The 57,671-nt window shown below is 34.1% G+C and carries 49 protein-coding genes, 1 pseudogene and 1 riboswitch (2 of these 51 only partly in view); of the genes and pseudogenes, 19 read left to right on the top strand and 31 right to left on the bottom strand.

The genetic code is table 11. The features are described 5' to 3' along the window. The 3 genes in view from HYI43_02845 to HYI43_02835 are tightly spaced (at most 25 nt apart) and all read right to left on the bottom strand, a layout consistent with a single transcriptional unit that may run on beyond the window. A protein-coding gene (locus HYI43_02845; protein UDI77538.1) for an osmoprotectant ABC transporter substrate-binding protein crosses the window boundary here: on the bottom strand, positions 1-500 show its 5' portion. Its footprint begins 448 nt before the window's first position; only the first 500 of its 948 coding nucleotides appear in the window; its start codon is at positions 498-500; its stop codon lies beyond the left edge, outside the window. 25 nt (positions 501-525) lie between these two features. Further along, entirely contained in the window at positions 526-1,161 is a 636-nt protein-coding gene (locus HYI43_02840) for an ABC transporter permease (GenBank protein UDI77537.1), read from the bottom strand. Then, positions 1,161-2,468, bottom strand: coding sequence for an ABC transporter ATP-binding protein (locus HYI43_02835; GenBank protein UDI77536.1), 1,308 nt, complete (start codon positions 2,466-2,468; stop codon positions 1,161-1,163). The genes HYI43_02840 and HYI43_02835 overlap by 1 nt, the downstream gene beginning before the upstream one ends. Positions 2,469-2,915: 447 nt before the next feature. Between HYI43_02835 and HYI43_02830 the strand changes: the two genes are divergently transcribed. Continuing rightward, positions 2,916-3,959 (top strand): 2,3-butanediol dehydrogenase, encoded by a 1,044-nt coding sequence (locus HYI43_02830; GenBank protein UDI77535.1) that lies wholly within the window; start codon positions 2,916-2,918, stop codon positions 3,957-3,959. 705 nt (positions 3,960-4,664) lie between these two features. Here the strand turns inward: HYI43_02830 and HYI43_02825 are convergent. Further along, a complete protein-coding gene (locus HYI43_02825; GenBank protein UDI77534.1) occupies positions 4,665-5,264 on the bottom strand; it encodes a YdeI/OmpD-associated family protein in 600 nt (199 codons plus the stop codon). 187 nt (positions 5,265-5,451) lie between these two features. Between HYI43_02825 and HYI43_02820 the strand changes: the two genes are divergently transcribed. Together HYI43_02820 and HYI43_02815 are read left to right on the top strand one after the other, a co-directional pair. Then, positions 5,452-7,140 carry an APC family permease gene (locus HYI43_02820; GenBank protein UDI77533.1) on the top strand — a complete coding sequence of 563 codons (1,689 nt, stop codon included), beginning with the start codon at positions 5,452-5,454 and terminating at the stop codon, positions 7,138-7,140. Positions 7,141-7,286: 146 nt separating this feature from the next. After that, on the top strand, positions 7,287-8,636 hold the full coding sequence (locus HYI43_02815; GenBank protein UDI77532.1) for a carboxylesterase/lipase family protein: 1,350 nt from the start codon (positions 7,287-7,289) through the stop codon (positions 8,634-8,636). 55 nt (positions 8,637-8,691) lie between these two features. On the opposite strand, the gene HYI43_02810 is transcribed toward HYI43_02815, so the two are convergent. Then, the gene (locus HYI43_02810) at positions 8,692-9,867 is read right to left on the bottom strand and encodes an MFS transporter (GenBank protein ID UDI77531.1); all 1,176 of its coding nucleotides are present in this window, start codon (positions 9,865-9,867) and stop codon (positions 8,692-8,694) included. Positions 9,868-9,977: 110 nt separating this feature from the next. Beyond that, a complete protein-coding gene (locus tag HYI43_02805) occupies positions 9,978-10,208 on the bottom strand; it encodes a hypothetical protein (GenBank protein UDI77530.1) in 231 nt (76 codons plus the stop codon). A gap of 151 nt (positions 10,209-10,359) precedes the next feature. Between HYI43_02805 and HYI43_02800 the strand changes: the two genes are divergently transcribed. Together HYI43_02800 and HYI43_02795 are read left to right on the top strand one after the other, a co-directional pair. Beyond that, positions 10,360-11,037 carry a response regulator transcription factor gene (locus tag HYI43_02800; GenBank protein ID UDI77529.1) on the top strand — a complete coding sequence of 226 codons (678 nt, stop codon included), beginning with the start codon at positions 10,360-10,362 and terminating at the stop codon, positions 11,035-11,037. Next, complete coding sequence (locus HYI43_02795) at positions 11,030-12,493, top strand: HAMP domain-containing histidine kinase (GenBank protein UDI77528.1); 1,464 nt, start codon at positions 11,030-11,032, stop codon at positions 12,491-12,493. The genes HYI43_02800 and HYI43_02795 overlap by 8 nt, the downstream gene beginning before the upstream one ends. Before the next feature lie 62 nt (positions 12,494-12,555). Here the strand turns inward: HYI43_02795 and fetB are convergent, their stop codons facing one another. The 4 genes from fetB to HYI43_02775 form a co-directional block, all read right to left on the bottom strand. Then, on the bottom strand, positions 12,556-13,341 hold the full coding sequence (fetB, locus tag HYI43_02790; protein UDI77527.1) for an iron export ABC transporter permease subunit FetB: 786 nt from the start codon (positions 13,339-13,341) through the stop codon (positions 12,556-12,558). Next, positions 13,334-13,996: an ATP-binding cassette domain-containing protein gene (locus tag HYI43_02785; GenBank protein UDI77526.1), complete on the bottom strand. Its 663-nt coding sequence runs from the start codon at positions 13,994-13,996 to the stop codon at positions 13,334-13,336. The genes fetB and HYI43_02785 overlap by 8 nt, the downstream gene beginning before the upstream one ends. Positions 13,997-14,179: 183 nt before the next feature. Then, complete coding sequence (locus HYI43_02780) at positions 14,180-14,983, bottom strand: CPBP family intramembrane metalloprotease (protein UDI77525.1); 804 nt, start codon at positions 14,981-14,983, stop codon at positions 14,180-14,182. Between the two features lie 56 nt (positions 14,984-15,039). Continuing rightward, positions 15,040-15,825 carry a CPBP family intramembrane metalloprotease gene (locus HYI43_02775; protein UDI77524.1) on the bottom strand — a complete coding sequence of 262 codons (786 nt, stop codon included), beginning with the start codon at positions 15,823-15,825 and terminating at the stop codon, positions 15,040-15,042. A gap of 185 nt (positions 15,826-16,010) precedes the next feature. Between HYI43_02775 and HYI43_02770 the strand changes: the two genes are divergently transcribed. After that, positions 16,011-17,591 carry an FMN-binding glutamate synthase family protein gene (locus HYI43_02770; protein ID UDI77523.1) on the top strand — a complete coding sequence of 527 codons (1,581 nt, stop codon included), beginning with the start codon at positions 16,011-16,013 and terminating at the stop codon, positions 17,589-17,591. 166 nt (positions 17,592-17,757) lie between these two features. Further along, positions 17,758-19,044 carry an O-acetylhomoserine aminocarboxypropyltransferase/cysteine synthase gene (locus HYI43_02765; GenBank protein ID UDI77522.1) on the top strand — a complete coding sequence of 429 codons (1,287 nt, stop codon included), beginning with the start codon at positions 17,758-17,760 and terminating at the stop codon, positions 19,042-19,044. 53 nt (positions 19,045-19,097) lie between these two features. Here the strand turns inward: HYI43_02765 and HYI43_02760 are convergent, their stop codons facing one another. After that, positions 19,098-19,559 carry a DUF1307 domain-containing protein gene (locus HYI43_02760; GenBank protein UDI77521.1) on the bottom strand — a complete coding sequence of 154 codons (462 nt, stop codon included), beginning with the start codon at positions 19,557-19,559 and terminating at the stop codon, positions 19,098-19,100. Positions 19,560-19,729: 170 nt separating this feature from the next. Here HYI43_02760 and HYI43_02755 point away from each other — a divergent pair, with 170 nt between their 5' ends. After that, entirely contained in the window at positions 19,730-20,806 is a 1,077-nt protein-coding gene (locus HYI43_02755) for a M42 family metallopeptidase (GenBank protein ID UDI77520.1), read from the top strand. Positions 20,807-21,014: 208 nt separating this feature from the next. Here HYI43_02755 and HYI43_02750 read toward each other — a convergent pair whose 3' ends face one another. Further along, a complete protein-coding gene (locus HYI43_02750) occupies positions 21,015-21,833 on the bottom strand; it encodes an SDR family oxidoreductase (protein ID UDI77519.1) in 819 nt (272 codons plus the stop codon). Positions 21,834-22,103: 270 nt separating this feature from the next. On the opposite strand from HYI43_02750, the gene HYI43_02745 reads away from it, so the two are divergent. The 3 genes from HYI43_02745 to HYI43_02735 all read left to right on the top strand — a co-directional run bounded on the left by HYI43_02745 (position 22,104) and on the right by HYI43_02735 (position 27,641). Continuing rightward, positions 22,104-23,648 carry an AbgT family transporter gene (locus HYI43_02745; GenBank protein UDI77518.1) on the top strand — a complete coding sequence of 515 codons (1,545 nt, stop codon included), beginning with the start codon at positions 22,104-22,106 and terminating at the stop codon, positions 23,646-23,648. 189 nt (positions 23,649-23,837) lie between these two features. Then, the gene (gene ppx / locus HYI43_02740) at positions 23,838-25,379 is read left to right on the top strand and encodes an exopolyphosphatase (protein UDI77517.1); all 1,542 of its coding nucleotides are present in this window, start codon (positions 23,838-23,840) and stop codon (positions 25,377-25,379) included. A 96-nt stretch (positions 25,380-25,475) separates the two neighbouring features. Beyond that, positions 25,476-27,641, top strand: a complete 2,166-nt coding sequence (locus tag HYI43_02735; GenBank protein ID UDI77516.1) for an RNA degradosome polyphosphate kinase — start codon at positions 25,476-25,478, stop codon at positions 27,639-27,641. Between the two features lie 285 nt (positions 27,642-27,926). Here HYI43_02735 and HYI43_02730 read toward each other — a convergent pair whose 3' ends face one another. Both HYI43_02730 and HYI43_02725 read right to left on the bottom strand, forming a co-directional pair. Continuing rightward, positions 27,927-29,159, bottom strand: a complete 1,233-nt coding sequence (locus HYI43_02730) for an acetylornithine deacetylase (GenBank protein ID UDI77515.1) — start codon at positions 29,157-29,159, stop codon at positions 27,927-27,929. Between the two features lie 120 nt (positions 29,160-29,279). Continuing rightward, positions 29,280-29,975 carry an SDR family oxidoreductase gene (locus HYI43_02725; protein ID UDI77514.1) on the bottom strand — a complete coding sequence of 232 codons (696 nt, stop codon included), beginning with the start codon at positions 29,973-29,975 and terminating at the stop codon, positions 29,280-29,282. A 187-nt stretch (positions 29,976-30,162) separates the two neighbouring features. Here HYI43_02725 and HYI43_02720 point away from each other — a divergent pair, with 187 nt between their 5' ends. Continuing rightward, complete coding sequence (locus HYI43_02720; protein ID UDI77513.1) at positions 30,163-30,429, top strand: DUF1413 domain-containing protein; 267 nt, start codon at positions 30,163-30,165, stop codon at positions 30,427-30,429. A 155-nt stretch (positions 30,430-30,584) separates the two neighbouring features. Here the strand turns inward: HYI43_02720 and HYI43_02715 are convergent, their stop codons facing one another. From HYI43_02715 to HYI43_02640, 16 genes and pseudogenes are all read right to left on the bottom strand, one after another. Then, positions 30,585-30,776 carry a hypothetical protein gene (locus tag HYI43_02715; GenBank protein UDI77512.1) on the bottom strand — a complete coding sequence of 64 codons (192 nt, stop codon included), beginning with the start codon at positions 30,774-30,776 and terminating at the stop codon, positions 30,585-30,587. 473 nt (positions 30,777-31,249) lie between these two features. After that, the gene (locus HYI43_02710) at positions 31,250-32,929 is read right to left on the bottom strand and encodes an AIPR family protein (GenBank protein UDI77511.1); all 1,680 of its coding nucleotides are present in this window, start codon (positions 32,927-32,929) and stop codon (positions 31,250-31,252) included. 21 nt (positions 32,930-32,950) lie between these two features. Next, a complete protein-coding gene (locus tag HYI43_02705) occupies positions 32,951-33,808 on the bottom strand; it encodes a type II restriction endonuclease (GenBank protein UDI77510.1) in 858 nt (285 codons plus the stop codon). Continuing rightward, positions 33,802-34,590: a site-specific DNA-methyltransferase gene (locus HYI43_02700; protein UDI79258.1), complete on the bottom strand. Its 789-nt coding sequence runs from the start codon at positions 34,588-34,590 to the stop codon at positions 33,802-33,804. Before HYI43_02700 ends, HYI43_02705 begins: the two co-directional genes overlap by 7 nt. Before the next feature lie 5 nt (positions 34,591-34,595). Continuing rightward, complete coding sequence (locus HYI43_02695) at positions 34,596-35,405, bottom strand: Dam family site-specific DNA-(adenine-N6)-methyltransferase (GenBank protein ID UDI77509.1); 810 nt, start codon at positions 35,403-35,405, stop codon at positions 34,596-34,598. 1,064 nt (positions 35,406-36,469) lie between these two features. Beyond that, positions 36,470-37,336, bottom strand: a complete 867-nt coding sequence (galU, locus tag HYI43_02690) for a UTP--glucose-1-phosphate uridylyltransferase GalU (GenBank protein UDI77508.1) — start codon at positions 37,334-37,336, stop codon at positions 36,470-36,472. Positions 37,337-37,537: 201 nt separating this feature from the next. Beyond that, positions 37,538-37,963 (bottom strand): hypothetical protein, encoded by a 426-nt coding sequence (locus HYI43_02685; GenBank protein UDI77507.1) that lies wholly within the window; start codon positions 37,961-37,963, stop codon positions 37,538-37,540. Between the two features lie 159 nt (positions 37,964-38,122). Beyond that, positions 38,123-39,481, bottom strand: coding sequence for a gluconate permease (locus HYI43_02680; protein ID UDI77506.1), 1,359 nt, complete (start codon positions 39,479-39,481; stop codon positions 38,123-38,125). Positions 39,482-39,520: 39 nt separating this feature from the next. After that, the gene (gntK, locus tag HYI43_02675) at positions 39,521-41,059 is read right to left on the bottom strand and encodes a gluconokinase (protein ID UDI77505.1); all 1,539 of its coding nucleotides are present in this window, start codon (positions 41,057-41,059) and stop codon (positions 39,521-39,523) included. A gap of 21 nt (positions 41,060-41,080) precedes the next feature. Then, entirely contained in the window at positions 41,081-41,761 is a 681-nt protein-coding gene (locus HYI43_02670) for a GntR family transcriptional regulator (protein UDI77504.1), read from the bottom strand. A gap of 132 nt (positions 41,762-41,893) precedes the next feature. After that, complete coding sequence (locus tag HYI43_02665) at positions 41,894-42,619, bottom strand: MerR family transcriptional regulator (GenBank protein UDI77503.1); 726 nt, start codon at positions 42,617-42,619, stop codon at positions 41,894-41,896. A gap of 127 nt (positions 42,620-42,746) precedes the next feature. Next, the gene (locus HYI43_02660; GenBank protein ID UDI77502.1) at positions 42,747-43,451 is read right to left on the bottom strand and encodes a GTP pyrophosphokinase family protein; all 705 of its coding nucleotides are present in this window, start codon (positions 43,449-43,451) and stop codon (positions 42,747-42,749) included. A 649-nt stretch (positions 43,452-44,100) separates the two neighbouring features. Beyond that, positions 44,101-44,517: a DUF2188 domain-containing protein gene (locus tag HYI43_02655; GenBank protein UDI77501.1), complete on the bottom strand. Its 417-nt coding sequence runs from the start codon at positions 44,515-44,517 to the stop codon at positions 44,101-44,103. A 76-nt stretch (positions 44,518-44,593) separates the two neighbouring features. Next, a pseudogene (locus HYI43_02650) lies at positions 44,594-46,412 on the bottom strand (FUSC family protein). 168 nt (positions 46,413-46,580) lie between these two features. Next, positions 46,581-46,865, bottom strand: coding sequence for an antibiotic biosynthesis monooxygenase (locus HYI43_02645; GenBank protein ID UDI77500.1), 285 nt, complete (start codon positions 46,863-46,865; stop codon positions 46,581-46,583). A 156-nt stretch (positions 46,866-47,021) separates the two neighbouring features. Further along, entirely contained in the window at positions 47,022-48,302 is a 1,281-nt protein-coding gene (locus tag HYI43_02640; protein UDI77499.1) for an MFS transporter, read from the bottom strand. A gap of 318 nt (positions 48,303-48,620) precedes the next feature. After that, positions 48,621-48,730: riboswitch (TPP riboswitch) on the top strand. A 68-nt stretch (positions 48,731-48,798) separates the two neighbouring features. Here HYI43_02640 and HYI43_02635 point away from each other — a divergent pair. The 7 genes from HYI43_02635 to HYI43_02605 all read left to right on the top strand — a co-directional run bounded on the left by HYI43_02635 (position 48,799) and on the right by HYI43_02605 (position 55,340). Then, the gene (locus tag HYI43_02635) at positions 48,799-49,389 is read left to right on the top strand and encodes a thiamine phosphate synthase (protein ID UDI77498.1); all 591 of its coding nucleotides are present in this window, start codon (positions 48,799-48,801) and stop codon (positions 49,387-49,389) included. Continuing rightward, positions 49,382-50,497 carry a glycine oxidase ThiO gene (gene thiO / locus HYI43_02630; GenBank protein ID UDI77497.1) on the top strand — a complete coding sequence of 372 codons (1,116 nt, stop codon included), beginning with the start codon at positions 49,382-49,384 and terminating at the stop codon, positions 50,495-50,497. Before HYI43_02635 ends, thiO begins: the two co-directional genes overlap by 8 nt. Continuing rightward, positions 50,481-50,681, top strand: coding sequence for a sulfur carrier protein ThiS (thiS, locus tag HYI43_02625; protein ID UDI77496.1), 201 nt, complete (start codon positions 50,481-50,483; stop codon positions 50,679-50,681). Before thiO ends, thiS begins: the two co-directional genes overlap by 17 nt. 1 nt (position 50,682) lies before the next feature. Next, positions 50,683-51,450, top strand: coding sequence for a thiazole synthase (locus HYI43_02620; protein ID UDI77495.1), 768 nt, complete (start codon positions 50,683-50,685; stop codon positions 51,448-51,450). Next, positions 51,450-52,448 (top strand): ThiF family adenylyltransferase, encoded by a 999-nt coding sequence (locus HYI43_02615; GenBank protein ID UDI77494.1) that lies wholly within the window; start codon positions 51,450-51,452, stop codon positions 52,446-52,448. Before HYI43_02620 ends, HYI43_02615 begins: the two co-directional genes overlap by 1 nt. A 113-nt stretch (positions 52,449-52,561) precedes the next feature. Then, a complete protein-coding gene (locus HYI43_02610) occupies positions 52,562-53,176 on the top strand; it encodes a DedA family protein (protein ID UDI77493.1) in 615 nt (204 codons plus the stop codon). Between the two features lie 199 nt (positions 53,177-53,375). Next, the gene (locus tag HYI43_02605) at positions 53,376-55,340 is read left to right on the top strand and encodes a fructose-1,6-bisphosphatase (protein ID UDI77492.1); all 1,965 of its coding nucleotides are present in this window, start codon (positions 53,376-53,378) and stop codon (positions 55,338-55,340) included. Between the two features lie 681 nt (positions 55,341-56,021). Here the strand turns inward: HYI43_02605 and HYI43_02600 are convergent. Next, positions 56,022-57,671: the 3' portion of a sodium:proton antiporter gene (locus HYI43_02600; protein ID UDI79257.1), read on the bottom strand. 132 nt of this gene lie beyond the right edge of the window; 1,650 of the gene's 1,782 nt are visible here — the last part of the coding sequence; the start codon falls outside the window, past its right edge; it ends in the stop codon at positions 56,022-56,024.

Raw genomic sequence — 57,671 nt, 5'->3', positions numbered from 1 at the left:
AAGTCGTTTTTATATTTTTTCAAGTCCGAAACTTTTTCTAAATGATATTTTTTAGCAACTTCTTTAGTCACCATAAATGCATAAGTGTTCGCAAATCCAAACGAATTATAATATTTTTGGTCATATTTCTTTTTGAAAAGTCTTTGCGACTCGGACATTGCCTTTTTCGGATCCTTAGTAGGTGGCGCATCAAGTACACTTGTCAATTCTGTTCCCGTATATCGAACTGCTGACATGTTAACATCACCACGTTGTAAGGCATTGTGTTGAATAATACTTGAACCTAAATTACCTACTATAGAAGGTTTTATTTTGTTATGTGTATAATGTTCAATCATTAATTTTTCAATATTTGCCATGATTTTAGTTTCACTCGTCTCAGTGGCAGTTATTTTCACACTATCTTTGCCAGCGCTATCGCCTAATCCTGGTAATCCACATCCAGATAATACCACGAGGGATAGTGCCAGAAGTATGAAAGTTAGTTTAAACTTTTTCATAAATTTAGTAATCCTCCCTTAGTTATTATCTAGATACTTTAAGTCCTTTAGGGACAGCCCATTTTTCAATTAATGAAAGTAAGAAGTCTACAAGTAATGCAAGACATGTTACAAGAACTGCTGCACTAATAATCATTGGTGGTTGATAAAGGTTTAAACCGTTGAATACTAAGTCACCTAAACCACCCGCACCAACGTAACTTGCTAGCGTTGCCCAACTAATGACATAAACACTTGATAAACGAATGCCACTAATAATTAATGGTAACGCCAGTGGTAATTCGACATCTTTCATTAATTGCATTTTTGTCATTCCCATACTTGTTCCAGCTTGGATAACATTTTTATCAATATTTTGTACACCAAGTACGGTATTATTTAAAATCGGTAATAATACATAAATGAATAATGCTACAATCGCTGGTGTCTTACCTACACCAAAGATTGGAATCATAATGGCTAAAACGGCTAATGTCGGAATGGTTTGAAGCACACCCGCAATAGTTAAGACTACATTGGCAGTACGTTTTGTCTTAGACAATAAGATACCGATGGGTACTGCAACAACTATCGCTATAAGTAAAGCGATAATAGATATGTAGAAATGTTCAATTGTTTTCGATACGAGTTGGCTCCCATATTCTTGGAAAAATTGGCGCATTAACGATCAACTCCTGAATAATGAGAATCATCTAAGTCGTCAGTATCCATTCTATCCGTGACATCCTTTTGTTTGCTCAAAGCACCATCTTCTTGTTGTTGACTTAGTTGTTTCTTCTCTTGATTACCAAATTCATTTTCGCGTTCAACATCATTCATATGTGTATCAGATAATTCCATCTCACCATCTTCTTCACCCCAAATTGAGTCATACACAATATCAACTAGGTTGGCACGTGTTATTAAACCAATTAATGTATTGTCATTATCAACGACTGGTATATTTCTAACATTTCGTTTCAAAATCGTACGCACGGAATCTTGTAATTTTGAGTCTATATGTACTTTATAAACATCGCGTTGCATCGTATCGATTAATTCTTTGCGATGGCGTAATCCTTGGTTAATATCTTCTATATCTAAGAAGCCTAAAAGATGATTATGATTGTTTACTACGAAGATGGTATCGACACGACGTTGTCGCATGATGTTAACAGCGTCATTCAATGTATCATTCGCATTTACAGTTACCGGTTTAATCATCGCATCTTCAACTGTACGCATATTAGGTCTATCTTGAATTAGTCTGTTCTGACCGATAAATTCTTTTACGAAATCATTTGCTGGATTTCTTAGAATATTATCTGGTGTATCATACTGTACGACTTGTCCTTTAGACATAATACAAATACGGTCTGCGAGTTTAATTGCTTCATCCATATCATGTGTTACAAAGATAAACGTTTTACCTAATTTTTTCTGTAAATCTTTAACTAAATCTTGCAATGTATCTCTTGTAATTGGGTCCAAGGCACCAAACGGTTCATCCATCAAAATAATGTCTTGTTCAGCGGCTAACGCACGTACTACCCCAATACGTTGTTGCTGACCACCAGATAATTCAGATGGATAACGGTCTAAATATTCTTCAGGCAAATCTGCAAGTTTAATTAATTCTTTAGCCTTCGCATCCTTCTTTTCTTTAGACCATTTTAAAAGTTTAGGTACTAGGACAATGTTCTCTCTGATTGTCATATGTGGCATTAATCCAATTTGTTGAATGACATATCCAATACTACGACGCAATTCAACCGGGTTCATGCTACGCACATTCTTCCCATTCATTTCAATTGTTCCCTCAGTAGCTTCAATCATTCGATTTATCATTCTTAAAGCTGTCGTCTTACCACTACCACTTGTCCCAATAAACGCGATAAATTCACCAGATTCAATATCTAATGAAATATTATCTACCGCTTTTTTATTGCCAGAGTAAATTTTAGTTAAGTTTTTAATACTTAGCGTCATTAGATTGCTCCTTCCTGAAATTCCCAGATGTAAAAAAATTCTCAGAATAAAAAAAGGCCAGTAGTCCCGTTGTTAAACAAATACGTGATAAGTCAAACAAGAGCCCCATGGCCTTTGCTTCATAAAATTTTAATGAGTCTTTAAATAAAATATGTAATTTATTCTGATTGTTTTTACATCATTTATACTTATATACCCTTTATAATTTTTTGAAACATTTTAATAGTTAACTATTAAAAAAGTTCACAATTTCGTTTTAAATGTATTCTAATATGAAAGAAAAAATGTTTTCGTAATACTATTTATTAGGACTTTTATTCTAAAGTTCATTTTTTTGTCAAAATTTTCGAAATATATCAATTAATATCGCTAGTTAAATTGAATTCTCAATTCATTAGTATTAATCTATAGGTGTAATAAGTATTTAATGAAGGGATGTTTTATTCAATGAAAGCAGCAGTATGGTATGGTCAAAAAGATGTACGTGTGGAAGATCGCGAACCTAAACAATTAAAAGATAATGAAGTCAAAGTAAAAGTATCATGGGCTGGTATTTGTGGTACCGACTTACATGAATATTTAGAAGGACCTGTGTTTATCTCTACTGATAAACCTGACCCATTCCTAGGCCAAAAAGCGCCTGTAACTTTAGGTCATGAATTTGCAGGTGTGGTTGAAGAAGTAGGTAAAGACGTTACTAAATATAAAAAAGGTGATCGTGTTGTTGTTAACCCAACTGTATCTAAACGTGAAAAAGATGAAAGCGTAGATTTATATGACGGTTATTCATTTATCGGCTTAGGTTCTGATGGTGGCTTTGCAGAATTCACAAATGCGCCTGAAGAAAATGTTTATACGTTACCTGAAAATGTATCTGACAAAGAAGGTGCATTAGTAGAACCAACGGCAGTAGCAGTTCAAGCTGTTAAAGAAGGTAACTTATTATTCGGTGATACTGTAGCTATTTTTGGTGCAGGTCCAATCGGATTATTAACTGTTGTTGCAGCAAAAGCTGCAGGTGCAAGCAAAATCTTTGTATTCGATTTATCTGAAGAACGTTTAGCTAAAGCGAAAGAAGTTGGTGCTACACATGTAATTAACTCTGGTAATACAAACCCTGTTGAATTCATTAACGAACATACTGAAAACGGTGTAGATGTTACATTTGAAGTGGCTGGTGTTGGCGTAACATTATCTCAATCTGTACAAGTAACTCGTCCAAGAGGTACAGTTGTTATCGTTTCTATCTTCGCTCATGAAGTAGACTTCGATCCAATGTTATTAACTAACTCTGGTGTTCATTTAGCATCAACTATTGCTTACTCACCTACTACATTCCAACAAACAATTGATTTAATTGCGAACGGTAGCTTAGATGTTAAAAGTGTCGTAACTGATGAAATCGAATTAGAAAATATCGTTCAATCAGGATTCGAACAATTAGTAAATGACAAATCACAAGCTAAAATCTTAGTTAAATTAAACGGTTAATCGACTGCTTAACTAAAATATCATTTTCTAAAAGCCCCTCCATAAGATGAAATGATGGAGGGGCTAATTCTATGTTCAATACTACGTGTTGTCTGATTGATTTCTTAGATGAATATTGACTCAATTTGTTTCGACGCTTTCTTGCGGGAAAGGCTCTAAAGTAGTTCTTAAATGGATTTTCATTTCACTTAAGTTGAGACGCTTGCCTAGGGGGCTGGGTCGAGCCGCGGTCTTGTAAAATAGTTCTTAGATAGATAAACACTCACATAAGTTGCTTCGCGTTCCTGGGGTGCCGTCTCTAAAGCAGCTCTTAGATGGATAATATTCTTTTGTTGCGACGCTTTCCTGTGGGAAAGGCTCGTGCCTGTAGTCACTCGACACTTTCTTTTCCACTAGGAGTCGCGCAACGCCATTTATTATCCATCTTTAGAGCTATTTACCTAAGTGCTATTGCACTTAGGTTCATTAAAATTACTGCTCCCTAGGAGTCTCCGCAACTCTGTTTCGTTATCTATCCTAGAACTATTTACGTAAGTGTGTGCACTTACGTTCGTCAATAATTTTAACTCCCTCAGGCGTCGCTCAACTACGTTCCATTACCCATTTTAGAACTACTTACACAAGTGCAAATGCACTTGTGTTCAATATATATCGCCAAGTGTCGTGTAATATCATTCGTAGTTTCTCTTTAGAACTACTTATCATCTACTTGTCATTCATACCTTTGCCTTCAAGTATATGATCAATGTATTTATCGACTCTATTTTGTCTTGTTTGGCTACGCTTAGCTTGAGAAATATGATAAATATATTGGTGTTGTCGACCTGGTGTTAAGTTATAAAATGCGTCTTTAAATTCTGGCATTTTATCAAATTGTTGTTGTAATTCTTCAGGGATTTCATAATCCTCAGTTTTTTTCATTTCAACTTTCTTTCCAGCTTTTTCAACTTTAATAGCTTCATTCACGTAGTATAAAATTTCGTCACGACGTTCTTTAATTTCATCTAAACTCTTAAATCTTAATTGTCTTGCTGCTTGTACACGTTCTGTCTGTTGAACTAACGTCTTATATTTATCATCTAAAATAGCACCTTTGTGAAATAATAAAGCGACATAATGTTTAAATCCATGAATAATAATGACATTCTTTCCATTTAAAGTATAAGTTGGATGCATCCATTTATAATCTTCATCTAGTTCCGATTCTTCAAATATTAAATCTCTTAAATATTGATACGCTTCTTTCCATTGACTATCCTTTTCCAAAAAGGCCAAAACTTGCTCGTTTGATGGTTTATCAGCCATTTCATTCACCCTTTGCATCATTCATTTATTAACGATAACGCTATTATAATATGAAACGATTGTATTAACTATAATTAACACAATATTTTGCTAAATATCAAAATCATAAATTGACTAATGAAATGATAAGCGTATAATTATAACGTATCGTTTTTGATGAAAATAAAAACAACATAAAGGAGTATTTATGGGACAAAATAATAACGATAATAGTAAGATCAATTTAGTCCAACTTGTCTTACTCGGTTTAGGTAGCTTGATAGGTTCAGGTTGGCTCTTTGGTGCATGGGAAGCTTCTTCTGCAGCTGGACCAGCAGCTATTATATCTTGGATTATTGGGTTTATAGTCATAGGTACGATTTCATATAACTATATAGAAATTGGAACAATGTTTCCACAATCAGGTGGTATGAGTAACTATGCGCAATATTCACATGGTTCATTACTTGGGTTTATTGCAGCTTGGTCAAACTGGGTATCACTTGTAACCATTATCCCTATTGAGGCAGTATCTGCCGTTCAATATATTAGTTCTTGGCCATGGGATTGGGCAAAACCAACATCAGCATTAATGCATAACGGTTCTATTAGTACAATAGGTTTATTCGCCGTATATGTCATTATTATCATTTTTTCTTTATTAAACTATTGGTCAGTTAAATTATTAACATCATTCACTAGTTTAATATCTATATTCAAATTAGGTGTACCATTATTAACAATCATTATGTTAATGATTTCTGGTTTCGATACTGGCAACTATGGTTCATCAATTGGTGAATTTATGCCATATGGTAGTGCCCCTATCTTTGCGGCAACAACAACTTCAGGTATTATTTTCTCATTTAATGCATTCCAAACCATCATTAATATGGGTTCTGAAATTAAAAATCCTGAAAAGAATATTGCCCGTGGTATCGGTATTTCATTAACATTAAGTGCGATTCTGTACATTATTTTACAAAGTACATTTATTACATCAATGCCACAATCAATGATTCACGAACACGGTTGGCATGGTATTAACTTTAACTCTCCATTTGCTGACATGGCTATTTTACTTGGCATCAACTGGTTAGCTATCTTACTTTACATCGAAGCCGTAGTATCACCTTTCGGTACAGGTGTATCATTCGTAGCAATTACTGGTCGTGTCTTAAATGCGATGGAACAAAATGGACATATTCCTAAATTCTTAGGGAAAATTAATACAACATACAATATTCCACGTGTTGCCATTGTCTTTAACGCAATTGTAAGTATGATTATGGTAACGTTATTCCGTGATTGGGGTGTACTTGCTGCAGTTATTTCTACAGCAACATTAGTCGCTTATTTAACTGGTCCAACAACAGTAATGTCTTTACGTGAAATGGGACCTAAACTACACCGTCCGTTCCGTGGAACAATGCTTAAAGTGATGGCGCCACTTTCATTCGTCCTAGCTTCACTAGCGATTTATTGGGCAATGTGGCCAACAACTGCCGAAGTTATTTTAATCATTATTTTAGGATTACCAATTTATTTCTTCTATGAATATAAAATGAATTGGAAAAACACTAAAAAACAAATCGGTGGTAGTATGTGGATTATTGTTTACCTAATTCTTTTAGCCATTATGTCATTTATTGGTAGTAAAGAATTTAAAGGTATTAACTTAATTCACTATCCTTATGATTTCCTTGTTATTGCGATTCTAGCTTTAATATTCTATAGAGTTGGTATCACAAGTCACTTCAAGAGCATTTATTATAAACGTGCTAAGAAAATTAACAAGCAAATGAAAGAAGACCTCATAGAATCAGAACAACACGAGGCTGATGAAAAAGAAGCTAAACAACATGAAAAAGAAGCTAAACAACATGAAAACAAATAAATCGATTCAAATTAGAAGAAGCTAAATGAATCCCTTCAAAGTGATCTAAATTGACTTTGAAGGGATTTTTCTATGCTATACATACTTTATCTCGCATATGTCATGATATAGTTAAAGTGATACAAGATTGAGGAAGTGACGTTAAGATGGTAAAGGTACAAATAGGCAAAAGCACAATATATGGCAAAGTACATGATGGAATTGAAAGCTTTAAAGGCATACCTTATGCCTATCCTCCTATTGGCACACGACGTTTCAAACATTCGCAATTACTAAACATTGAATATCAAGAAATTGAAGCGTCAACTTTTAAAGCGATACCTCCTCAACCAGACAATAAATTAGAAACATTCTTTTCATCAAAGCACAGCGATTTTACACAAAATGAAGATTGTTTGTATTTAAACATATGGCGTCAAAATCATAACAACAATAAAAAACCTGTTATCATTTATTTTTACGGTGGTGGTTTCGTAAATGGACATGGTTCAGCTGAATTATATACGCCTGAACCTATTGTTCAAGAACATGATGTTATCGTCATCACTTTTAATTATCGTCTCGGTGCGCTGGGATTTTTAGATTGGTCAGCTTTTAATGCGCAGTTTGATTATAATAATGGCTTATCCGACCAAATCAATGTTTTAAAATGGGTTCATTACTATATTGAATACTTTGGTGGAGACCCAACGAATATCACTTTAATGGGACAATCAGCGGGAAGTATGAGTATTCAAGCACTGATGCAACAACCTAATTTAGATGCTTACTATCATAAAGTAGTATTATTGAGTGGTATGTTAAATCTTGATACACCTCATGCTAGCCATTTGAAAGCACATCATTTTGCAGCATTAATGAATCATCATTATCCACATACAACACTTAAAGATTTATCGTCTAAAGACATGCTTAAATTAATGGCATTGGACGAACAATCTCGGGGACCTTCTAAAGGATTAGAACTCATTTATTCACCTGTAAAAGATGAAGTGATGAACCGCCCGCTTTCACACTTTGGGAAACCCTTAGTTATCGGTTATACGAAAGATGAAGGCGATTGTTATATTCGTAATGAAGCACGTAAATTAAATGCTAAACGTTTTGTAGAAGTCATGAAGCTCAATCATATTGGTGTTGTTGAAGCGGACGTACAAACTGGCCGTCAACAAGCCGATATTGTGACAGATTATTATTTTATAGCTCCGATGATGTCATTCCTCAATCGTTTAGAACACAATTCTAATCAATGGTTATTACGTTTCGATTGGTCTCTACCTGGTCATCCTCATTTCGCTAGTGCTTATCATATTTTAGATCTCATCTTTTGGTTTGGGAAAATGAAAATTCTAAACGCTCACGATGTTGAAGATGTCACTTCAGAAATGCGATTAAGTAAACAAATGATAAGTGACTTAGTATATTTTGCGAAAACGAGTTCAATGCCATGGTCGCCCTACTCAAAAATCAACAAACATCCTCACATATATAAATAAAAGCTCAGAACTGATTCTTTCAATTAGAAAGTATCAGTTCTGAGCTTTTTAACGTTTAATTTTTAGCGTAATGAATATTCTTAAGTGTTAATACAATAATCAGTCCTAATAAGCCGATAAAGGCACTAACCAACGTGACCGCTTCGACAGACAGATTTGAAACTACAAGACCGCCGATAATACCACCGAAACCTATACCAGCATTAAGACATGACATATTCCAACTCATCACTTGGCTCGTGTCACCTTCTACATGTTCGATAATCCCACTTTGAATTGCTGGGTTTGTACTCCACTGTACGATATTCCAAATGAATAGACCTACGAGTAATAGTACTGTCGTAGATAGGATTAAGTTTATCATTAACATCATGATAATAAATACTGAAAATGCGATGATTAACCAACGTTTACTGGTTAATTTATCTGCCAGTACACCACCCATTGATGTACCCACAACGCCCGCTACACCATTGACTAATAATGCTAATGACACATAGCCCATGCTATGCCCATTTTCCAAAATAAGTGGATTAATATAGACGAAAGTTACAGAATTGGCAATTAAAATAAGTAATGTAATTGCCAGATATTTCACAATTTCTGCAGGGCGCATGATATGTGAGGTAACGCTATTATCTTCAGCAACTTGATTATACTTTAAATTCGCGTGATTAAGTTCCGTAGTAGTTGGGAGATATTTAATCATTAATAAGCCGGCAATAAGACTAATTACTATAATAAAAACAAACGTAAAGCGCCAACCTATCCAATCCCCAATCATAGTACCAATAGGCACACCAAAGACATTTGCCCCACTAAACCCGGTATAAACCACACCAATCATCTTACCTCTGTTCTTAGGGGCAGTTAACATTGCTGTTAATGCTAAAACTTTAACGATAATTAAAGACGCTGCCGCTGATGAAAGAATACGTCCAATCACTAATACAGTGAAATTAGGTGCTATTGCAATAATGGCGTTTCCAACCACAAACGTGACTAACGTCCACAGCAAGACCGAACGTGCTGGATAACGATTAGTGAGTTTAACTAATATTGGTCCACAAATGGCAAAGGTTAATGCGTAAAGTGTAACAAGTTGTCCAATAATTGGTTCTGAGACACCTAGGTCATCACTCATTAAGTTCATAATACCGGCAACCATCATTTCAACCATTCCAACAATAAATACGCTGATAATAAATGTTGCCACACGCATAATTGACATTATTCTTACTCCTTTCTATTTTTTTCATTAAAAAAACAGCTACGCACTGTTTCAAGATTCGTAACTGTTCTATTATATAATATTCAATTATAATTTTCTGCCTAAACGTTTTAATATAAATGTTCATTATTATGATAACGATGATCAATGATTTCTTGAATAAAAGCTAAGACTACTAATAAGCCCATCGCACCGTAGACCATATAATTATTATATAGTAAAAAGTCGATACCTAAACTCAAATTAAAATATGATTCTGTAATACTTAATAAAAATCTCAATATATTATATAAAACAAGTACAATAATTACGCAACCAATGATGTTTGATACAAACTTCATTTTCAATGCCCCTTTATATCTTCATTTACTTTTATCTTAAACGCTATGAATTAAATCATTCTTATCTCAATCTTAATTTTTCCTTAAATAATAAAAACTATAATAGTTAAAAATCAAAAAGTCTTATAAGATAAGTAATGAGGTGGTAACAATGAACGAAGATGTTCTAATTGTAGAAGATGACAAAGATATTAATGAATTAATGAAGTTATCTTTAACTACGAAAGGCATTGCACATGTTAAATCAGTAGATAATATTCATGATGCGAAACATGAATTACTTCAGTCTAACTATCAGGTTATACTTCTAGACTTAAATTTAAAATCTGAAGATGGCTATCAACTGATTAAATACATCGATTTAAACGAAACTTCGGTCATCGTTGTTACAGCTAAGACTACAAATATCGATGTGTATAAAGGGTTTGAAAATGGAGCTGTCGATTATATTAAAAAGCCATTTGATCCGATGGAATTATATTACAGAGTGTCACTTCATTTAAATAAACAATCAAGCGACATTTATACTTATAATCATTTAAAAGTTAATTTCAATAGTATGGAAGTTTATAGCCATGACACGTTGGTAAATTTGACGAACCGTGAGTTCAACTTATTAAGTTACCTTATTAAAAATAAAAACCAAGTACTGACTAAAGATCAACTGTATTCTAAAGTTTGGGGCTATGATACTGGAGTAGACGACAATACTTTAATGGTCCATATTAGAACACTACGCAAAAAAATCGAGGAAAATCCTAACAATCCTGAATACATCAGAACAGTTCGTAGTAGAGGCTACATGTTTAAGGAAGATAACGATGAATAAATTTACCTTAAAATTCCTTAAATATATGACACTATTTGTACTTCTAAACTTTATCATCACATTTGCATTTATTATTTTCTTATTAATTAATATACTACCTAATATTTATTGGAGTATTAATGAAATTGAACCTAGTTATTTAGATACATATGACATAACTAAAGAACCAAATGATGAACTACAAACTTTAGCTAAAAAAAGTAATGTTGATTTATATTTTGTACAAAAAAATGGAGAAATCATCTATCCTAAATCTAAGAAAAATTCAAATATAAAGCCAATGATTCTAAAAAACCTTAATAATGCAAACGCTGTGATATCAAGAGACGATACCTATTTAGTCTATTTTTACAAAAATAAAAACCATTCTCCTACCATTAAAAATAGTAATGAAATTCGCACTTCAAAATTACTGGATAGCATATCTACATTAGACTTTAATCACTATAATTATTTAATAGAAAATGATCAACTTCATTTTATCAAGAATCCAAGTACAAGAACGATAGCATGGGGTGATGACTTTGGCGAAGGATTTAAGAATGACCATCAAAAATACCTTATCATTTTGATAGCATTCTTAATTGTTAATACATTCATAGTTTCTATCACTGCATTCTTAATTTCTAGACGATTAACTAAGCCATTGTCTTACTACATTGACTGGATTAGTAATCTCTCATTAGGTAAATTACATCAACCGACGTCTACACGTAAACGACGTAAGAATCGTAAAACATATCCTGAATTAGACAAGTCGCTCTATCAGTTAAACCAACAAATGTTGAATGATAAATTCTATAATAATCAAATTAATTATTATAAATCAAAATGGATTAGCCAAATTTCTCATGATTTAAAATCACCATTAACAACGATTTATGGTTATTCCAAATTAATTCATACCGATGAACAATCTCAACATTATGTGCAATTGATTACAGAGAAGGCAACATTTATGAATGACTTAATTGATAGTTTGAATCAAACATTCGATATGGAAACAAACCAAATGAAGCAAGATAAGGAACGATTTCCAGTGCAATCGACTGCTTGTCGCATCACTCAGATCATCGGTTATCATTCGATTTCTCTGCATTTCAATATATTAGAAGATGCAACGTTTTACGGTAATAAATTATACTTTGAGCGTTTACTTATTAATTTGATTAACAACAGCATTGAACATAACGAAATTAATCCAAACATTGAAATTACTTTTTCTAATATACAAAATAAATTGGTCATTGATTATATTGATGATGGTCGTGGTATTCCACATGACCATATCGATGAATTATTTAAGCAATCCTATACATCTAAAGAGAATAAAGATAAACACGGCATCGGCTTATCGATTATTCAAGACGCGGTTAACTTCCATAATGGTTCCATTGCTTTATTACCTTCTAAAAGTGGCGTTCACTTCCACATTATATTGATTGATGAATCTTAAATAACATATTAAAAAATAAGTTCTCACTTGGATTTCCAAATGAGAACTTTTTTTCATTTAGTCTATTCTTCATCATCAGGTGTGTTAAGTGCACTATTACGTGCTACAAGTTGATGACGTACATTAAAGAATTGGTTATAACTCAAGTACGTTGCGATTAAGGCTGACATAATTGTAGCCGTTGTATGAATGAATACAACGAGCAATTGGAATTTAATTGCTTGTAGTGGTGGTACGCCACCGATAATCAGACCTGTCATCATACCTGGTATAGAAACTAAACCATATGTTTTCACAGAATCAATTGTCGGTACGATGGCTAATCGTATACTTTCTCTAATGGCATCTTTAGACGCAAGTTTAGGTGTAGCGGCTAAGGTCAATTTAGATTCGATATCTGAAATATCTTTAACAAAGGCTCGATCTAAATTCTGATAAGCTAAGTTAATCGCAATTAATCCATTATTAGCTAACATACCTCCAATAGGAATGACTTCGTTCGCTTTGAAATCAATCGCACCCGCTAATACTGTGGCCGCCAAAGGTAAAGCCGTCCCAATAAAGATTGCTGTGAATGAAATCCAGAAGACATGATGCATCACAGGTGACGCTCGATTAATCGTATTCCAAGATGCGTTTATAATAATAATTAATACCGCTAACATCAGAATCCAAGCTTCATTAATCTTGAAAATATAATGCAGTACGAAGCCTAAAATAATTAATTGCACAACGGCGCGAACAGATGCAACGACAAGATCTTTAATAATATGTAATCCTTCTTTATAAGAAATGAAGATTGGGATTAATAATAATAACGCTGTTAAACAGAGGGCTGTATTACTCATTTTGATTCAGGTCCTCCTCTTTTGTAATTTCACCATCCACGATGGTTATTCTCTTTTGAAAATGTCGCATACTTTGATCATCACTATGCGTAATCCATAAAATGGCAACACCCTCTTTAACCATATCGAAAATGATGCGTTCAATCGTTTCTTTATTTTTGGTATCTAATGCACTCGTTGATTCATCTAATAACAGAATATCTGGTCGATACATTAACTGTCGGGCAATTGTGATTCTTTGACGTTCCCCACCCGATAAATGTTCAATTTTAGAATCTAAATCATAATGACTTAAATTGACTTTTTTCAATAGTGCTTTTGCTTTTTTCTTATCAAATTTATCACCATGTGCTATTGCTGGAAATGACATATTGTCACCAATCGTTTCTCCAAATAATTCACTTTGTTGCATTAAATAACTGATTTTTGAACGCAATTCCTCTGGTTTATAATCATTAAAAGACTTACCTTTGAAATATAACTCACCATCTGTAGGACTAATTAAATTATTGATTTGTTTTAAAAACGTACTTTTACCGCTTCCTGATGGTCCTACAACTGCAACCGATTCACCTTCATCTAACTTGAAATTAATATGCTTTAAAATGGTACGTCTATCCGCTCTATAAGTTAGATTTTTCACTTCTAGCAACATATCATTGCTTCCCTCCTTACAATTTAAACTCACTTATTCCTTTTATTTTATATTTAAAATGATTAACATTTAATTCTTAATTATATTATATTCTTGTTTGTCATAATAAAAAAGAAGTAAGACATGCGCATTCAAGTTGAGTTATTGCTTGAACGCCACATGCTTACTTCTACCCTAATTTATTCATGACCAAATAAATGACGTGATAATACTAATATAAGAAATACAGTTATTAATCATATGCATGGTAATCGTTGTCGCTAAATTACGACCACTATAATGATAAGCTATGATAAATCCTGTTGCCATTATGAGATACGGACCAATTTCAAATGGTGACGTTGCACCTGTTACATGTAAGCTTGAAAAGATAATAATCGAAGCGACGTACATGGCACCATAGGTTAGTTTCTTTCCGAGTTCATGAACAATGAGATGTCTGAAGATTAATTCTTCAACAATTGGAGTTATGACTACAATATCTAAGAATAGTATTGGCCAAAGCCATGTAGTTTTAAATAATTGCTCAATTTGTTTATTATTCTCCGTATCATCAAATTGATATTTCTCTGGTAAGAATTCAATTAAATAGCCATACAACATTTGTAAAAGATACATAGCAATTAATACCACTACAATTAATACAATATGTTTTTTTAAATCTTTGAATCGTTGAATCGCAATCGGTATGATTGTTTTACGATGTAATAAATAGAACAATAGTAAGACGAGACACTGTCCAATCAATGCAAAGATTTGGTTAATACTCATCATATGTTTCATAAAAGAATTACCCTTTGCTTGTCCTGTCAAAGCGACAAAGATGAACATCGCCATAATCGACAAGACTAAAGGTACTACAATATTAAATCCTATATAGCCTGGTATTAACCAGAAATCCCTTTTGACCATTCGTTTAGATGCAAATTCATTTCTTAATTTCGGTTGCTGTGCTGTTTCTTGCGAATCTTTGTATTCCGAAGTCATATTTTTCTCCTTTTCTTCCTATCTTTGAAAATGTCTACACGAAACATTTTCAAATATTAAAAGAACCTCTCCATCATTGTAATAATAAATATTACCAATTGTACAGAGCTATGATAAAGATAAGATGCTGCTAAGTTCTTCCCACTGCGTATATAAACAATGATGGCGCCTATGGATAACAGCGCATATGGCACTATTTCCAAGATAGAAATTAAATCATATACGTGAAAGCCTACTTCGACAACGACACTTAGTATGATCATAAAGACGATATTAAACTTTTTACCGAGTTCATGTATAAATAGATGTCGATATATCAACTCTTCAATTAAGGGTCTTAAAATGACCATAGTAATAAATGTGAAAATAATTGCACTAGGATGATTGAAGAGACCATCTAATCGAATTTGCGCTTGTGTTTGATTGTAAGCTAAAGGCGCTGGTAAAACTTTAGCCAGTAAATTCACACCATAAAAAAGTATGAGTGCACTCGTACTAACGGCTATAATCATAGGTAAATGACGGATCTTCACTTGAGCAAATTGTCTGCGTGCGACATCCGCGATATACAGTTTATGCAATGCAAAGAATGCTACAATCGTCACAAATTGTGCAATCACGAAGCTAATACTCAATGTTAAATTGTAAAAGTATAATGGTGGCGGATCCTGCGTAATCATTGCCGTCACACCTAATACACCAAATACGATTATAATTGGTGTTAATATCTGAAAGCATATGTATATAGGAATCAATAAGAAATCTTTTTTGACGATTTCATTACTTCCCCATTGATTTTTAGGCTCATCGACCCGTTTGACAGGTTGTTTCTCTTTCTCCATATGTCACCTCGTCAATGTATGTATCTTGTACTTTATCATTTTAAATTATCTCTGTCATAACACTTTATTTATTTTACCAAAATTGCTTTTATAAAAAATCAACAAATAATACATAATTTAAATTGTAAAACGCACACATTCGTGTATGATTTATATTGTAAAGAAATAAAGGGGGAATAATAGCAATGACTACGATACTTACGATTATGCAATTTATTGTAAATATTATGATTTTCATTGTCATATTGGGCTTACTTGGTTTAGCTTTGCGACTCCTATTTAAAGATAGAGGTCAAACACAACATAGTGTCTTACGTAACTTCCCAGTTTTAGGACGCGTACGTTACTTTTCTGAAAAGATAGGTCCAGAATTACGACAATACTTATTTGCAAATGACACAGAGGGGAAACCATTCTCGAGAAATCAATATACCAATATCGTCTTAGCGGGCAAATATAACTCACGCATGTCTAGCTTTGGTACACAACGCGAGTATAAAGAAGGTTTCTATCTTCGAAATACAATGTTTCCACTTCAACGTAATGAGTTAGAAATTGATAATCAAGCCATGATTTCTACATTTGTTTATAAGGTAGACAATGAACGTCTATTCAAACGTGACGAACACCGAGATGAAACAGAAATCGATCCATACTATTTAACAGATGATAATGCAGTTGTGCTTGGTGCTGAACTCAAACATCCATTTAAGATTAAGCGCCTAGTAGGTCAATCTGGTATGAGTTACGGTGCGTTAGGCGGTCGTGCCATTACGGCATTATCTCAAGGTTTAGCACGTGCTGGCACATGGATGAATACTGGTGAAGGTGGTTTATCAGAATATCATCTTAAAGGTGGCGGTGATATTATCTTCCAAATCGGTCCAGGTCTGTTTGGGGTACGTGACAAGGAAGGTAACTTCAGTGATGATGAATTTATGAACACGGCAAATCATAAAGAAGTAAAAGCATTTGAAATTAAATTAGCGCAAGGTGCTAAAACACGTGGCGGTCATATGGAAGGCAATAAAGTAACGGAAGAAATTGCGAAGATTCGTAATATCGAACCTTATAAAACAGTAAACTCACCTAACCGCTTCGAGTTTATCAATTCTTCAGAAGACTTATTAAAATTCGTAGATAAAATTCGCACGCTAGGTCAAAAACCAGTCGGCTTTAAAATTGTAGTAAGTAAAGTTGAAGAAATTGAAGATCTTGTACAAACTATGATTCGCTTGGATATCTATCCAAACTTTATTACGGTTGATGGTGGCGAAGGTGGTACAGGGGCTACTTTCCAAGAATTACAAGATGGCGTTGGCTTGCCATTATTCACAGCCCTACCTATCGTTTCTGGCGTCTTAGAACAGTACAAAGTGCGTGATAAAGTGAAAATCTTTGCTTCTGGTAAGTTAATCACGCCTGATAAAGTTGCCATCGCATTAGGCTTAGGTGCAGACCTAGTTAATATTGCGCGTGGTATGATGATTAGTGTGGGTTGTATTATGAGTCAACAGTGTCACTTAAATACGTGCCCAGTTGGCGTAGCAACGACCGACCCTAAAAAAGAAAAAGCATTAATTGTAGATGAAAAACAATATCGCGTTACAAACTATATCACTAGCTTACATGAAGGCTTATTTAATATAGCAGCGGCTGTCGGTGTTAATAGTCCAAACGACATCACTAGTGATCATATTGTTATTAAACGTATAGATGGGTCAATCGAGGATATCGTCAATTATAAATTAAAATTAATTAGTTAGCGCTATTACAAATGTGGGATACTGAAATCTATGAATTTGAATGAGATTTCAGTCCCACTTTTTTATTTGTTGTAATTCCTAGTAATTCAGTTTGATTTAATCCTAAATTAATGTATAATATTGCTAAATAATTATCAGAATATTCTATCAACTGGAGGTTATATTTATGTCAAACAACCGAGAAAACTGGAAATTCGAGACGCAAACGATTCATGCTGGTCAAGTTATCGATGACTTCTCTAAATCTCGTGCAGTGCCTATTTATCAAACATCAAGTTATGTCTTCGATGATACTCAGCACGCGCAAGATTTATTCTCACTTGCCAAACCTGGTAATATTTATACGCGAATTATGAACCCTACTCAGAATGTCTTCGAAGAACGTATCACTCAATTAGAAGGTGGTGTTGGTGCGCTAGCAACATCATCAGGTCAAGCCGCAATTACACTTGCCCTTCTTAATATAGTTGAATCAGGTTCTGAAATCGTCGCCTCTTCTAATCTTTATGGTGGTTCTTATAATTTATTACACGTTACTTTTGAAAAGCTCGGCATCAAAGTTCACTTTGTCGATCCAAGTAATCCAAATCATTTTAAAGAAGCAATTAATGATAAGACAAGAGCCATTTATGCCGAAACAATTGGTAACCCTGCCATTGATGTATTAGATATTGAAGCGGTTGCTCAAATCGCTCACGACAATGGTTTACCATTAGTGATTGATAATACCTTTGCTTCCCCTTATTTATGTCGTCCATTCGAACATGGTGCAGATATTGTTATTCATTCTGCAACTAAATTTATCGGTGGGCATGGTACATCTATCGGAGGAATCATCGTAGATAGTGGACAATTCAATTGGGATAATGGCAAGTTCCCAGGTTTGGTAGAGCCAGACCCAAGTTATCATGGTATCTCTTATACAAGAGATGTTGGTGAAGCGGCATACATAACGAAAGCACGCGTTCAACTGTTACGTGATTTAGGTTCTGCAGTATCGCCATATAATGTCCATGAATTCTTAATTGGACTTGAAACGCTTCATTTACGTATGGAACGTCATTCTGACAATGCTTTAAAAGTTGCTCAATTCTTAGAAAAACATCCTAAAGTGACATGGGTTAATTACCCTGGCCTTGAAAACAATAAATATCATGGCTTAGCTAAAAAGTATCTTCCTAAAGGACAAGGTGCGATTCTGACATTTGGCGTCGATGGTTCAGTTGACGATATCGCGCACTTTGTAGATGAATTACAATTATTCTCTTTATTGGCTAATGTAGGTGATTCTAAATCATTAGTCATCCATCCTGCTAGCACAACACATCAACAATTGACGGCAGAAGATCAACGTAAATCAGGTGTACTTCCTGAAATGGTTCGATTATCTATTGGTACAGAAAATGTCGAAGATATTATTAATGATTTAGATTACGCTTTAAACACGATTTAAACTAAAAAACCAGTAGTGCGATTTAAAATTGGCACTACTGGTTTTCAAATTAATTATTCGTCATCTGTCATGTTACTTTTTTGTTTAAATCCTAGTTTTTTCAACTCATTTACTGTGCCATCCATGTTCACTTTTTTATCATCATCTGAAGTTGAAATGGATGAGAAGTATTTTTCAACTTTTTTGATATTAGCTTTTTTATAATTAATATCAATCGTTTCTACGATTTTTCCATGCTTACTATCTAAGTCATATGAAACACCTTTTAAATGTTTCATGCCACGATCGTCTTTAAATGATGCTTTCGCCTCTTTTTTAGACATGCCCAAATCATTATATTTTAATGTGGCTACAGTCGACTGTTTTAACACACGATCTTTTTTATAAGTTAGTGTTGTTAGGACATGTTTACCGTCCATATCGCCTTCATATGTTTTAGAACGCTCTTTGCTACACGCACCTAGTAACCCTACGCTTAGCACCAAGATAGTCATTAATGTTAAGAACTTTTTCATAATACTCATCTACTTCCATATATGTAATTTTCATATTAAATAATAGCACTAACTACATCTAATTATATATAACATAGCCGTATATCTCGACTGACAAACACTTTTTTCAGAAAATTAAATTAAACCATGCTACAATATGGGTAAATATTGACGTTAGGGAGCGTATGCATATGAAAGAATCAATTGAATTACTTAAATCGTTAACGGACGTAAATGGCATAGCAGGTTACGAAAAAAACGTTAAAGAAAAGATGCGTGAATATCTAGCACCAGTGAGTGATGAGATTGTTGAAGACGGCTTAGGCGGTATCTTTGGTAAAAAAGCCAGTGAGAATGGCTCTAAATCACTAATGGTAGCTGGTCATTTAGATGAAATTGGCTTTATCGTTACCAAAATCGACAACAATGGTTTCATCAAATTCCAACCTATTGGCGGTTGGTGGAATCAAGTCATGTTATCGCAAAAAGTAACAATTACAACTGACGATGGTACTGAAATTCGCGGTATTATTGGTTCTAAACCACCACATGTACTAGATCCAGAAGAACGCAAAAAGCCTGTTCAAATTAAAGATATGTTCATTGATATCGGTGTGAGAAGTAAAGAAGATGCTGAAAATCATGGTATCGAAGTCGGCAATATGATTACGCCATATAGTGAATTTGAACAACTTGCGAATGGCAAATATTTAACTGCCAAAGCGTTTGACAATCGTTATGGTTGTGCACTTGCTGTCGATGTATTAAAAAGACTTAAAGATGAACATATCGGTGTAGATTTATATGCAGGTGCAACAGTTCAAGAGGAGGTTGGACTACGTGGTGCTAAAGTAGCCGCAAATAAAATCAAACCTGACCTCGCAATCGCGGTAGACGTAGCTGTCGCATATGACACACCAGGTATGAACAACCTTGGTAGCGACACAACTTTAGGTAACGGCCCTGTTGTGATTTTAATGGATGCCTCTAATGTAGCGCATCAAGGTTTACGTCAACATATTAAAGAAGTGGCGAAAAGACATTACATTACTGTGCAATGGGATACAACTGCTGGCGGCGGTACAGATGCTGGTAGTATCCATGTAGCTAATGAAGGTATCCCTACCATTTCTATTGGCGTTGCTTTACGTTATATGCATTCAAATGTGTCAGTTCTCCATACAGATGATTATGAAAATTCAGTTCGTCTTGTAACTGAAATTGTCCGTTCACTTAACGATGATGCTTATAATAGAATCAAATGGTAACTTACTCATTAAAATATGATGAAGTTGATAATTAGAGATATATCATGAAAATTACGCATTATTACACTCGCGTGTAATATGCTTAATCCAACAAAGATTAACGTCATTTGACGTCAATAAACCCCAGTCTATGGTATTAGACCGGGGTTTTTATTATCGTATATTAAATTTAATTGTCTTTACGTTTGCTAAATATCACGTGTCACTTTTACTCTACTGAATGTTTCCAACTATCATCACTTAACATTTCGCCTGGCCAAGTGTATGCCATGACACCGCCGTCAATTCGCACAGTTTCACCAGTAATAAATGAACTATCATCTGACGCTAGGAATGCGACAAGTTTACCTACCTCTTCAGGCTTGCCTAATCGACCTAATGGTGTTACCCATTTTTGATTATCACGGAATGTTTTACCCGCTTCATCTTCAGACGTACCCGCTAAATTATCAACTAATGGTGTTTCAATGGTACCTGGTGCAATCGCGTTAGCACGGATATTTTCACGACCATATTCAATGGCGATCGATTTCGTAAAGTTAATGACCGCACCTTTAGCTGCGTTGTAACCAGAACGATATAAGTCAGCAGCTTGTCCTGAGAAAGATGCCGTATTAATAATTGAACCACCTTGATCCATCATGAGTGGTAGCAAGAATTTGGTTACTAAGAAAGTCCCTCTCATATCCACGGCCATGATTTTGTCGAACACTTCCACAGGATATTCATGAATACGTCCTGCGCCATTATCAACACCAGCATTATTAAAGATAACATCAATATGCCCATATTCCGCTTTAGCTTTTTCTGCAAAGTCTTGAACTTGTTGATCATCTGAGATATCCACTTTATAGGCAGTTGCTTTACCTCCACTGTTATTAATCGCTTCAACTGTTTTTTCTAATTCATCTGAAATGTCTAAAGCAAGTACATGCGCACCTTCGTTGGCTAAAGCCTTAGCGGATGCTTGACCAATGCCTGTGCTTGCACCTGTAATAACTGCAATTTTATTTTCTAATCGTTTCATAGATATATTCACTCCCAATTTCCAATCTATTTAAGAAACTTAGATTTTGTATACAGTTCTTATGTTCCACTTTTCAAATGCGCTCAAACCCTATTCTGAAAATGATAGCGCTTAATCAAACAAATTTTTAATATTCTTTTGAATGAACGCTTAATTTAATTATTCTTATACTTGTAATAAATAAATCTTATATATAAATTTCTGAATATTGCTATATTTTAAAAATTAGTTTGTTATACTTTACGTTATCTCACAAAGGGGGCCATTTTTATGACCACAAATACAAAAGATAAACCATCTTTACTGACTAAGTTTTTAAATGGCGTTGAAAAAATTGGTAATAAATTACCAGATCCAGCAGTTTTATTCTTTCTCATGTGTGTCGGTTTAGCTGTTATCACATGGATCGTGTCTTTATTTAATATTTCAGTTAAACATCCCGGGAGCGGAAAAATCATTCATGCCAAAAGTATTATTAGTACAAACGGCATTGCGATGATTATGAATGATGCAATTAAAAATTTCTCAGAATTCCCAGCACTCGGTTTAGTATTAGCCGTGATGATTGGTGTTGGGGCTGCTGAAAAGACAGGTTACTTTGACAAATTAATGATTTCTGTTGTAAATAAGGCTTCAAATAAACTGATCTTACCTACGATAATCTTAATTGGAATTCTAGGTAGTTTAGCAGGTGATGCAGCAACCGTCATCTTACCACCACTTGCTGCAATGTTATTTATTAAAATTGGTTATCACCCTATCGCAGGTTTAACAATGGCATATGCAGCAGCCGTTGGAGGATTTGGTGCAAACCTATTAATTGGTATGCAAGATGCCCTGGTTTATGCCTTTACAGAACCTGCAACAAAAATTGTTTCAGACCACATAAAAATCAATGTTGCAATGAACTGGTACTTTATCGCAGCCAGTGTATTCCTAGTGCTACCAGTCATTTACTTTGTAACAACGAAAATTGTTATTCCACATTTAGGAAAATACGACGAAAGTCAATCTACGATAGACGAAAGCGAAGAAACATCATCTAAAGTAACACCTGTAGAGAAGAAAGCACTTTTATGGGCAAACATCTCATTTATCGTCTTAATTATCGCGCTCATTATCTGTTGTATTCCGGAATCAAGTTGGCTTCGTAATGCAAAGACAGGTAGCTTAATCGATGACTCACCATTAATCAATGGCGTTGGTCTTGTTATCCTAGTACTTTTCTTAATTCCTGGCGTTATTTACGGTGTCATGAGTAAACAAATTAAAAGTACAAAAGATTTAGGTACTATGATTTCAGAGTCATTAGGTTCAATGGGCTCATTTATTTTAATTGTTTTCTTTGCAGCACAATTACTTGCGTTTTTACAATGGAGTAATTTAGGAATTATCGTAGCCGTCTATGGTGCGAAGCTATTACAACATCAAAATGGTATTGTTTTGATTATCGGTATTATTGTGTTAAGTAGTTTAATTAATATGTTAATCGGAAGTGCTTCAGCTAAATGGGGTATTCTCGCACCCATCTTTGTACCGATGATGATTCTAGTCGGTTTCCATCCTGCTTTCACACAAATGATTTATCGTGTAGGTGACTCGGTTACGAATCCAATTACACCGATGATGCCTTACATGCCATTATTGCTTTCTTATGCGCAAAAGTATGATAAAAATATGAAACTTGGCTCACTACTTTCAAGCCTGATGCCATATACGATAGCATTGAGTATCGCTTGGACAATATTTGTTATTATTTGGTACTTAATTGGCATTCCAATGGGACCAGGTGGCCCTGTCAAAATACCTAAATAACGATCATGACATTCATACACTCAAGTGAAAATTCATTTTATTAAAATTGAATTTTTACTTGAGTTTTTTCATATATATAAACTAAGATTTCGCCTCTTATTCCCTTTTTCAATACGCAATATTACGGTAAAATATAAGTATAGATAAGTATTTAAATCAACATATATTCTAGTCATTTAGGAGGACACGATGGAAGAACGCATAGGTTTAATAGATATTGGATCAAATACCATCAGGTTAGTTATTTTCAAATTTGATAAAGCGACAGGTATTAATGAACTGCTCAACATTAAAACACCTGCCCGACTCAGCCAATATCTCACTAAAGAAAATAAAATGAGTAAAGAAGGTATTAAAGTTCTAATCGATGCGCTACATAGCTTTAAATCAGTTGCAGACAAATTCAATGTGACTGAATTACATCCGATTGCGACTGCCGCAATTCGTCAGTCTAAAAATAATGACGAAATCGTTAAAGAAGTTAAAAAAGATGTAGGCATTGATATCGAAATTGTTCCAGAAGAAGATGAAGCCTATTATGGTTACTATGCGATCACACATACGACTGAAATCGAGAACGGTGTATCTGTCGATATTGGTGGTGGTTCTACCGAAGTCACTTTATTTAAAGATAAAGAGTTATTCGAATCTCATAGTTTTCCATTCGGTGTTGTAACGTTAAAACGTAAATTCTTCGAAGGTAAAGATCATAATGATAAAAGTGCGATTAAAGATATGGAGAAATTCCTATCACAACAATTTGATTCATTAGATTGGCTTAAAAATCAAGAAGTCGCACTTGTTGGCGTGGGTGGATCTGCACGTAACGTAGCACGTATACATCAAGCTGAACATGCGTATCCTATCGGTGGCGTCCACAATTATACGATGACGAATAAAGATATCGATGAGGTCTTCGACATTATTCGTAAGAGTTCTCGTGATGATTTAACCAATCTTGATGGCTTAAGTCGTGACCGTGTCGACATTATCCTACCATCTGTTTCTGTTTTTAAAGCTTTATATAAAAAAGTAGACGCCAAACAATTTACATTTTCAAGAAATGGGTTACGTGAAGGCTACATTATTAAACAAGTACGCGAACGTAATCCTGAGGTCTATGATGAAAATAATATCCGTAAGGAAGCTATACATTTCTTAGCCCGTGAATACAAAATTGAAGATGTTAGTTCTCAAGCACGTCTAAAATTAGCTAAATCTTTATTATCACAACTTATCGACAATACAGATTTAGAAATTAGCGATAACGACCAACGTCTATTTGAAGAAGGCGCGTACATTTACTATTTAGGTAGCTTTATCGATTCAGATTCTAGCTCACCACATACGTTCTACATTATTGCCAATTCAATGATTAATGGTTATACGCACAAAGATCGCGTTAAATTAGCACTACTCGCTAGCTTTAAAAATAAATCATTGCTCAAATTCTACTGCAAAGAAATAGAGTGGTTTAGCGATAAAGAAATGGATATGATTCAAATGCTTGGGGGCATCATTAAATTCATCAATGCCTTAAATATTTCACATACTGACTTCGTAAAAGATGTCAAATTGAAGAAAAAGAAAAAAGGCGATGAAGATTATGAATTAACTGTATTTTATGCAGGAGGAGAACCCATCGCTGAAGAATATCAGGCTGTTAGACAAAAAAAACATATCGAAAAGATACTTAAAGGGAAAGTTTCCATCATCTTTACAAAATCTTAAAATAAGTATGATATCTTAAAGTTAGATAGTTATGTCTTTTACTTATTCAATTGAATAAACGAAGTATATTTGAGGAAATGACGAGGTGTATTTGGAATGCAAACTCAATTGGGAGAAAATGATATTAGCTTGCCACAGTATTACAACAACCGCGAACTAAGTTGGTTAGATTTCAACTATCGCGTACTTCAAGAAGCCTATGATAAAAATAATCCGCTACTAGAAAAATTAAATTTTGTGTCTATATTTAGCTCAAATTTAGATGAATTCTTCATGGTGCGTGTTGCCGGTTTAAAAGACCAAGTTAAAATGGGGTATGACAAACCTGAAAACAAAGCACAAATGACGCCACAAGAACAAGTTGACGCCATTCAAGAAAAAGCTAAAACATATGTTGATAAACAATACGAACGTTATAACGAATTAATGACTGAACTCCAAGATTACGACATCGTAATGTGTGAACCTGATAATTTATCTCAGTCTCTATTAGAAAAATTAGAACGAGATTTTAAATTAACCATCTTACCAACACTAACACCATTAGGTATTGATGCGTATCACCCATTCCCTAAACTAAATAATAAAAGTTTAAATATCTTCGTTGACATTGATACGGAAGACGCGATAAATTCCGCCATAGTTCAAATCCCATCGCTTATTCCTAGATTCCTTACGTATAATGAAGGATCTAAACAGTATGTCGTAATGATTGAAGACGTCATTACGTACTTCATCAATTATTTATTTACTGGATATGAAGTTTTAAACACTTTTACATTCAGAATCACAAGAAATGCTGATTTAACCATACACGAAGACGGCGCGGAAGATTTATTAATCGAAATTGAACGTTTCCTTAAAGAACGTAAGAGTGGTTCTGCAGTACGTTTAGAAGTAGATGGCCGTACAGCGAATCCGGATGATTTAGATTGGCTTATAGAAACACTAGAAGTTGACAAACAAGATGTGTATTTCTTAAATGGTCCTTTAGATTTAACATTTATTTTCGGCTTAGTGGATCACTTGTCTCATAAATTAAATTATTTAACTTACGAGAAATATTCACCTCAAATCCCACGTTCTTTAGGCAATAATAATGTGTATGAGCTCGCATTGAAACGTGATATATTCTACCACCACCCTTACGAATCATTTGAACCTATCGTCGATTTTATTCGTGAAGCGGCAGATGATCCTAATACAATCGCGATTAAACAAACGCTTTATCGTGTAAGTAAGGATTCACCAATCATTAACAGCTTGAAAGAAGCTGCTGAAAAAGGTAAACAAGTAACGGTGCTTGTGGAATTAAAAGCACGTTTCGATGAAGAAAATAATGTCCACTGGGCACGTATGTTAGAAGACGCAGGATGCCATGTAATTTATGGTATGACGCATTTAAAAACACACAGTAAAATCGCCTTAGTCGTTAAGCGAATAGGTGGCGAACTTACATCATTTGTCCACCTAGGTACAGGTAACTATAACGATAAAACGGCTAAATTATATACAGACATGGGTATTATCACTACGAATAAACAAATTGCAGAAGATGCGATTAACTTCTTCAATTACTTAAGCGGTTATTCTGTGAAACCAGAATACAATAAACTTATTGTGGCACCTTTTGATATTCGCGACGTGTTCATTGACCGTATCGATAAAGAAATCAGTAGTCATCTTCAACATGGTAACGGTAAGATTATGATGAAGATGAACTCACTTACTGATAAAGCCATCATTGAAAAGCTTTTTGAAGCATCACAAGTCGGTGTGAAAATCCAATTAATTATTCGTGGTATTTGTTGCTTGAAACCTGGTATTCCAGGTATAAGTGAGAATATTGAAGTCGTAAGTATTGTAGGACGTTTATTAGAACACTCTCGTATTTATTACTTCCATAATAATGGTGATGAACGTATTTACTTATCATCCGCAGACGTAATGACTCGTAATATGATTAAACGTGTAGAAATCTTATTCCCTGTTGAAGATAAAGACATTGGTAAACGTTTAGTTGACTTTATGAACTTACAATTATCTGACAACCAAAAAGGACGTTATCAAGATGAACACGGTCATTACCACTATGTTCAAAACAACTTGTCACCATTAAATTCACAAGTTTATTTAATGCAAGAGGCAATTAAGTATGGCCAAGAACTAAAGAGAAATTCAGCACAACCTTCAGGTATGCCAGTCGTATCTAAACGCCGTGCGAATTGGATGAATCGTATTCGTCGATCATTAAAAAAGTAATGTCTTCTTAATTCATATAATAAAGGCAATGGTCTTTCATCGAGACCATTGCCTTTTTGTGTGTATATATATCACATGAAGTAAAGCGATGCCTCATTTTGTTGCAACGCTTTCTTGCGGGAAAGGCTCGTGCCTGTAGTCCTCTATAGAAATTCTTACATACGTGCGTTAGCACTTACGTTCATCAATAATTTTAACCCCCCTAGGTATCGCATATCTCTTTTGTTACCAAATATTATATTTCATAAGATAATTATTTTTATTTAACAATCATCATCTTTAAAATTACTTTTCTGGATGGTCATACCAATGATTTAGGAATTGATATAAGACGTTGCTATAGGTTTGTAGTTCTTGAGCTTCTATTTTCTCATCTACGCTATGGGCTTCTTCTAAGCTACCAGGACCATACAATATTGTTGGGATATCAAAGTGTGCGGTCCAACCACCATCTGTAACGGTCGTACTCATACCATGTTGCATGTCACTACCATGTACGTCACGATGTGCATTCTGTAATAGTTTAAATCCAGGATGTTCTGTAGGTATTGTGAAGCTTGGGAAGATTTCGCCTTTGTCTTCAATCATTGATTCGCCGCCCCATTCAAAGCGTAAGGAGTTCTCACGTAGCCAAATATCCGCTTCAGCCACACGATTCAAGTAATCTTCTATTTCAGCGACAACGTCTTCATAACTTTCATTTGGTAAATAATGTACTGTAATCCATAAGCGACATTCATCTGCAATAAATGCAGGATGGCGTCCACCTTCAATAACAGCTGGGTTTATCGTATTTGCACCTGGTGGCATTCCAGGACTATGTTTCATCACTGCCCAATGTTGTTCTAATTCATTTAATGCACGAATAATCTTAGCCATTTTTTCAATGGCACTCGCGCCAAATAACCCACCACCTGCATGTATGGTCTGACTACGTGCACCGTCATGAATGGTGTTCTTACTTTTAATCGTAATCCATCCTGTAATTACGCCACCTTGACCCAGTGCCATATTCTCACTGGTATCTAACACAAGTGCTAAATCAGCTTTAGGACCAATTTCACATGCTAGTTTGGTACCAGCTTCTCCAACTTCTTCACCTACAACTGATTGCACAATAATATCACCTTTCGGTTGGCGTCCTTCTTGATGTAACTTTTCAAGAACATAAAATAAGGCCGCCATGCCACCTTTCATATCACTCACGCCACGACCATATAACCAATCATCCACTTGGGTTAACTCAAATGGTGGGTAGGTCCAGTTTGAATCATCATCGACTGATGCCACATCTACATGGCCATTTAATATGAGTTTTGGTGCGGACGGGTCGCTCCCCTTTAATGTCGCCACAATCACGCTATCATTTTTATACAATTGTTCACGTTGAATGCTAAAGCCGAATCCTTTTAATAAATGTTGAATCTCATCTTGCAGAGGATCAGTATTTCTTCCTGGTGGGCTCTCCGTATTATACTTCACTAATAAGTCTAATAATTCATAAAGACGTGTTTCCATATCCGTCACTCCTTTTTGACAATGAATACCCCCACAATCGTTCTTCATCACTAGTGTATCATTTTAAAGCATAAGAAAAGATGCTTCTTGTCAATTTACAAGAAACATCTTTAATCATCATTACACTGGTCGTACTGTGACTTCATTTACATTGACGTGTGCAGGTTGTGTTAACGCATAAATGACAGCGTCTGCGATATTTTCAGGATCTAATTTCTTACGGCCACCGAAGTCTGTTTTCTCAGTCATTGGTGTATCAACCATACCTGGTAAGATACTTGTTGATTTAATACCTGTGCGTGCTAAATCTTTCTCTAAACCATTAAATATCATCAATACTGCAGATTTTGTTGCACTATATAACGTGCTATCTTTAGATACTTCGTTTGCTGAAATAGATGCGAGATTGACAACATGGCCATGACCCTGTTCTTCAAAGTGAGGTAATACTGCATTTAAACTATATAGTAATCCTTTAACATTTGTGTCGATCATGGCATCCCATGTTTCAACATCGTAGTCTGTAATCTTAGCTGAGCCATTAATACCGGCACAATTGACTAAGATATCGACTTTACCAAATTTAGCTATCGCATTTTCGACTAATGCGTCTATGTCGTCTTTATGCTTCACATCTGTCGGTGTAATTAAGAAATCACCTTCGTTTATATCTTTTGAGACTTCTTTTAATTTATCTTCGCTACGACCGGCTAAGACGACTTTTACGCCTTCGTTGGCAAGCTTTTTAGCAGTTGTGGCACCAATACCACTGCTTGCGCCTGTAATGATAGCTACACGTTCTTTTAATTCTGTCATGTTTTTTCACCCTTTTATTCTAGTGTCATTGATTAGATTTCCTTATTATGACCGAGTTAAACCCGTATTACTTACTTTTCGAAAAATATAATCAAAAAGCTTACGAGGAATTGTATTCTCGGGTAAAACGTATTAAAGTTAATATGTAATGGCATCATTGGGCATATAGAAAGATAGGAGGATGACTATGACATTTGAAGAGCGTATCCAAACGTTACGAGCTGAGAAGAGCAGAACGAGTTTCTCTTTCCGTTTCGAGGATTTATATACGAAGGAAGAATGGTTTGATATGACGGTGCGTCAACGTACACGTCAAGAAAGAGAATTTATTGCGCGTATTGAAGAGATTCCACATGTGCGTATGCCTTTCTCAAGTGAGGATGGTTATAAGTTCAAGTTATATAATCAAGAATACCAATATAATGAAGTTAAGAAGAATTTCAAAGAAGTTTAAACATATCAAGAAGCCCACGTCTCACTAAGTAAGACGTGGGCTTTCAACACATTATTCCAGAATGATTAGGGGTATATTTATGGTATGCCCTCGACTGCTCACCAACGAGGGCATGCTACTTTCTTGAATGTTAATAGGAGGCCATTCAATTTGTATTAATTTGTAACGAGTGTTTTACGTTCGAGTCCGTAATAATATAGTCGTTCGGCATCGATGTATGGGATTGAGTCGATTGTTAAGTAGCCATCTTTAATATCGCCAATCAATCCTTGGTTCACACCAGTTTTTAAATATATATCGTAACTGCCTTCTTCAGAAAAAACAACTTCTTCTATTACTTTTCTCATCAGTATCACTCCCATTACTTATTCCTTACAATGTATATCATACACCCTTTTCATAAATTTTAAAGACATTTGTGATACTTTTCACAAATAGTTCACTTTTTGAAAATAAAACCTATTTAACGTTTTTATGTATATTGAATTTAAATCAAGTTTGAGAATAAAAAGAAGAAATTCTAATTAAATTATTTCGTTCAGTAGCTTTGCTTTCCGTGGGTACAGTTTCAGCCAGAATTACCATACAGATAAATCTGTAGGTAATTCTAAGGTCTTCAACTCGTACTGTTCCCACAGGAGTCTTCGCTACTTCCCTTTAATAATTCTTAGAATTTCTTTTAATTGAAAAATATATTATATAAGTTAGACATGCTGTATAGACATTATTATTGACTCAAACCTTACTAAATAAATTTCATCAATCTCATATAATAATATAAAAAGAGATAGAAACACTAAATCTTAGTTAAAAATATAACTCATTCAAATTTTGAATTAGATAAAGTTTCATCAACTTTGCTTTTAAATGCTTTTTGAATTAGTTTACGTGCATCAGATAAATTTTGCTCATCCTTTTTGTATAAACTAATAACTTCTTCTAAAATTTCTATACATTTTTCAAATGATATCCCTTTCATTTGTTCACTTATATATAAGATATATAAATATTTTGAATTAAATCCATTATAACTGCTTTCACTATAAATTTTTTCTACTTCATTATACTTTTTAATGTATTCTATAACATTATCAAAATTTAGTTCTTCGTTAAATATTTCATCATATCTATTACTGAATAGAGATTTCTTTTGGTTAGTTGCTTTATCAGGATTACCTTGGACAGAATAAAGAATTTGAGCTAGGGTTTCTTTTGACATACGATATTCATAGTTCTCTTCAATTTTACCAGTGTCCCCAGCTTTTCTCACATACAAAATATCATTTTCTTTTAAATATCTTTCTAACTCGATTTGTATATTATTTATTGATTTAATATCAAATACTGAAATGGCATTTTGACTATTAGTGTATTCAGCGACATTGTTTTTTAATTTATCATTATTTCCTGTGCTAATAAATCTTACTAGTACATACGCTTTACTTAATTTTGAATTGAGTGAATTATCATCATCAAAATATTTATAAATACTTCTAATAGTTTGTCCGCCATTAACTATACTCATACCTTCAAGTTCACACTTAAACATCTTTTTACCATTAATTGGTTTTCCTTTAATATCATTAGCAACTATTGTGATACCATTATTAAATAAAAAGAAATTTTGAGGTGATTCTCCAATTGTTTTAATTATTTTAGTATTATATTTTGTTTCACCTAAAAAGCCTCTAACATTATCATTTAAAATTTTTGGCTCAAACTCTAACTTTTCAATAGATTTAATATTAAATTCATCAATATCATTTCTTAAAATTACATCTTTACATGTAATCTTCATTAAAATGTCCAAACTTAATTTGATTAAATACGAATCATCAGAATCTAATTCATCTTCTTTATAAGGCATAACAGAACCTTTATCTACTATAAATTTAGCATTAATATCATCATGTTTCTCCGAAACATAACCTATAATATCATCTAAACTAATAGATTTTATTGACATGTCATATACTTCACTAAAATTTTCCATGAATTGGTTCTTTTCCAATCCAAAATTTTCATTTGAAACCATATACAAAGTCATTTTCCATTGTTCATTTGAATTTAATTTATCTATAATTTCTGAAATTACATTTTTTGTACTTTTTGTTAAATTATTTAGATTTTCACTTTCTATTACTTTCATAAATTTATCAGAATCTGATAAATTATTTAGATTTTGTCCTTTATTAGCTTTGAACTTGCTTCTAAACTTAAAATTAAATAATTGAATATGTAAATCATTTTCATCAATATATACTGCATCTATTCCTAAATCATCATTTTTTTCATTGAAAACTAAGCTTCTATATTCGGTGTCAATCACACAATTTTTCAACTCATTAATGTCTGTATTATTTGTTACACATTCAAGTATAAATAAATAGAAACCTAACTTTGTTTTATCCTCATCCCTAATATCTTTTGAAAAATCGTAGATTTCAAAATATTTGTTTGCCTTTTTATTAACTAATTTAAAATCATTAATATTTGCCATATTGTATAGCCCCCTTTTATTTTATAAATCCAACATAATTTTTAATACATCATTTTGTAAATCATTTATAGAATATAAATGTTTCATAATTGAAAATGTTTCTGATAAATTATTTCGGGCTGTTCTCCAACCTTTACCATCTGTTATCCAAACAAATTCAAAATTTGGAATATCTGCTGAATTCACTGCTAAATTTTTGAAACTTCTTGCAGTTTCATTTAGTTTTGAACCACCACTTTGATAAAAGTTAGTTTCAATGGCGTATATAATGTTATTATGATATATTACAAAATCAAATCTTTTAATTGTCTTACCACTATTAGTTATAGTTGAAATATCTAGATCATGATCTTTTATCAATCTATCAGTTCTCACTTCTTTTTCATACTCAACACCAAGTTGTTTTATATTTTCTTCAACTAAATCTTCCATGAGATGCCCACCACGATTTTTACGTCCGTTACTATCTAATCCAGTTTCAACCCCTGTAACATAATCAAACAAATTATTTATTAGATGATTTTCTAACAAATCGAATATTCCAGTTTCTTTCATAAACTCACAATATTTTTCAATATCATAATTTGGTTTTTTAAAATTAAAAATTAAGTCTTCATCAATAGTTTTTATACTTATTTCATTACCTCTAATAGCTAGTAAAATAGGTACACATTTTAACACTTCAGGATATTTTTCAACTAAACTTTTAAATTCATTTTCAATATCGTTTGACCCTATAAGTGAATTCAATAAATTTAGTTCTAACTTAATACTATCAACATTTCTTTTCACTTTTTCGAAATCAATATAATATTCATAAGTAGCAATACTTTCTTTAAAATGTGATAACCACTCATCAAAATCTCTTTCAATTACCATTCAAATTCCTCCTGAACTACTGTATTTATAATTCTTTGTTTAGCTATTTGAATATAGGGTTCTTCTTTCTCAACACCTATAAACCTCCGTTGCAATCTTTTTGCAATTACTCCCGTGGTGCCACTACCCATAAAGGGGTCTAAAACTAAATCATCTTTATTGGTTGTGGACCTAATTATTCTTTCCAATAAATACTCGGGTTTTTGTGTAGGATGTTTTCCGAAACTTTTTTCGCTTTTTCGTGTTAATGGTCCCTTCCAAACATCTTTCATTTGTTTATTATTATTAATTTCTTTCATTACATTGTAGTTAAAAGTATGTTTAGCTTTCTTCAAATCTTTCTTTGCCCAAATAATTGTTTCAGTTGAATGAGTGAAATTTCTACATCCTAAATTAGGAGGTGGGTTAGTTTTTTCCCATGTTATATTGTTTAAAATTTTAAAACCCTCTTGCTCTAGCGCAAATCCTATTGAATAGATGTTATGCAAAGTTCCTGAAATCCAAATAGAGCCATTATCAGATAATATGCTTTTACAGAGTTTTATCCATTGTCTGTTAAATGCATGTTTTTCTTCCAAAGTAATAAAAGTATCCCATTCACCTTTATTGACACTGACCATTTTTCCACCTGAATTAGTGATACCACCCCTTGAGAGAAAATAAGGTGGATCAGCAAAAATAAGATCCACGCTATTTTCAGTAATATTTTTTAAAAACTTTAGTGAGTCCTCATTGAAGAGGCAAATTCCATTTTCAGCATAATATTCATTCAAAACTAGCATCACCTTTAATAATTTGTAATAATTACTTCCTTACCTACTCTTTTACTAGCATCAGAATTAATACTTCTTCTCACATTAATTTCTTTGACATTGAAATCATTATATAATTCTCTAATCAATTCTGTATTATGATTTGTTAGCATACATTTGACATTCTTTTCTGTAAGACTTTTATATAATTTTGCTAATCTTTTATGTTCTTCAATAGAAAATCCAGCCTTATCATATGAAATAAAGCTTGTGGCATTTAATGGTGCATAAGGACTATCAAAAAAAACAAAGTCTTTTTCTTCTGCTTCACTAACTGCCTCTTCGAAATCTGTACTTGTTATTGTAACTGTTTGAAGAAAATTTGAAATTTCTATTATATTACTTTTATTATAAGAAGCCACAAATTCTTTTTTGTTCCAGGGAACATTGAATAGACCTTTTTTATTAACTCTAAATAAACCATTAAAAGCATGTTTATTTAAGTAAATAAATAATGCAGCAGTAGTTATATCATATCTTTTTTCAATAATGTGTTGATTATAAATTTCTCTCATTTCTTTATATTTCTCTTCATTTAGAGGTATAGAATCATAATCGTCTAAATATTCCATCAATTTATTAGGATTATCTCTAATTACATGATAACTATGAATTAAATGAGTATTAATATCATTAATTTTTGAGTTACTATTGCTTAATGAAAATAAAACAGCTCCCCCACCAACAAATGGTTCATAATATGTATTGAAATTAGTAGGAGCCATTTCCATAATCGTTTTAATATATTGACGTTTTCCCCCAGCCCATTTTACAAATGGTTGCATAAAAATTCTCTCCTAAATATTTTATATTGCGTTAATAAGAATATGCATTTTAATGTTACTATTTGAAAAATAATTTATTACTATATTTAATGAATGCATTTCTAATTTCGAGCACTTTTTTTACTAATATAACATAAAACTGATAAAATTAGATTAAAGTTTGATACTCTTTCACATTAAGTATAATATAAAAAAATTTTAAAGCGTATATAAATTTTATATATTTATCAACTTAACATCAATAAACCATACTGAATATTAATATGAAAAAATATTAATTTAGCCATTATATCTTTTTTCGAATCTTTCCCACAATCTCAAAAAATCACTTCACTGATAACATGATTATCTTTTCTCTTTCCATAAACACTATGAGTTGATATTTTTAAACAAAATATTGATATTAAATTCTATTAATTTTTTCAACTATTTACAGTATAATTAACTTACATTAAATCGATTTAATGTATAAGGATTCAGCTGGTCCTTAATTGATAAAATTCCTTAGAGGTTCATCCTAATTAGAGAGTAGGATGGATCTCTTTGTTTTTGTTAAAAATACGAAATTCATGGTAAATCATCAAATGTGATATTTTTAGTGAAAAGTTTGATATTGCGAGAGGTATTATATTCAAAATATATATTATACAATATATATGTATTAGATTTCGGTCTAATACAAGGGAAGAATTTAATAAGGGGATGACCATTACATATTATCCCCCGAAGGCTCATCTTAGCGGAAAATGAGATGAGTTCCATCGTGTTGATGGATTTATATTCTTTGTTGGTTATATACTTCTGTTTCAGTTGACGCGACTTTTAACCATAAGAAAAGAATTTATTACAAGATCCCATTATTTCAACCAAACCGTCATTTGATTCAGAAGTATATAGCTTGAGGTTATTCTTTTAGCAGGTTTCTAACAATACCTTCTCTCTAAATTTAAAATAAGGTGTTGTTAGAATACTTGCTGCGGTAGGAAGTTAGGCAAGGATAAACCCCATTAGAGTCAATTTGTAGTTTTGACTTTAATGGGGTTATCTATTTGTAGTTTTAAAGGCTATAAACCTAATTCTTTAATAAATTGAACTAATTCATCTTTCATTTTTGGATCTTTAAGTGCATATTCGATAGTTGTTTTGACGAAGCCTAATTTTTCTCCAACATCGTAACGATTGCCATCGAAGTCATAGGCATATACTGGAATATCGCTATTCATACGTTCGATGGCGTCGGTTAATTGAATTTCATTGCCGGCGCCTTCTTTTTGTGTCTTAAGATAGTCGAATATTTCTGGTGTTAATATGTAACGTCCCATGATGGCTAAGTTTGAAGGTGCCGTACCTTGTTTTGGTTTTTCAACGAATTGTTTGACTTCGTAACGGCGTCCTTCTTTTCCAAGTGGATCAATAATGCCATAACGATGTGTGACATGCTCATCTACTTCTTGAACACCGATTACAGAGTGTCCTGTTTCTTCGTAGACATTCATTAGTTGTTTAATTGCGGGCTCTTCGGATTCCACAATATCATCACCAAGTAAGACGGCAAACGGTTCATTGCCGATAAATTGGCGTGCTGTGTAAATTGCATGTCCTAAGCCCTTTTGTTCTTTTTGACGCACGTAAAAGATATTAGCTAAATCTGTAGAGTAATTGACCTTCTCTAGTAATTCAGTCTTACCTTTCTCTTCTAATACCATTTCTAATTCTTTTTGATTATCAAAGTGATCTTCAATCGCACGTTTGTGTTTGCCAGTTACTATTATGATGTCTTCAATTCCTGCGCGAGAAGCTTCTTCCACTATGTATTGAATCGTAGGTTTATCTAAAATTGGAAGCATTTCTTTCGGCATCGCTTTTGTGGCTGGTAAAAATCTCGTTCCTAAACCAGCAGCAGGTATGATTGCTTTTGTAATTTTTTTCAAACTTGAGTAACTCCTTTGCAAATTCTGTCTTTTTTATCATTTGTTAGTTTATCACTCTTTATACGTCATTCCTAGCGATAGCCTAGAATTAAAGTGTGATACAATTTCTGATTTTCTTTTTTTACTGTTTAATCCTAAGTTGGTCAAAAAGACACTAAAAAACCTCCTACTCATTTCATTGAGGGAGGCTAAAGTAAATTATTAAAAATGTATCGCAAATATTTTTACAATACTGTCAATTAAGTTCGCCGTAAATACAGCGAATAATAAATATGTATTGAAATCTGTAAATTTATCTCTAACTACTTTGATTTTCGTTTGTTCATCAAATAAAGGCGGGGTACTATCATTGGTTAATATCTCCCCAATTTTTAATTTTGCTTTTCTCATCACATAGGTAACGTAAAAAGCATATATTAAACCTATGATAGATATAATCAATATAACGTATTCGCTATAGGCAAAGTCATCTATAAATAGAATACTTAAAATAAGTACTGTGATTAATATATCTAATTTATCGATAAAATTAGTTTTTGCCATTTCTGTCTCTAATTCATCGATTCTAGAATTACTTAACAGTTCTAAATCAATGTCTTTCAGATTGATTTTCTCAATTTTTTCCATACAAACATCCCTAATACATTTTAATTCATTGTAATACAATAAAATTTGAATTTGTTTTTATTGTATCTTATTTTCCAATTAATATCTATATCAACCAGATTCATAATAAAACACCACTATGGGTATAGTGGCGTTTTGTAGTGTTATGAGTCTTTTGATTTATACGAACAAGCTAATGAATAAGATAAAGATGATACCTGATACTGAGATGATGGTTTCAAGTAGTGACCATGTTAGGAAAGTTTCTTTTACTGTTAAGCCGAAATATTCTTTAAACATCCAGAAACCTGCATCGTTAACGTGTGATAGGATTAAGCTTCCGGCACCGATAGCAAGTACTACAAGGGCTACGTTAGAATCTGAATGTTGTAGTAATGGTAATACGATACCTGTTGTTGTAATGGCTGCAACAGTTGCTGAACCTAATGCAATACGAAGTACAGCTGCAACAATCCATGCAAGTAAGATAGGAGACATTGTTGAACCTTCGAACATTTTCGCGATAGTGTCACCAACGCCACCGTCTATCAATACTTGTTTAAATGTACCGCCACCGCCAATAATTAAGATCATCATTCCAATTGGGTAAATGGCATTAGTAGCCGATTTCATAACGTCGTCCATTTTTCTGCCTCTATGTAATCCCATTGAGAAGATAGCAAAGATAACTGAAATTAACATTGCTGTGCCTGCAGTACCGATAAAGTAAACAATTTGTTCAAATAGATTTTTCGCTTCTTCATGGCCTGTCACTAATTGTACGATAGTTGAAATCAACATTAAGATTACTGGTAATATAGCAGTAAAGATACTTAAGCCAAATCCAGGCATTTCTGATTCAGCAAATTCTTTTTGAGAACCTAATGCTGAGATATCTCCCTCACGTGTATAGGCAGTTGGTGTAAGTTTTTGAGCAAATTTATTAAATACTGGACCAGCGATAATTGTTACTGGTATAGCAATAATAATACCGTAAAGTAATACTTGACCGACGTTCGCTTTTAATTCTTTTGCGATAACAACTGGACCTGGATGTGGTGGTAAGAATCCGTGTGTTACTGACAATGCAGTAATCATTGGCAAACCAAGTTTCAGTGGTGATACTTTCGCACGTTTAGCAATTGTAAATACTAATGGAATTAATAGTACTAATCCGACTTCAAAGAATAATGCGATGCCTACGATAAATGCAGCGATAATCATTGCCCATTGGACATGTTTTTGTCCAAATTTCGCAATTAATGTATCAGCGATACGGTTTGCACCGCCACCGTCCGCGAGTAGTTTACCTAACATTGCACCTAATCCAAAGATTAAAGCGATGTGACCGAGTGTACTACCCATTCCAGTTTCAATGGTAGTCATTATTTTACTTAGCGGCATACCTAATAAGATTGCTGTAACAACGGATGTCACGATTAACGCAATAAATGTGTTTAACTTCATGAAAATAATCAATGATAATAGTAATAAGATCCCAATTACCACACTAATAAGTGGCCAAATATCTCCAAACATAGTAAATCCTCCTTTGTTTTCTTCCTTTAATGTACTGATTTACTCCATGTGCTTACGTTGAAAATCTGCAATTTCTGCATAGCGTTCTTCAAGTGAACGACTTAAATTGATAAAGATAGATACTAATTTTTGATAAACCTTAACCGTCTCTGGATTTGGTTTATGTGAATTTGTAGTGCCGACCATCTTTTCAATAATTGAAATATCATCAATTTCTCCTAATGCTTTAAGTCCTAATACACATGCCCCTAAACAAGAACTTTCATAGCTTTCTGGCACGATAAGGTCTGTATTGAAAATATCTGCCATCATTTGACGCCACACTTCACTCTTAGCGAATCCCCCCGTCGCTTTGATTGTGCTAGGTGTTTCGTTCATTACCTCTACAAGTGCTAGATATACTGTATAAAGGTTGTACAATACGCCCTCTAATGCTGCACGTATCATATGTTCTTTTTGATGTGACAAAGTTAAACCAAAGAATGAGCCACGTGCGTCTGCATTCCATAATGGTGCACGTTCACCGGCAAGATATGGGTGGAAGATTAGGCCTTCAGCACCAGGTTTAACTCGACTAGCGATTCTAGTAAGTACATCGTATGGGTCTACCCCTAAACGTTTCGCAGTTTCAACTTCACTAGCAAGGAGCTCATCTCTTAGCCATCTAAGGATGACACCGCCGTTATTGACGGGTCCGCCAATGACATAATGTTCTTCGTCTAGTACGTAACAGAAGATACGTCCTTTATAGTCGGTGCGAGGTTTATTAATGACTGTTCGAATCGCACCTGATGTGCCGATTGTGACGGCGACTTCGCCTTTTTTATAACTATTAACGCCAAGGTTAGATAATACGCCATCACTAGCACCAACTATAATTGGTGTATTTTCGTCCACACCCATTAGTGTGGCATAACGTTTTTTCATGCCTTTTGATATATGTGTAGTTGGAACAAGTTCTGGTAATTGTTCTCGTGTGATGCCTAAAAGGTAAAGTGCTTCCTCATCCCAATCTAATTGTTCTAAACTAAACATGCCTGTAGCTGATGCCATTGAATAATCGATGACATATTTTTCAAACAGTTGATAGAAGATATAAGTCTTAATATCAGCAAACATGGCAGTTTGATTGTAAATTTCAGGTTGTTCATGTTTCATCCAAAAGATTTTAGATAAAGGTGACATTGGATGGATAGGTGTACCTGTACGTTGATAAATCTCAGAACCGTGATGTTCTTTGTTGATTAATTCAGCATATTTACTTGCGCGATTATCCGCCCAAGTTATACTTTCTGTTAATCGGCTATTCTGCGCATCGAGTGCTACCAAGCTATGCATTTGTGCACTAAATGAAATCAGTTTAATATCTTCTTTCTTTACGCCCGCTTCTCTTATGATGTATTTAATTGTCATCAATACGGCATCGAACAGTTCATCGGGGTTCTCTTCAGAAACATCTACATTTGGCGTGTGTAATGGATAGCCGATATTATGCTTCATAATAAATTGTCCATTTTCATCGTATAATACTGATTTCGTACTTGTAGTACCAATATCTACGCCAATCATGTACTTCATAGTATTCCTTCTTTCCTCTATTTATCGTAACCAGAAACTTTCAATATCTTTACCGACGTCATCAAAGTTTAAATGAAAAGCTTCTCTTAATTTATCTGAGTCATATTGTTCAATTGCTTCAATAAATACTGCATGATTGTTATGAATGCGTTCAAAGTCTGCTTTATTATGTGCCATGCGATGTCTCATTGATAATAAGACAAGTGATTCGATGACTGGTTTCAAATGTTTCCAGAAGGTTTGTAAGTATTGATGGTTTGAAGCATTAATGGTTGCTTCATGAAATTGTAGATCATGTTGTGTAAAGGCTTCAGCATCTTCAAACTTGACTGCAACTTTCATCATTTCAAGGTGTTTATGCATTTCTTTAATAACTGGTGCGGTATCAATGTGTTTCATTTTTGCGAAAGCAAATGACTCAAGCATCAATCTTAAATCATAAAGTTCTTTCTTCTCTTGTTCACCAAAATTAAGCACCCTGGCACCCATTCGTTCTAATTGAATGAGTTGATCTGTTTGCAATAATTTAAACGCATCTCTTACTGGTGAACGACTAACATCAAATTGATTTGCAACTTGATTCTCTGTAAGCAGTGTATCGGCTTCAATCTCACCGTTCACGATTTGTAAGCGAATTTGTGCAGCAACACCTTCGCCTTTTGACATACCTCCAAGCCATTGTTCTGGATAACTTTGATTCACATCTTTCACTCCTAATCACGCAATTACAACTTGTATACAAGTATGTTAATATACTGAGAGTAATTTTGCAAGCGCTTACTTTTTGATGGAATTAAAAAACCCGGCCATGTCAGACCGGGAATTGTATTGCAATTATTTCGTTTTATCGTCAGCCACTTCGATGCAATAATGTGTTTCATGACATTTAGGGCATTCTAATTTACGTGTCTGTGCAGTGTGTTGTGCTAACATAAATTGTTTCAATGATGGTTTAAAAGTATGCTGACAATTTGGACACAGATATGAAATGTTTTTGTAGTAAAATGCTGTTAATCCAACGGCATAAGTGACTAAGATTGGTATGATTGCAACAAATGGTTTGCTTGAACTTCTTAATAAACTTGCAATAAGTCCTGTGTATTGAACTATGCCAATAACGCCTGCGCTAAGCCATACTTTACTTTTAAGTGATTTTAATGTAGTAGATTGTTTCATAGCCTTGTCTATGTCAGATAAATGATTGATTGAAGAACTTGAATGTTGTGAAATATAATGTTGTACTTCATTAATATTCTTTAATATTTCTTTATCGCTGTGAATATGGGTTTCTAATTCTTCTTTATGCAGTTGCAATATCATTTTCAATGTTTGCATATCACTGTCATCATGTAATAGTGTCTTAATTTCATCTAAGGTGCAGCCAAATTTCTTCAAGATAAAAATAAGTTGAAGTTGATAGTGATGATCGTCAGTATAAAAACGTCGATTAGATTCAATATCTCGTTCAGCTGTTAACAATCCTTTACGATCATAATATTGCAATGTTCTAACTGTGATGTCTTCGAGATTTGCAAGTTCTCCAATTGTATAATGTGACATAGTGTTCACCTCCTACATTGAACATAGCTAATGACGTTACGTCATATGCAAGCTTTTTTTGAGTATTTTTTATAAGTTAGTCTGCGTTCTGTCTAAACTTGAAAAAAAGAGACGTTGTCCGCCTCTTTTAATGCGTATCACTTTCTGTAATAGCAGAGTGAATGGATTGCATTTTTGCTTCTACATCTGAAATTTCCAACGCGCAATCTTTTAACATATCTTTATAATCTTCGGTACTTGCATTATTTTTATATCGAATCTTGTGTTCTAAACTTGCCCACATATCCATACCAATGGTTCTAATTTGAACTTCTACTGGTGTTACTTCTACTTTATTCGATAAAAATACAGGAATAGATACCACAATATGTAAGCTTCGATAGCCATTTTCCTTAGGGTTCTCTATATAGTCTTTGCGTCTTATTAATTTAATATCTTCTTGTTTTAATAGCATCTTTTCAATAACATAAATATCTTCTAAATAGTTACAAACGACGCGGATACCTGCGATGTCTAAAATATTCTCTTTCGCACTCTCAGCACTAATAGGTAAATTCTTACGTTGCAGTTTCTTCACTAAGCTATTCATTTCTTTAACCCGACGTTCCATGTGATGGATAGGGTTGTGTTTATATACGTGATTAAAATTGTCATCTAATATATCTAATTTAGTGCTTATCTCTTTTAACGCTGAGGAATATAAATGATCTAGTTCAACAAAGCCGATTAATCTATCAAAAGCTTCATCTCCATCTTTAAAGTGGTTCAAACTATCTTTAAATTCATTACGTAATTCTTCTATATATAATGATGGTTTTCTCTCTACATACATAGTAGTTCCTCCTTGCTCATCACAGTATATTATATCGAAATGCAAGACGAACTAAAAATAATAACCACCTTATTTATCTAGGTATTTCGACTGAATTAGACATGTATGACTAGTTATGATGATAATTGAAAAAGAAGCATAAAAAGGACCTCAGTGTTGGGATACTGAAGTAAGTAGTTCTATGATAGATTACGAAGTGGAGTTGTGAAGACTCCTAGGGGAGCAGTAATTTTAATGAACCTAAGTGCAATAGCACTTAGGTAAGTAGCTCTAAAGATGGATAATAAATGGCGTTGCGCGACTCCTATGTTGATTATTAATGAACATAAGTGCTAACGCACTTATGTAAGAAATTCTAAAAATGAACTACGAATGACGTTGTGTGACGCCTGAGGGAATAGGATGAGTGTCGAGACCGCGGCTCGACCCAGCCCCCTAGGCAAGCATCACAACAAAATGAGTAAATGTTCATCTAAGAATTTCTTTAGAGGACTACAGGCACGAGCCTTTCCCGCAAGAAAGCGTCGCAAAAAATTGAGTAAATATTCATCTAAGAATTTCTTTACAACCCAGCCCCCTAGGCAAGCATCTCAACTTGTGTGAATATATTAAAACACCTCAGTACGTTATGGCACTGAGGTGGTGGTAGTTATGATTCGTCTTTTGTATGTGTGATGACTTTTGTATTTCTGTTTTCGGCAATGTCTTGTGCACGTTGTTTTGCGTCTTCTTTGTTATCAAACGTATCAGATGCTTGTTTAGCACCTTCAGTTTTTACTTTCCACTCGTTATCTTCGTAATAGACATGCACATTTTCTTTGTTCAATTCTGGATTGGCGGAGTCATCTTTTTGATGTTGTGTGATGTGCTTATGTTTCAATTCTTGTAACGCATCATCACTTGCATCTTTATACCATTCTTCTGCTTGTTTCGTCGCAATGGGAATGACATCGCCTTCTTTATAACCATCTTTAAGCATTGCATTTCCAATATCAATTGCTTTTTTACGTTCTAAATCATCAAAGTTCTTCCAAGTATTTGGGTAATCATCCATTGTCCAAGGCATCGTGTCACGCTCCTCTATTCATCAATAGTTAACTTTACCACTCTCCTTGAAAATGAAACCCCTCAATACGTTTCAATTAAGCTTTCGTTGCAGCGCCATCTTCAACGTCATCAATATCTTTACGTGTATAAACACAATTATTTTGTAACTTCATCAATGCTGATTTTAGATAATTGTATTGAGGTAAGTCTGTTAAGTCATTGATATCCAGTCGACTTTGTAGTTCAAAGTGTTTGGCTAAATTTTCAAAGGTTACTAAGTACTCACCCATTTGTTTATCTGAAATACGTTGACGTTGTTTATCTTGCATGGCACGCATAAGCATGAAGTTAATTTCTTCTAATGCAAAGATGCTTGGATAATAATAACGAATCACTTCTTTATTTGAGAATAACTCACCACTTGCTGAGTTATTAATTTGTGTCATATTGCTCATTCTGACAGACAATTCTAAGCTTTCGTTACGTTCGCGTGCGTCATCGTCGTATTTATTTTCAGAGAATAAATATTGAAAAATAACCGCTTCTTTACGCACAACTTCAGCAATTGTACGTGGTAACATAGCAGAAGCTGTTTGACGATTAATCAGTAAGATGCCTACGACCGCAATGACAATACCAATGAGTACATCAAAGATACGTGTATATGCAATTGAAATAGATAAGTTTTTAGACTAGGTGTGGATTAAAGTACAGAATGGCTGATAATAACAATGTACCGATAATTGTACCCAAGCCACGTGATACTGAACGGTCAAGCATACGACGTGTTGTCATGCCTAATAATACGGTATGTGCGGTTAATGGAATCCAATATGATTTTTGGATATTGAAGGCAAGTGAAATAAAGATTGCTACGGCCATAATCACAGCATAAATCAAGGTATTACGGAAGACGATAGAATCTAACGTTAAATTATGAATAATACGTTGACTGTATAATGGCTTTCTGACACTTGCTTCATGTTCAATTTGATTAGAATCTAAATTGGTAATCTCGTCTATTTTCAAAATATATTGTAGTAAATTATCGAAATCGTCATGCACATCGACTTCTTTCGTCCATTTCTCACGTGCACCAGTTGGACGGTAAGCGTTACGTATCGTCACATCCATCATTTCAATTAAGTCATTAGGAATAGGACGAATGCCCTTTTCATGTAACTCTAAAAGTTCTGAATAGAGACCTTGTGCTGATGTATGTAGCAACAATAATCTTTGGAAGCGTTGGCTAAGATTTTGGTTAATACCAGCCGTTGCGGTAATAAGTAATTCATCAGAATTTTTAAATTGTGTAACTGCTGCTTTGGCACTTTCTGCAAATTTCTCTGTATCGTTGTAGTTATGCATTAGTTCCTCAAGCATTTTAAAGTCAGCATTAATTGCTCGATTTTCGATTTTTTGTTTTTGGAAAAGAATGGTAATAAGCACAACGATCGTAGCGATTGCACCACCAATTAATATAGCGAAACCACGGTATAAGGCTTCATTGGGTGCAACTGGTAAGTTACTTGGCAAACAAAATGTGACAAGAAAGAATGTTGATGACGGTCCAGCAATTTTTAATGCGCTGAAAATATAATATGGAATGACCGTCACTAAAAGTAGTGTGACACCGTAAAGAATAGGTTGTGTAACTGTGAGAGTGCCTAATGCCATACAAATGGCGAAGGATATACTACACAAAATCACAGTTCTAATCATCGCTCGAGGTGAGCTTTTAAAGACATAAATATGTGCTAATGTCCCTGTTGACACAAGCAATCCTAAACTAAAATTACCTAGGAAATAGCCTACTAATGCGGGGATAATCATTAATAACCCCTGTCGAAGGCCTTTCATCGGGTCAATTTTGCTTGTATCAAAGCTAATAAGTGATTTTAAAACATTTCCCAATGTTATCTTTCCTTTCTATAAAACATACATATACTATGATAACACTTTTTCTATAAATATATTTGAGTGAAAAATGATTTTAGTTCAAAAAAGAGGAGCGAAACAGTCATCCATCTTTTTGTAAAAAGATTTCACCGTCTCGCTCCTTACTTCTATTATAAAACAATCTTATTTTGCTTCTGCAATGTCGATTTGAGGTTTTTCAGTAATAAAATTACCAATATTATCACTGAATACTTTAAAGTGATCAGAATTGTTATGTGCTGCTACTGCGTCTTGGTCTTTATAGTTCTCAACTACGACAAATGTGTTACGTTCTGAGACATCTTCGTAATGGCTATAAAACGTATTACCTTCTTCTTCACGTGCATGTTTCACTAAATTATCCATCAATTTTAAGTATTCTTCACGATGTGCTTCACTTACTTTTAATTTTGCATTAATAATAATCATGCTTTTCACCTTCATATTTAAATTTGTTTTCAGTTTATTTTACCATTTTCATAGTGTTCATAAACAATTCGATGCTTGGTGCATCTTTTTCAAATAGCGATGGATATTTCTTTGAAAAATTAAAAAACTGCCGAACGAATTCGACAGTATGTTTAATTATTTAAGTTGACGGCTTTCATCTTTAATAAGTGGTTTGTCTGGTGTAACAAAAAGCCATAAAATTGCGGCGATTACAGCCGGGATAATTAATAATTGGAAGGTCATTGTCCAACCTAGTGACGCAACTAAAGCACCTGCTAAGAACGGACTTAATAAGGCACCAATGTTACCCCATAAGTTCATCCAGCCTGATACAGTTCCTGCAAAGTTACGACCAATGTCATTGGCAGCAGCCCAACTCATACCCATTGAGATCCCCATACCACCTAATCCGAGTGACAACCAGAATATCGTAATATATAAGTTCTCAGTGTGTACTGCAAAGAAGATTGAAATTGCAAAGACGATGAAGCCTACAATCGCGATTAACCCTCTTGATACAAATCTTGATTGACCACTGCGTAAGATTTTGTCTGAAATCGCACCTGCAGATAAGATTAATATAAACATAATAAACCATGGTAATGAACTAATCGTCATATGTTTGAATTCGACGTGGTATTGTTCTGTTAAATACGTTGGTAACCAAATTAAGAATAATGAAATAACAAACTGTACTACGAAATATTGACCAGCAATTGCGTAGAAGCTCACACGACGGAAGAATTGATTCCATGGTGGTAATGATTTACTTGTTTGAACTAAATCACGATTCTCCATTATGAAGTGTTTCTCAGCTTCATTAACCATACGATGTTGTTCTGGTAAATCTTTAGCGATAATTCCCCATAAAATCGCAATGATAATTCCTACGCCACCGAAAATGTAAAACACGGCTTGCCAATTAAATGTATTTACAATCGCAATTGTAATGATTGGTGCTAATACTGGTCCAAAATATGAACCTGCTAATAACATACTAGATGCTCTACCTTTTTCATCTTTAGAGAACCAAGTAGCATTAAATACAGCATTAGATGGATACATTGGTGCTTCCCCAATACCAAATAAGAAACGCACAAGATATAATAAACCATGATGTTTAATCATACCTGTAAAAATGGTAAATGCGCTCCACCATACTAATGCGATAGTAATCATCTTACGTGGACCAAACTTTTCAGCTAACATCCCTGAAGGCACTTGCATTAATGCATAACCTAGTGAGAAGAATGAGGCTAATAAACCAAACTGTTGTTTAGTCATATGTAAATCTTCCATCATTTGAGGTGCAATATATGAAATATTCGATCTATCCATATAAGCAATGACACCTATAATAAAAAATGCTAATGCGAAAAACCAACGAACATTACTTTTCCTTTGTCTTTGTACCATATTCTCTTTTTCCTACTTCCTTTAATTTTGTTGATTCTAAATTGTGATGTCTAATATACTCACAGACTCCCTAATACGAAATAAATTATCTCCTTTTAACCCTGTCGTGATAGGGCTTCGACATTTATTTTTAAATATATTACCAGGTTTTGAAATCGTTTACAATATGTTATTACAAATTTCTTATTAAATTGAGCATTTTTCTATATGTATTCGTGTCAATTATGTTTTCAATTTAGATTTGAACTCTTCAGGAAAAAATTGTAGAATGAATTTGAAATTAAACGCTCATCATTATAAAAATAAATAAAATGATAATTCATCCACTGGAAGTGCCTTTGTTTAAGGCTGAGAGTAAAGAACGAACTTTATAATTCCTGGAACCTGATCCAGTTTGTACTGGCGTAGGAAAGTGGCGCAAAGGATATCGTAAAGTTTAGCCAAACGCTATTTCCCTACGTAGGAAATAGCGTTTTTTTATCTTTATTAAGGAGTGATGCACATTTTCATTGCTATAACCCCGTATAAAGACTTAACAATTACAGATATGCAACATTTCTTAACCATTGCTGATGGTATTGACGGTTTACTCTTTCGCACACCAATGTCTCATGAGGATTTATATCTATGTCTTAAGGATTTAATTCAACAGGGATTCCCTAAAGAAAAAATCATTATTCATAGCGACATTGATTTACTTCAACAACTACAACTCACTCGTTTACATTGTCGTGAATCGGATTCAGTCGCCTTTGATTTTAAAAAGCAACATCCTGATATTGAAGTTAGCATGTCAACGCATTCGCTACCCTCAGTTAAAGAAGCTTACAACCAACATCTTGATTATGTTTTTTATGGTCATATTTTTGCGACGCCGTCTAAACCAAATCAGCAACCAAGATCCTCTGAAGAAATTGAACATGTTTTACAAATACCTATTCCAATTTATGCCATAGGAGGTATAACTCAAGATACCATTCATAAACTTCCTCCTGGCTTTGCAGGTGTATGTGCAATTTCTTTCTTTATGAACGCATCTTTACAACAAATTGAACAGTTACGAAAGGAGTGGTTGAAAGATGCATGACGTTCTCATTATTGGTTCAGGTGTAATTGGAATGTCTATCGCTAGACAATTAAGTCAATCACAAATGGATATTGCACTTGTTGATCGTGATGTACCAGGTAAGCATGCGTCATATAAAGCTGGTGGCATGCTTGGTGCACAGAATGAATTTACTGAAGATACTGATTTATTTCGACTAGCGCTTGAATCGCGTGCCCTTTTCCCGGAACTATGTGACACCTTACAAGATGAAACAGGTATCGATATCGAGTATCAACCATCAGGTTTAATTAAAGTAGCTACACGTCCTGAAGATGTGGAGAAGTTACGTTCTCAATATCAATTCTTAAAACGTTTAGATAAAAGTGTCGTTGAATTAGCTGAACATGACTTAATTGATTTAACCAATGGTACGGTTACAGCTAGTGAGATGGCTATTTATATTCCGAACGATGGCCAAGTGAATGCCAATCACTATACGAAAGCACTTTATAAGTCATTACAACAACGTCAAGTGAAACGTTATTTTAATACTGAAGTGACAGCAATCGAGCGCCATAATGGTTATTATCAAGTGTCTACGTCAAATGACACACTCTATGCGAAGAAAGTGATTGTAGCTGGTGGCGCGTGGACATCGCAATTGTTAGAACACTATCACCTTCCTAGACATGTCGTTGGTGTTAAGGGTGAAGTGTTACTCATTGAACATGATGACCTCGATTTAGATAAGACGATCTTTATGACAAATGGTTGTTATATTGTTCCTAAACAACCTAACCGCTTCTTAGTTGGCGCAACAAGTGAGTTCGACAACTATTCAGTTGGCAATACAGAGTACGGAATTTCTTGGCTTCATCATTACGCCAATGAACGTATTCCTGAGCTAGCTCATGGCAAAGTCATTAAACAATGGTCAGGTGTTCGTCCATACACTGAAGGTGAAGTGCCAATCATGGATTGTATCGATGATGGCTTATATGTCATTTCAGGTCATTATCGCAATGGCATTTTATTATCTCCAGTCATTGGACGCGATATCGCAAATTGGCTATTTACAGGCGTTAAACTACGCAATTATGAATCATTCAATGTATCTAGGAGGCTAAATAATGAAGTGTATCATTAACGGCGATGCTTTCACATTTGATTCTGAACAATCGATTAATCAGGTGTTAGTTTCATTAGAACTCGACCCTGAACGTGTCATCGTTGAACATAATAAAACATTAATTAAACAAGATGATTATGACATTCATACTGTACGTGAAGATGATCAATTAGAATTATTAGAATTTGTTGGAGGCGGATAACATGTTTAAAATTGGAAACTTAGAATTACACTCTCGTTTGTTATTAGGTACTGGTAAATTTGAAAATGAAGACATCCAAACAGAAGCCATTAAAGCATCAGAAACAAATGTACTTACATTCGCAGTAAGACGTATGAACTTATACGACAAGAATCTACCTAACCCACTTGCGAACATTAATTTAAAAGATTTCATCACTTTTCCAAATACAGCAGGTGCGAAAACAGCTGAAGAAGCGATTCGTATTGCCGAAATCGCAAAGCATGCCGGTGTCTGTGACATGATTAAAGTTGAGGTCATTGGTGATGATGAAACATTATTACCTGACCCATTCGAAACATATGAAGCTTGTAAAGTATTATTAGACAAAGGCTATATCGTATGTCCATATATTTCAAATGACGTCGTCTTAGCCAAACGTTTAGAAGAACTAGGCGTACATGCTGTGATGCCACTTGCGTCACCAATTGGCACTGGTCGTGGCATTAACAATCAACTCAACCTAAGTTATATAATTAAGAATTCTAATGTGCCTGTGATTGTTGATGCAGGTATTGGTTCACCAAAAGACGCATGTCATGCAATGGAATTAGGGGCGGATGGCATTCTATTAAATACTGCCGTTTCAGGCGCGAAAGACCCAGTGAAGATGGCTGAAGCAATGAAATTAGGTATTCATGCCGGTCGCCTTTCTTATGAAGCTGGCCGAATCCCGGTTAAATATACTGCACAAGCATCAAGCCCTACAGAAGGTTTAGGCTTCTTATAATGCAACGTTATCATCGTCAAACACGATTTTCTCCTTTTGGTGAAAATGGCCAAGAAGCCTTAATGCATGCCAATATTTTAATCCTAGGTGCCGGTGCCTTAGGCAGTCACGTTGCTGAACAACTTGCGCGCATGGGTGCTCACCATCTAACCATTGTAGATATGGATATTGTTGAAGTGTCTAATTTGCATCGTCAAGCGTTATATACCGAGGATGATGCTCTAAATATGACACCTAAAGTACATGCCGTTAAAGAAAAAATTGCACACATTAATTCAAATGTGGATGTAACAACGTATTATCAAGAAATAGATTCAACAAATATTGAAACGCTCTTTCAAGAAGTACAACCTGACATCGTTATTGATGGCATGGATCATTTTAAAATACGTTATCTTATCAATGAAACGTGCCATAAATATCAAATACCTTGGGTTTATGGTGCCGCAGTCGGCAGTAAAGGTACCGTTTATGGTATAGATTTTGAAGGGCCTTGTCTTAAATGTTTACTCAAACAGATGCCTTCAAGTGGTGAAAGTTGTGCAATTAACGGTGTACTACCACCTGTTATTGCACAAGTCGCAAGTTACGAAGTATCCGAAGCAATCCGCTATTTATCAGGGCACGGCTTTTCAAGAAAATTAATCACACTTGATGCATTTAATATTGAGTATAAAGCAATGAATGTCGATGTGTTGAAAGATACTTCTTGTGAAGTGTGTGAACATCAAAAGTACACATTGCTTGAAACGAAACAGCAACAACAGATTGAAAGCTTATGTGACAAGACGTATTTGTTTCGATATGAATCAAGCGTATTTGATTATGCCGAGCATTTCCCAGGTGATATTGTTAAAGCAACTTCATTTGCCAAATTAATTAAAGATGGTACGTATGACATTACGTTATTCAAGGATGGACGTATGAACGTTTATGGCATAGAAGATGATGATGAAGCATATCAACTGTATCATTCTTATTTGAAAGCGTTAAAATAATAAGAGTCGTAGGTTTATACAAGCAATTCATAGTAAATTTTATTATAATGAATTTACTATGAATTTTTTATTTCACAAATAAAGCTTTCAATAAAAGGAGTTCATATTAATAAATGGAACAATTAATTACTAATTTTATTAGTCAATGGGGCTATACAGCGATATTCATTTTAATCTTATTAGAGAATGTCTTACCTGTCGTCCCTTCTGAAATCATACTTACGTTTGCTGGGTTAATGTCAGTTAAATCAGGCCTTTCGATTCCAGTCTTATTCCTTATTTCAACTATCGCCTCATTTATCGGGTTATTAATCCTATACTATGTTTGTCGTTTGATTAATGAGGAAAGTATTTATCGCTTTGTTGATAAACATGGGAAATGGTTCAAGCTTAAAGGTAAAGATGTGAAACGTGCGAATGATTGGTTTAAACGTTATGGCGCATGGGCGGTACTGCTATGTCGATTCATCCCTGTATTGCGTGTGTTAATAACAATTCCAGCTGGTATTAATAAGATGAATGTTATCACATTCGCTGTTTTATCATTACTAGGTACTACGATTTGGAACTTTGCTCTAATCTTACTAGGTCGTATGTTAAGTGGTAGTTTCGATGCCTTAATGGCTGGTTTACACACATATTCTTATATTATGTACGTCCTTATCATTCTTGCAGTACTTTACGTGCTATATAGAATTTTCTTTAAAAATAAAAACCGCGTTAAATAATTATACTGACTGTCAATAAAGTTCTCTTTATTGACAGTCATTTTATTAAAGTTCAAAAGTTAGACAATCAATTTTGTGTTTCTTAAGCATCACCATTGAAAAAGTGATGCTTTTTAAAGATAATCAATGTAAGCGGTTTTATAATTTGACCACCCTTTTCAAAAATAAACAATAATGCCACACAGGAGTGAAAAATCATATGACTCAAACGACTGAAAGTGAATTAAGAGAAAAATATTTAGACTTACTATCACAACAATTTGATAGTCCAGAGAAATTAGCGACAGAAATTATCAATTTAGAATCTATATTAGAATTACCTAAAGGTACGGAACACTTTGTCAGCGACTTACACGGCGAGTATGAATCATTCCAACATGTGTTGCGTAACGGCTCAGGAAATGTTCGAGCTAAGATTAATGACATCTATGAAGATAAATTATCTCAAAAAGAAATTGATGACTTAGCAGCACTTGTGTATTATCCAGAAGAAAAATTAAAACTCGTCAAAAATAATTTCGATTCTAAAGGTAAATTGAACGTTTGGTACATTACTACCATTGAACGCTTAATTGAATTGATTACGTATTGTTCTTCAAAATATACACGTTCCAAATTACGCAAAGCGTTACCTGAAGAATTTACATATATTGTTGAAGAATTACTCTATAAAAGTAATGAATTTAATAACAAAAAATCTTACTATGAAACACTTGTAAACCAAATTATTGAATTAGAACAATCTGATGATTTAATTATCGGTTTATCCTATAGTGTACAACGACTTGTCGTAGATCATTTACACGTTGTTGGTGATATCTATGACCGTGGACCACAACCAGATAAGATTATGGAAACACTTATCAACTATCACTCTGTCGATATCCAATGGGGTAACCATGATGTCTTATGGGTGGGTGCTTACGCAGGTTCTAAAGTATGCCTTGCTAACCTACTCCGCATCTGTGCGCGTTATGACAATCTAGATATTATCGAAGACGCTTATGGTATTAACTTACGCCCATTATTAACATTGGCTGAAGAATACTATAGTGGTGATAATCCTGCTTTTAAACCGAAGAAACGTCCTGATAAACCAGCAGCATTATCTAAATTAGAAGAGAGTCAAATTACTAAGATTCATCAAGCTATCGCAATGATTCAATTTAAACTTGAAATGCCAATTATTAAACGTCGTCCTAACTTTGAAATGGAAGATCGTTTAGTCTTGGAAAAGGTCAACTACGATACAAATGAAATCACGATTTATGGCAAAACATATCCTTTAAAAGATACATGTTTCAGTACAATTGACCCAGAAGATCCTGGAAAATTACTACCTGAGGAAGAGGATGTCATCAATAAATTATTACTTTCATTCCAGCAATCTGAGAAATTGAAACGCCACATGTCATTCTTAATGCAAAAAGGTAACTTATACTTACCGTATAATGGCAATTTACTAATTCATGGTTGTATTCCAGTAGATGAAAATGGTGAAATGGAATCATTTGAAATTGAAGACGAGCTTCATAAAGGTCGTGACTTATTAGATGTGTTTGAGAAACATGTACGTTATGCATATGACCATAAAGAATTAACAGATGATTTATCAACGGATTTAGTATGGTATTTATGGACGGGTAAATATAGTTCGCTGTTCGGTAAAAGAGCGATGACTACGTTTGAACGTTACTTTATAGAAGACAAAGCATCTCACAAAGAACCTAAAAATCCGTATTATTATTTACGTGAAGATGTAGATATGATTCGCAAGATGTTAAAAGACTTCGGATTGAATCCAGATGAAGGACGTATTATTAATGGGCATACGCCGGTTAAGGAAATTGATGGCGAGGATCCAATAAAAGCTGATGGTAAGATGTTAGTTATAGATGGCGGTTTCTCAAAAGCGTATCAGAAGACGACAGGTATTGCTGGATATACATTGTTATATAATTCATTTGGCATGCAGCTTGTTGCTCACCAACATTTTGATTCTAAAGATAAGGTGTTATCAGATGGTGCAGATGAATTATCAGTGCGTCGTGTTGTGGATGAGGAATTGCAACGTAAAAAGATAAGAGACACGAATGATGGTAAAGTCATGAAAGAACAAATCCGTATCTTGAAATTATTAATGCACGATAGATATTTGAAGTAGTTCTTTAAGTGCGATTATAGATAGATAATCACTCACTTAAGTTGCTTCGCGTTCCTGGGGTGCCGTCTCTAAAGCAGCTCTTAGATGGATAATATTCTTTTGTTGCGACGCTTTCCTGTGGGAAAGGTTCGTGCCTGTAGTCCTCTAAAGAAATTCTTAGATGAACATTTACTCATTCTGTTGTGATGCTTGCCTAGGGGGCTGGGTCGAGCCGCAGTCTTGTAAAATAGTTCTTAGATAGATAAATACTCACATAAGTTGCTTCGCGTTCCTGGGGTGCCGTCTCTAAAGCAGCTCTTAGATGGATAATATTCTTTTGTTGCGACGCTTTCCTGTGGGAAAGGCTCGTGCCTGTAGTCCTCTAAAGAAATTCTTAGATGAACATTTACTCATTCTGTTGTGATGCTTGCCTAGGGGGCTGGGTCGAGCCGCGGTCTCGACACTCATCCTATTCCCTCAGGCGTCACACAACGTCATTCGTAGTTCATGTCTAGAATTTCTTACTTTAGTGTTTACACACTTAAGTTCCTTTATACATTTTAGAACTATATATTTAAAACGAATGGTTAGGAGATCCGTGCCATTCGTTTATTTTTTATACTAAAAAAACGATAGGGTTACCTACCGTTCTTATAATTAATATATGTCATTAATGAATGCCTTCTAACAAAGTAATGTCATTTAATACACATCTTTTAAGATGCCGTATACGCCATGTTCATATTGTGGTATAGGTTTAGTACTTTTATTAAATGACACGACATTACTATCATCAACATGATAAATAATCATGTCATTATCGGTAATGTTATCGTATTCTTCAGCTGAAATTTCAATAATATTTTTATTTGCGATAGTATTGTCGAACCATCTTGGGCTATGATTTTCATCAAATAAAATATGGTTACGTAATGGGCCATTTAAGTTATTACGTGCTTGGTCATCTGTGAATGACACTGGCATCATACTGACATTGTTCAAACCAAATTCTGGTACTAATTCATTAAAGGCTAAACTATTAAATATAAATGATTTGGTCATTAAGAGACATTTATTATAGCGTATTAAATCTGCGTAAATACGATCACTGCTTGATAATAAATTACCTTTAAATACTTCAAAGCCAAGTTCTTCTGCTTTATCCGATGTATTCTCAAATAAATTAAACACCATAATTGGAATATCATGTTCGCGTAATTTCGTTCCTAAATGAAATGAGAATTCACTTTCTCCTACAATAATCACACCTGGTGGTTCGGTACTTGCTATGCCAAATAACTTACTCAACGGTGTAAAGCTAAAGCCATAAATAACTACAGTAATAAATACTAGGCCGAAAGTAACGGGTGTGATGTAACTTGCCATTTTAACGTGGTCATCTAAGAATAATCCTCCGAAAAATTGGGCTACTGTTAGAACAACAATACCTCTTGGTGCCATCATTGCCACGATAGCACGTTCTCTTTTCGTAATTTCTGTACCTATTGTTGATAATAAAACAGAAATTGGACGTACCAATACGATCATTGCGATGGCAAAGATTACTAATTGCCATGATAAGACATCCATCAATACAGATGACGTCAATGATGACGTAATTAAAATGAACACGGTAGAAACAAGAATGGATGATGCATTTTCAATGAAATGATCAGATTCTTTATAAATTAAATCATGACGTTTATAGCGCGCCATCATTAAGCCGAAAATAGTTACAGCTAATAATCCAGATTCTTGTAATATTTGGTCACAAATACTAAATACCAACAAGATAAAGACTAATTGAATCGATGGCATTAAATTTTGCGGGATAAAGTCGCGTTGAATCAAACCGTTGAAAATGAATGATGCCCCAAATCCGATAACGGCTGTTGCGATGATTTTCAAAATAAAGAGTAGGATGACTTCGAAACCGATACCCTGTTCAATAATTTGATAAATATAAAATGCGGTTAATGCAAGAATGGGTCCAATTGGGTCTAAAATAATACTTTCCCAACGAAGAATCGAATCCACGCTCTTCCGCACTTTCGCTTGTTTCAAGAGTGGTTGAATTACCGTTGGTCCTGTAATTAAGAAGAGACCACCCATCACAATTGACACTGCTATTGGAAAATCTAAAATCTTATGTAATGCAATGGCACCTAGTACCCATGCGATAGCTGCGCCTATAGTAATAATACGAATCACTGCTTTAGATATCCCTTTTAATTCACGAAAATCTAAGTTACTGCTACCTTCAAAAAGAATAACTGCCACAGCTAATGAAACGATAGGACTAAATACTTCCGAACCTAATGTATCTTGTGGATTGACCAATCCAAGTATGGG

The organism is Staphylococcus taiwanensis (assembly GCA_020544305.1).
Lineage (GTDB): Bacteria > Bacillota > Bacilli > Staphylococcales > Staphylococcaceae > Staphylococcus > Staphylococcus taiwanensis.
The sequence above is the reverse complement of the archived record's forward strand: the minus strand, read 5'-3'. Positions and strand labels throughout refer to the sequence as shown.

Coding starts and splice junctions, on each gene's coding strand:
- HYI43_02840 (UDI77537.1), bottom strand. CDS start 1,161: ATGCGCCAATTTTTCCAAGAATATGGGAGCCAACTCGTATCGAAAACA.
- HYI43_02835 (UDI77536.1), bottom strand. CDS start 2,468: ATGACGCTAAGTATTAAAAACTTAACTAAAATTTACTCTGGCAATAAA.
- HYI43_02830 (UDI77535.1), top strand. CDS start 2,916: ATGAAAGCAGCAGTATGGTATGGTCAAAAAGATGTACGTGTGGAAGAT.
- HYI43_02825 (UDI77534.1), bottom strand. CDS start 5,264: ATGGCTGATAAACCATCAAACGAGCAAGTTTTGGCCTTTTTGGAAAAG.
- HYI43_02820 (UDI77533.1), top strand. CDS start 5,452: ATGGGACAAAATAATAACGATAATAGTAAGATCAATTTAGTCCAACTT.
- HYI43_02815 (UDI77532.1), top strand. CDS start 7,287: ATGGTAAAGGTACAAATAGGCAAAAGCACAATATATGGCAAAGTACAT.
- HYI43_02810 (UDI77531.1), bottom strand. CDS start 9,867: ATGTCAATTATGCGTGTGGCAACATTTATTATCAGCGTATTTATTGTT.
- HYI43_02805 (UDI77530.1), bottom strand. CDS start 10,208: ATGAAGTTTGTATCAAACATCATTGGTTGCGTAATTATTGTACTTGTT.
- HYI43_02800 (UDI77529.1), top strand. CDS start 10,360: ATGAACGAAGATGTTCTAATTGTAGAAGATGACAAAGATATTAATGAA.
- HYI43_02795 (UDI77528.1), top strand. CDS start 11,030: ATGAATAAATTTACCTTAAAATTCCTTAAATATATGACACTATTTGTA.
- fetB (UDI77527.1), bottom strand. CDS start 13,341: ATGAGTAATACAGCCCTCTGTTTAACAGCGTTATTATTATTAATCCCA.
- HYI43_02785 (UDI77526.1), bottom strand. CDS start 13,996: ATGTTGCTAGAAGTGAAAAATCTAACTTATAGAGCGGATAGACGTACC.
- HYI43_02780 (UDI77525.1), bottom strand. CDS start 14,983: ATGACTTCGGAATACAAAGATTCGCAAGAAACAGCACAGCAACCGAAA.
- HYI43_02775 (UDI77524.1), bottom strand. CDS start 15,825: ATGGAGAAAGAGAAACAACCTGTCAAACGGGTCGATGAGCCTAAAAAT.
- HYI43_02770 (UDI77523.1), top strand. CDS start 16,011: ATGACTACGATACTTACGATTATGCAATTTATTGTAAATATTATGATT.
- HYI43_02765 (UDI77522.1), top strand. CDS start 17,758: ATGTCAAACAACCGAGAAAACTGGAAATTCGAGACGCAAACGATTCAT.
- HYI43_02760 (UDI77521.1), bottom strand. CDS start 19,559: ATGAAAAAGTTCTTAACATTAATGACTATCTTGGTGCTAAGCGTAGGG.
- HYI43_02755 (UDI77520.1), top strand. CDS start 19,730: ATGAAAGAATCAATTGAATTACTTAAATCGTTAACGGACGTAAATGGC.
- HYI43_02750 (UDI77519.1), bottom strand. CDS start 21,833: ATGAAACGATTAGAAAATAAAATTGCAGTTATTACAGGTGCAAGCACA.
- HYI43_02745 (UDI77518.1), top strand. CDS start 22,104: ATGACCACAAATACAAAAGATAAACCATCTTTACTGACTAAGTTTTTA.
- ppx (UDI77517.1), top strand. CDS start 23,838: ATGGAAGAACGCATAGGTTTAATAGATATTGGATCAAATACCATCAGG.
- HYI43_02735 (UDI77516.1), top strand. CDS start 25,476: ATGCAAACTCAATTGGGAGAAAATGATATTAGCTTGCCACAGTATTAC.
- HYI43_02730 (UDI77515.1), bottom strand. CDS start 29,159: ATGGAAACACGTCTTTATGAATTATTAGACTTATTAGTGAAGTATAAT.
- HYI43_02725 (UDI77514.1), bottom strand. CDS start 29,975: ATGACAGAATTAAAAGAACGTGTAGCTATCATTACAGGCGCAAGCAGT.
- HYI43_02720 (UDI77513.1), top strand. CDS start 30,163: ATGACATTTGAAGAGCGTATCCAAACGTTACGAGCTGAGAAGAGCAGA.
- HYI43_02715 (UDI77512.1), bottom strand. CDS start 30,776: ATGAGAAAAGTAATAGAAGAAGTTGTTTTTTCTGAAGAAGGCAGTTAC.
- HYI43_02710 (UDI77511.1), bottom strand. CDS start 32,929: ATGGCAAATATTAATGATTTTAAATTAGTTAATAAAAAGGCAAACAAA.
- HYI43_02705 (UDI77510.1), bottom strand. CDS start 33,808: ATGGTAATTGAAAGAGATTTTGATGAGTGGTTATCACATTTTAAAGAA.
- HYI43_02700 (UDI79258.1), bottom strand. CDS start 34,590: ATGCTAGTTTTGAATGAATATTATGCTGAAAATGGAATTTGCCTCTTC.
- HYI43_02695 (UDI77509.1), bottom strand. CDS start 35,405: ATGCAACCATTTGTAAAATGGGCTGGGGGAAAACGTCAATATATTAAA.
- HYI43_02685 (UDI77507.1), bottom strand. CDS start 37,963: ATGGAAAAAATTGAGAAAATCAATCTGAAAGACATTGATTTAGAACTG.
- HYI43_02680 (UDI77506.1), bottom strand. CDS start 39,481: ATGTTTGGAGATATTTGGCCACTTATTAGTGTGGTAATTGGGATCTTA.
- gntK (UDI77505.1), bottom strand. CDS start 41,059: ATGAAGTACATGATTGGCGTAGATATTGGTACTACAAGTACGAAATCA.
- HYI43_02665 (UDI77503.1), bottom strand. CDS start 42,619: ATGTCACATTATACAATTGGAGAACTTGCAAATCTCGAAGACATCACA.
- HYI43_02660 (UDI77502.1), bottom strand. CDS start 43,451: ATGTATGTAGAGAGAAAACCATCATTATATATAGAAGAATTACGTAAT.
- HYI43_02655 (UDI77501.1), bottom strand. CDS start 44,517: ATGCCTTGGACAATGGATGATTACCCAAATACTTGGAAGAACTTTGAT.
- HYI43_02645 (UDI77500.1), bottom strand. CDS start 46,865: ATGATTATTATTAATGCAAAATTAAAAGTAAGTGAAGCACATCGTGAA.
- HYI43_02640 (UDI77499.1), bottom strand. CDS start 48,302: ATGGTACAAAGACAAAGGAAAAGTAATGTTCGTTGGTTTTTCGCATTA.
- HYI43_02635 (UDI77498.1), top strand. CDS start 48,799: ATGCACATTTTCATTGCTATAACCCCGTATAAAGACTTAACAATTACA.
- thiO (UDI77497.1), top strand. CDS start 49,382: ATGCATGACGTTCTCATTATTGGTTCAGGTGTAATTGGAATGTCTATC.
- thiS (UDI77496.1), top strand. CDS start 50,481: ATGAAGTGTATCATTAACGGCGATGCTTTCACATTTGATTCTGAACAA.
- HYI43_02620 (UDI77495.1), top strand. CDS start 50,683: ATGTTTAAAATTGGAAACTTAGAATTACACTCTCGTTTGTTATTAGGT.
- HYI43_02615 (UDI77494.1), top strand. CDS start 51,450: ATGCAACGTTATCATCGTCAAACACGATTTTCTCCTTTTGGTGAAAAT.
- HYI43_02610 (UDI77493.1), top strand. CDS start 52,562: ATGGAACAATTAATTACTAATTTTATTAGTCAATGGGGCTATACAGCG.
- HYI43_02605 (UDI77492.1), top strand. CDS start 53,376: ATGACTCAAACGACTGAAAGTGAATTAAGAGAAAAATATTTAGACTTA.